At 70.5% G+C, this 57671-nt stretch carries 40 protein-coding genes and 2 tRNA genes (1 of these 42 only partly in view); 8 read left to right on the top strand and 34 right to left on the bottom strand.

Annotated features, from left to right (window positions below; all coding sequences use genetic code 11):
* From IE318_RS10280 to IE318_RS10260, 5 genes are all read right to left on the bottom strand, one after another.
* Positions 1-867: the 5' portion of a glutamate-5-semialdehyde dehydrogenase gene (locus IE318_RS10280; protein ID WP_189898847.1), read on the bottom strand. It extends 420 nt beyond the left edge of the window; the window shows 867 of its 1287 coding nt (coding positions 1-867); its start codon is at positions 865-867; its stop codon lies beyond the left edge, outside the window.
* A 91-nt stretch (positions 868-958) separates the two neighbouring features.
* Complete coding sequence (locus tag IE318_RS10275) at positions 959-1603, bottom strand: DUF8830 family protein (protein WP_444546214.1); 645 nt, start codon at positions 1601-1603, stop codon at positions 959-961.
* Positions 1604-1737: 134 nt separating this feature from the next.
* Positions 1738-2844, bottom strand: a complete 1107-nt coding sequence (proB, locus tag IE318_RS10270; RefSeq protein WP_189899002.1) for a glutamate 5-kinase — start codon at positions 2842-2844, stop codon at positions 1738-1740.
* 383 nt (positions 2845-3227) lie between these two features.
* The gene (locus tag IE318_RS10265) at positions 3228-3620 is read right to left on the bottom strand and encodes a hypothetical protein (RefSeq protein WP_107473304.1); all 393 of its coding nucleotides are present in this window, start codon (positions 3618-3620) and stop codon (positions 3228-3230) included.
* Positions 3614-7033 carry an ALF repeat-containing protein gene (locus tag IE318_RS10260; RefSeq protein WP_189898845.1) on the bottom strand — a complete coding sequence of 1140 codons (3420 nt, stop codon included), beginning with the start codon at positions 7031-7033 and terminating at the stop codon, positions 3614-3616. The genes IE318_RS10265 and IE318_RS10260 overlap by 7 nt, the downstream gene beginning before the upstream one ends.
* A 1281-nt stretch (positions 7034-8314) precedes the next feature.
* Between IE318_RS10260 and IE318_RS10255 the strand changes: the two genes are divergently transcribed.
* Both IE318_RS10255 and IE318_RS10250 read left to right on the top strand, forming a co-directional pair.
* Positions 8315-8857, top strand: coding sequence for a hypothetical protein (locus IE318_RS10255; RefSeq protein WP_373311116.1), 543 nt, complete (start codon positions 8315-8317; stop codon positions 8855-8857).
* Between the two features lie 84 nt (positions 8858-8941).
* Entirely contained in the window at positions 8942-11143 is a 2202-nt protein-coding gene (locus IE318_RS10250) for a trypsin-like serine protease (RefSeq protein ID WP_229903424.1), read from the top strand.
* Between the two features lie 108 nt (positions 11144-11251).
* Here the strand turns inward: IE318_RS10250 and galE are convergent, their stop codons facing one another.
* Positions 11252-12220: a UDP-glucose 4-epimerase GalE gene (gene galE, locus IE318_RS10245; RefSeq protein ID WP_189898842.1), complete on the bottom strand. Its 969-nt coding sequence runs from the start codon at positions 12218-12220 to the stop codon at positions 11252-11254.
* A 271-nt stretch (positions 12221-12491) separates the two neighbouring features.
* Between galE and IE318_RS10240 the strand changes: the two genes are divergently transcribed.
* On the top strand, positions 12492-14738 hold the full coding sequence (locus IE318_RS10240) for a bifunctional glycosyltransferase/CDP-glycerol:glycerophosphate glycerophosphotransferase (RefSeq protein WP_189898840.1): 2247 nt from the start codon (positions 12492-12494) through the stop codon (positions 14736-14738).
* A 72-nt stretch (positions 14739-14810) separates the two neighbouring features.
* Here IE318_RS10240 and IE318_RS10235 read toward each other — a convergent pair whose 3' ends face one another.
* From IE318_RS10235 to IE318_RS10195, 9 genes are all read right to left on the bottom strand, one after another.
* On the bottom strand, positions 14811-17639 hold the full coding sequence (locus tag IE318_RS10235; RefSeq protein ID WP_189898839.1) for a stealth family protein: 2829 nt from the start codon (positions 17637-17639) through the stop codon (positions 14811-14813).
* A gap of 5 nt (positions 17640-17644) precedes the next feature.
* Positions 17645-18637 carry a hypothetical protein gene (locus IE318_RS10230; RefSeq protein WP_229903423.1) on the bottom strand — a complete coding sequence of 331 codons (993 nt, stop codon included), beginning with the start codon at positions 18635-18637 and terminating at the stop codon, positions 17645-17647.
* Positions 18634-20388, bottom strand: a complete 1755-nt coding sequence (locus tag IE318_RS10225) for a stealth family protein (protein WP_189898837.1) — start codon at positions 20386-20388, stop codon at positions 18634-18636. The genes IE318_RS10230 and IE318_RS10225 overlap by 4 nt, the downstream gene beginning before the upstream one ends.
* Before the next feature lie 294 nt (positions 20389-20682).
* Positions 20683-22128, bottom strand: a complete 1446-nt coding sequence (gene obgE / locus IE318_RS10220; protein WP_030171402.1) for a GTPase ObgE — start codon at positions 22126-22128, stop codon at positions 20683-20685.
* A 134-nt stretch (positions 22129-22262) separates the two neighbouring features.
* Positions 22263-22517, bottom strand: a complete 255-nt coding sequence (gene rpmA, locus IE318_RS10215; protein WP_023550764.1) for a 50S ribosomal protein L27 — start codon at positions 22515-22517, stop codon at positions 22263-22265.
* Positions 22518-22531: 14 nt separating this feature from the next.
* Positions 22532-22852: a 50S ribosomal protein L21 gene (gene rplU, locus IE318_RS10210; RefSeq protein ID WP_028422127.1), complete on the bottom strand. Its 321-nt coding sequence runs from the start codon at positions 22850-22852 to the stop codon at positions 22532-22534.
* 251 nt (positions 22853-23103) lie between these two features.
* The gene (locus IE318_RS10205; RefSeq protein ID WP_189898834.1) at positions 23104-27621 is read right to left on the bottom strand and encodes an Rne/Rng family ribonuclease; all 4518 of its coding nucleotides are present in this window, start codon (positions 27619-27621) and stop codon (positions 23104-23106) included.
* 275 nt (positions 27622-27896) lie between these two features.
* Entirely contained in the window at positions 27897-28682 is a 786-nt protein-coding gene (locus IE318_RS10200; RefSeq protein WP_189898832.1) for a TIGR03936 family radical SAM-associated protein, read from the bottom strand.
* 165 nt (positions 28683-28847) lie between these two features.
* Positions 28848-29804 (bottom strand): DUF5996 family protein, encoded by a 957-nt coding sequence (locus tag IE318_RS10195; RefSeq protein ID WP_189898830.1) that lies wholly within the window; start codon positions 29802-29804, stop codon positions 28848-28850.
* A 382-nt stretch (positions 29805-30186) separates the two neighbouring features.
* Between IE318_RS10195 and IE318_RS10190 the strand changes: the two genes are divergently transcribed.
* Together IE318_RS10190 and IE318_RS10185 are read left to right on the top strand one after the other, a co-directional pair.
* Entirely contained in the window at positions 30187-31314 is a 1128-nt protein-coding gene (locus tag IE318_RS10190) for an LLM class flavin-dependent oxidoreductase (RefSeq protein ID WP_037868372.1), read from the top strand.
* Positions 31311-31916: a CE1759 family FMN reductase gene (locus IE318_RS10185; RefSeq protein WP_189898828.1), complete on the top strand. Its 606-nt coding sequence runs from the start codon at positions 31311-31313 to the stop codon at positions 31914-31916. Before IE318_RS10190 ends, IE318_RS10185 begins: the two co-directional genes overlap by 4 nt.
* 232 nt (positions 31917-32148) lie before the next feature.
* Here the strand turns inward: IE318_RS10185 and IE318_RS10180 are convergent, their stop codons facing one another.
* Positions 32149-33021 (bottom strand): LysR family transcriptional regulator, encoded by an 873-nt coding sequence (locus IE318_RS10180; RefSeq protein ID WP_189898826.1) that lies wholly within the window; start codon positions 33019-33021, stop codon positions 32149-32151.
* A gap of 91 nt (positions 33022-33112) precedes the next feature.
* Here IE318_RS10180 and IE318_RS10175 point away from each other — a divergent pair, with 91 nt between their 5' ends.
* The gene (locus tag IE318_RS10175; RefSeq protein WP_189898824.1) at positions 33113-34324 is read left to right on the top strand and encodes an MFS transporter; all 1212 of its coding nucleotides are present in this window, start codon (positions 33113-33115) and stop codon (positions 34322-34324) included.
* Positions 34325-34644: 320 nt separating this feature from the next.
* On the opposite strand, the gene IE318_RS10170 is transcribed toward IE318_RS10175, so the two are convergent.
* The 12 genes from IE318_RS10170 to IE318_RS10115 all read right to left on the bottom strand — a co-directional run bounded on the left by IE318_RS10170 (position 34645) and on the right by IE318_RS10115 (position 50192).
* Positions 34645-36606, bottom strand: coding sequence for a TIGR03960 family B12-binding radical SAM protein (locus tag IE318_RS10170; protein ID WP_189898822.1), 1962 nt, complete (start codon positions 36604-36606; stop codon positions 34645-34647).
* A 37-nt stretch (positions 36607-36643) separates the two neighbouring features.
* Complete coding sequence (locus IE318_RS10165) at positions 36644-38209, bottom strand: CYTH and CHAD domain-containing protein (RefSeq protein ID WP_189898820.1); 1566 nt, start codon at positions 38207-38209, stop codon at positions 36644-36646.
* Positions 38210-38288: 79 nt separating this feature from the next.
* A complete protein-coding gene (gene rodA, locus IE318_RS10160) occupies positions 38289-39488 on the bottom strand; it encodes a rod shape-determining protein RodA (RefSeq protein ID WP_189898817.1) in 1200 nt (399 codons plus the stop codon).
* On the bottom strand, positions 39485-41749 hold the full coding sequence (gene mrdA / locus IE318_RS10155; protein WP_189898815.1) for a penicillin-binding protein 2: 2265 nt from the start codon (positions 41747-41749) through the stop codon (positions 39485-39487). Before mrdA ends, rodA begins: the two co-directional genes overlap by 4 nt.
* A gap of 18 nt (positions 41750-41767) precedes the next feature.
* Positions 41768-41905 carry a hypothetical protein gene (locus tag IE318_RS10150; RefSeq protein ID WP_159006932.1) on the bottom strand — a complete coding sequence of 46 codons (138 nt, stop codon included), beginning with the start codon at positions 41903-41905 and terminating at the stop codon, positions 41768-41770.
* Positions 41902-42579, bottom strand: coding sequence for a rod shape-determining protein MreD (gene mreD, locus IE318_RS10145; RefSeq protein WP_030171338.1), 678 nt, complete (start codon positions 42577-42579; stop codon positions 41902-41904). Before mreD ends, IE318_RS10150 begins: the two co-directional genes overlap by 4 nt.
* Positions 42580-42594: 15 nt before the next feature.
* Positions 42595-43578, bottom strand: coding sequence for a rod shape-determining protein MreC (mreC, locus tag IE318_RS10140; RefSeq protein WP_189898812.1), 984 nt, complete (start codon positions 43576-43578; stop codon positions 42595-42597).
* 162 nt (positions 43579-43740) lie between these two features.
* Positions 43741-44760: a rod shape-determining protein gene (locus tag IE318_RS10135; protein WP_030171333.1), complete on the bottom strand. Its 1020-nt coding sequence runs from the start codon at positions 44758-44760 to the stop codon at positions 43741-43743.
* Between the two features lie 293 nt (positions 44761-45053).
* Entirely contained in the window at positions 45054-45467 is a 414-nt protein-coding gene (gene ndk / locus IE318_RS10130) for a nucleoside-diphosphate kinase (RefSeq protein WP_189898810.1), read from the bottom strand.
* Between the two features lie 54 nt (positions 45468-45521).
* Positions 45522-45887, bottom strand: coding sequence for a DUF4233 domain-containing protein (locus IE318_RS10125; RefSeq protein ID WP_030171327.1), 366 nt, complete (start codon positions 45885-45887; stop codon positions 45522-45524).
* Between the two features lie 6 nt (positions 45888-45893).
* Entirely contained in the window at positions 45894-47435 is a 1542-nt protein-coding gene (gene folC / locus IE318_RS10120; protein ID WP_189898807.1) for a bifunctional tetrahydrofolate synthase/dihydrofolate synthase, read from the bottom strand.
* 132 nt (positions 47436-47567) lie between these two features.
* Complete coding sequence (locus tag IE318_RS10115) at positions 47568-50192, bottom strand: valine--tRNA ligase (protein WP_189898805.1); 2625 nt, start codon at positions 50190-50192, stop codon at positions 47568-47570.
* A 136-nt stretch (positions 50193-50328) separates the two neighbouring features.
* On the opposite strand from IE318_RS10115, the gene IE318_RS10110 reads away from it, so the two are divergent.
* Complete coding sequence (locus IE318_RS10110) at positions 50329-51309, top strand: hypothetical protein (protein ID WP_189898796.1); 981 nt, start codon at positions 50329-50331, stop codon at positions 51307-51309.
* A 72-nt stretch (positions 51310-51381) separates the two neighbouring features.
* Here IE318_RS10110 and clpX read toward each other — a convergent pair whose 3' ends face one another.
* The 5 genes from clpX to IE318_RS10085 all read right to left on the bottom strand — a co-directional run bounded on the left by clpX (position 51382) and on the right by IE318_RS10085 (position 56306).
* Entirely contained in the window at positions 51382-52668 is a 1287-nt protein-coding gene (clpX, locus tag IE318_RS10105; RefSeq protein ID WP_030171317.1) for an ATP-dependent Clp protease ATP-binding subunit ClpX, read from the bottom strand.
* Positions 52669-52838: 170 nt separating this feature from the next.
* On the bottom strand, positions 52839-53519 hold the full coding sequence (locus IE318_RS10100) for an ATP-dependent Clp protease proteolytic subunit (RefSeq protein WP_030171315.1): 681 nt from the start codon (positions 53517-53519) through the stop codon (positions 52839-52841).
* A 144-nt stretch (positions 53520-53663) separates the two neighbouring features.
* Entirely contained in the window at positions 53664-54269 is a 606-nt protein-coding gene (locus IE318_RS10095; protein WP_030171301.1) for an ATP-dependent Clp protease proteolytic subunit, read from the bottom strand.
* Between the two features lie 294 nt (positions 54270-54563).
* Positions 54564-55949, bottom strand: coding sequence for a trigger factor (gene tig / locus IE318_RS10090; RefSeq protein WP_189898794.1), 1386 nt, complete (start codon positions 55947-55949; stop codon positions 54564-54566).
* A 280-nt stretch (positions 55950-56229) separates the two neighbouring features.
* Positions 56230-56306: transfer RNA gene (locus IE318_RS10085), tRNA-Pro, on the bottom strand.
* Between the two features lie 407 nt (positions 56307-56713).
* Here IE318_RS10085 and IE318_RS10080 point away from each other — a divergent pair.
* Positions 56714-56784 (top strand) — tRNA-Gly (locus IE318_RS10080).
* Positions 56785-56893: 109 nt separating this feature from the next.
* On the opposite strand, the gene IE318_RS10075 is transcribed toward IE318_RS10080, so the two are convergent.
* A complete protein-coding gene (locus IE318_RS10075; RefSeq protein WP_030171279.1) occupies positions 56894-57088 on the bottom strand; it encodes a hypothetical protein in 195 nt (64 codons plus the stop codon).
* Between the last annotated feature and the right edge of the window lie 583 nt (positions 57089-57671).

Genomic DNA, 57671 nt, shown 5'->3' with positions numbered 1-57671 from the left:
GGCGAGCGCGTCCAGGGCGCGCGGCAGGAACTCGGCGGCGATGTCCTGGTGGACGAGGAGGGTCTCGGCGGCGTTGCAGACGCTGGGCCGCTGCGCCTTGGAGTTGATCAGGATGTCGACGGCCATGTCGAGGTCGGCGTGCGCGTCGACGTAGACGTGGCAGTTGCCGGTGCCGGTCTCGATCACCGGGACGGTCGACTCGTTCACGACCGTCCGGATCAGGGAGGCACCGCCGCGCGGGATCAGCACGTCGACCAGGCCGCGGGCGCGCATCAGCTCGCGCACGCTCTCACGGCTCTCGCCGGGCACGAGCTGGACGGCGTCGGCGGGCAGTCCGGCCCCGCCGACCGCGTCCCGGATCACCCGGACCAGGGCCGAGTTCGACTCGTAGGCGGAGGCCGAGCCGCGCAGCAGGACCGCGTTGCCGGACTTCAGGCACAGGGCGGCGGCGTCCACGGTGACGTTGGGGCGTGCCTCGTAGATGATGCCGACCACGCCGAGCGGGACGCGGACCTGGCGCAGGTCCAGGCCGTTGGGCAGGGTGGAGCCGCGGACGACCTCGCCGACCGGGTCGGGCAGCGCCACCACGTCGCGCACGTCGGCGGCGATGGCGCGCACCCGCTCCGGGGTCAGCGTGAGCCGGTCGACGATGGCCTCGCTGGTGCCGGCCGCGCGGGCCTTGGCGATGTCCTTGGCGTTGGCCTCGACGATCTCGCTGGTACGGACCTCCAGGGCGTCCGCGATGGCGAGCAGCGCGTCGTCCTTCTCCGCGCGCGGAAGCGGCGCGAGGTCGGCGGCGGCGGCCTTGGCCCGGTAGGCGGCCTGGGCGACCGGGGACATCGAGTCGTACGGCGAGAGCGTGGTCATGAGGGCAGGGTAGTGCGGCCCGCGGGCGGAGGCGGGATTTGTCCCGGTACCCGAGACAGGTCCTCGACCTGGCACCGTGGGCAGGCCCGTGTCAGAAGGGGTGCACCCCCACCGGGGTCGCCGGGGGCGGCCCGTAGCCCTCGGCGAGGCGCTGGTGGTAGGTGTCGCGGTCGATGACCTCCAGACCGACGATCTCCCAGGGCGGCAGTTTCGCGCTCTGCCGGTGCTCGCCCCACAGCCGCAGCGCGACGGCCGCGGCGTCGTGCAGGTCGCGGGCCTCCTCCCAGTAGCGGATCTCCGCGTGGTCGTCCGCGTAACGGCTGGTCAGCAGGAAGGGATGGTCGTGCGCGAGCTGCTCCAGGCCGCGCCGCACCTCCTGGAGCGGCGCCCGGGCGCCCGAGACCCGCAGGGTGATGTGCCACAGCCGGGGAAGGCCGGCGGGATCGCCGCCACCGTCGTGTCGCTCGCCCGGCCGGTGCGCCGGCCCGCCCGGACCCGCGCCGCGCCCCGCTCGCCCCTCGGGCACCTCATGGCCGCCGAGCCCCTCATGACCGTCGAGCCCCTTGAGGCCCTCAAGCCCCTCAGGACCGTCGAGCCCCGCAGGCTCCATACGTTCCTTCTCGAAGCGGTCGTCGGCCGCCACGCTCGTCAGGGCGCGCTTCTCGCCCGTCGCACGGGGCGGGGACCCACCGGTACCACCGCGGGACGCCGCCGCCCCAGGGCGCACTCGTCTCACGACGGCCTCCTTTACCCAGTGCTCGTGCGGTTGGTGTCCCTGAGACAAAGTGCAGCAGGCCGCGCGGCTCCGTGGGGCGGTTTTGCGGAACGTCCCCCACCTTCAGGCCACGGGCAGCCGGACGTTTCGGCCCATTACGGCTCCAGGAGCACCAGATCGTCCCTGTGTACGACCTCGCGTTCGTACGCCGGTCCGAGCTCGCGGGCGAGTTCCCGGGTGGAGCGGCCGATCAGCCGGGGGATCTCCTTGGCGTCGAAGTTGACGAGCCCGCGGGCCACCGGGTGTCCCCGGCCGTCGCGCAGCTCGACGGGGTCGCCGGCGGTGAACTCGCCCTCGACGGCCGCGATGCCGGCCGGCAGCAGTGACTTGCGGCCCTGGACGATCGCGCGGACCGCTCCGTCGTCGAGGGTGAGCGAGCCCTGCGGGGTGGAGGCGTGCTGGAGCCACAGCAGCCGGTCGGCGAAGCGCTTGCCCGTGGGGTGGAAGTAGGTGCCGGTGTCCCCGCCGGTCAGGGCGTCGGCCGCGTGGACCGCGCTGGTGAGCACCACGGGGATGCCGGCGGCGGCCGCGATCCGGGCCGCCTCGACCTTGGTGACCATGCCGCCGGTGCCGACCCCGGCCTTTCCGGCGCTGCCGATCTCGATGCCCTCGAGGTCGGCCGGCCCGCGCACCTCGGCTATCCGGGAGGTGCCGGGCCTGCTCGGGTCGCCGTCGTACACGCCGTCCACGTCGGAGAGGAGCACCAGCAGATCGGCGCGGACCAGGTGGGCGACGAGCGCGGCGAGGCGGTCGTTGTCGCCGAAGCGGATCTCGTCGGTGGCGACGGTGTCGTTCTCGTTGACGACCGGGAGGGCACCCATCGCGAGCAGCTTGTCGAGGGTGCGGGAGGCGTTGCGGTGATGCGCGCGGCGACTGGTGTCGTCGCCGGTCAGCAGGACCTGGCCGACACGGATGCCGTAGCGGGCGAAGGAGGCGGTGTAGCGGGCCACCAGCAGACCCTGGCCGACGCTGGCCGCGGCCTGCTGGCGGGCCAGGTCCTTGGGGCGGCGGCGCAGACCGAGCGGGGCGAGCCCGGCGGCGATCGCGCCGGAGGAGACCAGGACGATCTCCTTCTCCTGCGCACCACGGCTCTTGGCCAGGACGTCGACGAGCGCGTCCACCCGGTCGGCGTCCAGGCCGCCCGACGCGGTGGTCAACGACGAGGAACCCACCTTGACGACGATCCTTCGGGCCTCACGCACGGCCTGCCTTGCCCCTACCACCTTGTTGCCGGTCTCCTCACGCCCGTCCGGCTCCACACGCGTCTCCACGTGCCGAATCTACGCGAAGCGGGTCGGTCACCGCGTCCTCGTCCAGTACGCGGACCAGGGCCTGTCCGGCGGATCAAGACACAGACGCGGGGGCCGACACGCCCTCCCCCACTGCCTTGAGGGCGTGGGGGGACCCCCAGCGGCGTTGTCGTCGGTTGCCGACTCCCCCACGCTCGAACGAACTCGCGCGGGGGCACCCCCATCGCGTCGACGCCCTCCTCCGCCTTGCATCTGGACGCACCAGTGCGCGAACGCCGAAGGCGGCGCACACCCGGATCACGGGCGTGCGCCGCCTTCTCGCGCTGTGAGTCACGCTATTCGAGGACCGGCCACAGGTAGATCATCGCGATGATGCAGCCGGTGGCCGAGAAGGTCACCCAGTACAGGCTCACCGTATTGAACGGAACCTTCTCCCAGGGCTTCTGCTGCTGCTCGACGATGTCGGCCATCACCCTCTTCCGCACCGGCGCCAGCATGATGACGAACGTCAGCAGGACGCAGCTGTACAAGTACAGCGTGTGGGAGAGGGAGTAGCCCCTCGCCATGGCCGTGGGCACCAGGAAGACCAGGCCGACGAACGGCGCGACGGATATGCGCAGTTTCGCCTGGGGGGTCGGCATGCACCAGCGCATCGCCACCACATAGACGAGGGTGGCGGCACAGGAGATGACGACCCAGCCGTCCGTGGCGACATGACTCTTTACCACGGAGTCAGATCATGCCAGGTGTCGCTGACGGCGTCTCCCACGGCCTTTCCTGCGGAGATGACGGCCCCGGTGGCCGGCGACAGGGCCGCCGTGCCGACGCGCTGGATCTGGGCGCCGACGGACAGCGCGCCGTGCTCGAGCGGGCCGAGGGCGTCGCCGATCACTCCGCCGAACTTGCCCCACGGAAGGCCGGTGGTGAAGACACCGACGGCCACACCGAACGCCGAGCCCAGGCAGTCCGCGGAGAACGGTCCCTCGGCGAACCCGTAGATGATCGTGCTGGCCACACCGGTGATCAGGGAGACCCCGCCGAAGAACCCGTAGAGGGCCTCGCCGGCCGGCGGCGGCACCAGCAGCGAGAGGGCTGCGGCGTAGCCGGTGTACGTGGAGATGGTGCCGAGCGTGTCGGCGGCACCCTTCCAGTCGTCGGCCGTGCCGCCGAGGAACTTGTACGGTTCCTTCGCCCCGTCGTTGTCGGCGTTGTCCGCCGGGTCGACGCCGTTCTGCTTGGCCTTCGCGGCCGCCTCCGCGGCCGCCTTGGCCGCCGCGATCTGCTCCTGCCTGCGCTTCGTGGCGACGATCTGCTTCGCCTCGGACGCGGCCTTGGCCGCCTCCGCGGCGTCCTTGCCCGCCTGGAGCGCGGAGGCGGCGGCCGAATTGGCCGACGCCTGCGCGTTGTTGGCGGAGATGGTCGCCGCGGCCGCGGCGGCGGTCGCCTGGTTCGCCGAGTAGTTGGCGCGCCGCGCGGCGCCCCGGGCGGCCAGCGCCGCGCTCTTCGCCTTGTCGGCGGAGGCCTGGGCGTCGGCCGCGGACTTCTCCGCGGCGTCTGCGTGGGCGTCCGCCTGGTCCTTGTACGTCTGCGCCTTCCGGGCGGAGTCCGTGGCGGCGGTGGCCCACTTCTGCGCCTCGTCCGACGCCTTGCGCGCCTCCGCCGCGACCTTCTGCGCGTAGGCCGCGTTCGTCGTCGCGTCCTGCGCCAGCTTGGCGGCGTGCGCCAGCAGGGCCTGCATCGCCGCGATGTGGGCGGCGGAGTCGGCGTCGAGCTGCAGCGTCCGCTGGTAGACGGTGGTGACGAAGTTGCGGCGCATCCAGCTCGGGCCCTCGAGCGCGATCGTCGCCATCATCTTGGTGTACGGGCCCGCGGAGTCGATGGCCGAGAAGACCGCCACGTTGTCGTCCTCGGCCTGCGCCGGCGCGTACTTGACGGTGAAGAAGTCGTGCAGCGCCTTGGCCGAGCCGTCGTTGAGGGCGTCGGTCGCCGCCTGCTTCACGGCGCTGCCGGGGTTGTTGCCGAGGATCCTGAAGATCGCCTCGGTCTGGTCCTCCTTGGCCGCGTCGATCGCGCCGGCGGTGAGGAAGGCGGTGGGCGCGGCCTCGTCCGTGGACTCCAGGGCCGCCTGTGCCGCGCTCGCCACATTGGCTGTGGAGACCATGCTCAGGAACAGGACGGTCTCGCGGTCGTCCTGCTTCTGCGCGATGGTCCGGTCGGTGTCGATCCAGGTCAGGATCGACTCGTCACCGGCGGCGAGCGCGAACGCCGCGGCCTCGCGGGTCCAGGTGCCGTGCGACGACAGCAGGGCGAGGCAGGCGTTGCGGCCGTGGCCGACTGCGGTCGCGTGGTCGCCGTCCCGGTACGCCTTCTCGGCCGCCGCGATCAGGTCCAGCGTGGCCGAGTCCGTGGCCTGCTGCTGGGTCAGCTGGTTGCGGGCCGCTTCGTTGTCCTGCTGCTCGAGCGCGGCGAACGCGGCGGCGTCGGCCTTGCCCTGCTCGGTGTACTCGTCGAGCTTGGCCTGCTCCGCGTCGCGCGCCTTCTGCTCCACGTCCTGCGCGTCCAGGACGGCCTTGACCGCGGCGTCGGCCGCCGCCTGGGCGTCGTTGGCGTACTCGGTGGACTTGTTGGCGAAGTCGAGGGCCTGGCCGGCGTACTTGACCGCCTCGTCGGCCGCGGCAGCCGCCTTGTCCGCGTGGTCGGCCGCGGAGTTGGCCGCGTCGCGGGCGGCCCCGGCGGCGGTCGACGCGGTGTTGGCCAGGGACTGCGCGGCGGAGGCGGCCCTGGTCGCGCGCGCGGCCTGGGCGTCGGCCTCGGCGGCGGCGGCGCGCGCGGCGGCGGCCTCGGAGTTGGCGGCGCCGGCGGCGGTGGCCGCGGTGGCCGCGGCGTTCGCGGCGGCGGCGGAGTCGCGGGCGGCGTCGGCAGCCGAGTTGCCGGCCGCGACCGACTGGTCGGAGGCGATCTTGGCGGCGTCGGCGGCCTTTGCGGCGGTACGCGCCTTGGCCGCGGCGTTGCGGGCGGCGACCGCGGCGTCCTTCGCGGCGGCCGTCTTGGAGGCGTCCTGGGAGGCGGCCATGGCGGCCTGGTACGCGGCGGAGGCGGCGTGCGCGGCCGTGGCGGCGGCGGACGTCGCGGCGTGTGCGGCCCAGGCTGCCTTGCGGGCCGCGGTCTGGGCGGCGTACGAGGCGGAGATGGCGATGGACGCGGCGTTGGCCGCACCCTTGGCGGCGCTCGCGGCCTTGCGGGCGGCGGCAGCGGACTTGGCGACGTCGTCCCTGGCGGCCTGCGCCTCGTCGGCGGCCTCCAGCGCGGCCTTCTTGGCCTCGGCGGCGGCGGTCTTCGCCTTGTCCGACTCCTCCTTCGCCTTCTCCGTCGACAACTGGGCGCGCTTGGACTGCCGTTGGGTGACGGCGACCAGCTGCTCGATGGTGGCGGCCTCGTCGTCCCGGGCCCGGGCGATGTTCTGCCCGATCTCCAGGAACCAGCGGATGGCGTCGGGGCCGCCGTCGTCCAGGGCGCGCTGCGCGTACGTGGTGAGCTCGGGCCCGGCACCGTTGAGGATCTTGAAGACCTCGACGGTCTCGTCCTCCAGACGCGCGGAGAACTGGGTGTCGGTGATGAACTTCAACAGCGCGTCGCCGGAACCGTCGTTGATGGCGGTGTCCGCGGCGGACTGCACTCCCCTGCCGCCCATCGACCTCAGCGTGAGGGCGAGGACGCGCATGTCCTCCGTCTGCGCCGTCTTGTACCCGCCGGCGAGGAAGGCCGAGATCTCGTCGTCCCCCGCCTCCAGGACACGGGAGATCTCGGCGATCGTGCCCTTGCCGGCCAGAGAGAGCGTCTTCAGAACGGCGGCGCGGTTGTCCTCCGCGATGGCGGCCGGCAACGCCGTGGTGAGGAACGCATCGACGTCCGCGTCGGTGCCGGCGAGCGCGGCGGCCGCGGCGGCCTTGGTCGCCGTGCCACCGCCCTGCCACGCGGCGACGGCCTTGGCCCGCGGGGTGTCGGGGAGCGAGGGGATGACGGGGGTCTCACTCGTGTCGGCGAAGGCCCGGGGTGTCTTGGTCAGTGGCAGCGCCGCGGCTGCCGTGGTGGCGGCCGCCACAGTCAGGAGGCGCCGTCTGCTCCAGAAAGTTGTCTGCATGTGTGTGTGTCGTCCTCAAGATGCTGACTGACAGGGCGAAATGGCTGGCGGCACGCGACACCGATGGACGGAGATCTCGTTGAGGCCGGTGGAGCGAGGCGGCAACCGCGGCGGGCGCCCTGGGCGCATGGCTCTGCGGCAGTCGGCTGCTTGTGTGCAGGCCGCTCCATATCGGCACACGGCGGCATTTCCCCCATCACTTCTCTTGCCCGCCAACCGAAAAGGGATCCTCACACAGTTTTTCGGTGCAAGTAAAGGAGAACAACAAAACGGCAGGTATGTCCTCCCGGTCTGACACAGTTGTCCCTGTATTGCGACATCCGAGAACGACTAAAGAGTCCGTCAAGCGCAGAAGCCTTTTCCTTGCCTCGATCTTTACCGGAACCAGTACAACCCGATGTTCTCGTGTCCTCAATCTCCACCGTTTCTTCACAATGCCCGGCATGACCTGCAGATCTTTCAGTTTCCTGCGGCTTTTTTGTCTGTTTTTTGGCGCAGTTGCCCCATTTATCTCGCTGGACATGTGAGTGAACCGAGAGCCAGAATGATCAAGTCATGCGCCGGCGGCAGGGTGCCTCAATTCCTCCGCAGCCATTCCGTGCGGCACGAATGGAATGGTGTCGAGAAGCCTCCGCCGACCCTTCTCGCCCTTACTCCGCATACGGCGAACCCGGGATTGTCTCCATTGGCTCCGTCTGCCCGCGCACGGCTTTCGAGTGGCGACGCGACCAGCACGCGGGACGGCCAACCTCCGTTGCCTTCAACGCAGTTGCATGTCGCCGGCGCCCGCGCGAAGAAGGGCTTCCCGCACCTTCGCTCCCTTTGCTGCACCGCCGCCCGAGCGGCCCGGTGACCCCGGTACGGGACAACTGCTCCGCCATATCGGCCGCCGGGTGAAGTGCTACGCGCGGCCGGCAGGAAAAACGATGATCGACCACACAACAAGGTGACAAAAACCTTCACACAGGTGACCACAACCTTTCCGTTCTGTGACGCACACCACACGAGACTCTTACCAAGTACCCCTTTTACCACTCTTGTCCGGTGGACAGAGATCAACAATTCCAGCTTGGATGAACGAGGCTGCGGGCGAGTTTCGCACTGCGATCCCCAGAAGGGGTCTCTCCCGCCGATGGCTCATTTCCCGGGGGGCGGTTTCATGGCCATGCGCATTTCTGAGGGTGCTCATTTCGCGCCGATTTCTGCCACCCGGCCCGTCGCAGCCCGACACCCGTAGTGAACGCGTTCTGACGTTCCATCAGAATCGACCATAGGATTTCAATGAAGGCGCGTAGCGCAATCGCGGCAAGGCCGAGAAACAAGAGATTCGTCGGCACTGTGCTGGCAGCAGCAGTGGCCGGCGCGCTGACCTGGCTGGCCCTCCCGGGCGGCTCCTCCACCCCCGGTGACTCCGGAGCCCGGGCGGCCGCGCCCGTCGCGGGTGAGGCCCCCGGCTACGCCGTGGAGGACTTCAACTACCCGCAGGCGGACAAGATCCTGGCGGAGAAGAACATCCTCCTCAAGCGCGGCGACGGCCACATCACCCTCGCCGACTGCGTGACCGGCACGGGACAGCTCGAGGTCTGGGCGCGCAGCAAGGACAAGATCTGCTTCCAGGTCACCGGCCACTCCGGCTGGCTCACCCTGGAAATCCCCTCTGTCTACGGGATCAAGGGCAACGACTACTCGACGCAGGTGGACATGACCACCGGCACCGAGCAGCAGTCCTACGACGTCGACAAGAACGCCTGGACCGCGGTCGGGGAGAGCGCCGACGAACAGGGCCGCGAGTTCATGCTCGTGGAGATCAGGACCTCCAAGTAGCCCTGGGCACAGGCCCGTCGGTATTCCCCACGCTGCGCCGAGGCCGTTCGGCCTCGCAGACCTAGTCCAAGGAAAATTCACATCATGCGACACACCAGACACGTGCGCCTTGCCGCACTCGTCGCCGCCCTGGCCGCCGGCCCGGTCGCCATGTGCGCCGTGCCCGCGTCCGCCGTCACCGGCACCCCGGTCACCGACGCCTCGTTCTCCTACACCGCGCAGGTCGTCGTCGGCGAGAACGACGCCTGCTCCGGCGTCCTGGTCAGCCCCGAATGGCTGCTCACCGCGGCAAGCTGCTTCGCCGACGACCCGGCGACCAGCCTGACGGTGCCCGCGGGCAAGCCCAAGGTGAAGACGACCGCGACCATCGGCCGCTCGGACCTGAGCGGCTCCGACGGGGCGGAGCGCGAGGTGGTGCAGCTCGTGCCGCGCACCGACCGCGACGCGGTCCTGGCCCGCCTCAGCCGTCCGGTCACCAACGTGGCCCCCATCGCCCTGTCCACCACCGCGCCTGCCGCCGGTGAGGAACTGAAGTTCGCCGGGTACGGTCGCAACAAGACCGAGTGGGCGCCGATGAAGCTGCACACCGGCGCGCTCACGGTGGACGCCGCCGACGCCACCACGGCCACCTTCACCGGCAAGGACGGCGCGGCCGCCTGCATGGGTGACTCCGGTGGTCCGGTGGTGCGCACGGTCAACGGCACGCCGCAGCTTGTGGCCCTCAACAGCCGCTCTTACCAGGGCGGTTGCTTCGGTATCGACAGCACCGAGACCCGTACCGGCGGCATAGCCTCCCGCGTCGACGACCTGAGCTCCTGGGTGAACTCCACGGTCGGCGCGCCGCGCATCACCGACTTCAACTGCGACGGCGTCGAGGACGTCGCCATCGCCGACCCGAAGGCGGCCGTGGGCGGCAACGACGGAGCGGGTGTCGTCCGCGTGGTCTACGGCGGCGGCAAGGGCACCGCCGAGATCAACCAGGACCTCGACTGGGTGCCGGGCGGCTCCGAGGCCGGCGACTGGTTCGGCGAGGCCATGGACACCGTCGACTACAACCAGGACGGCTGCACCGACCTGGTCGTCGGCACCCCGTCCGAGGACCTCGGCACCGCCACCGACGCCGGCATGGTCGACATCCTGTACGGCGCTCCGGGCGGCATCGGCACCGGCGCCACCAAGGACACCCACTTCGAGCAGGGCTCCGGCACCGGCTCCCTCAAGGCCTCCACCGCCGAGGCCGGTGACCGCACCGGCCAGTCCCTCGCCGCCGGCACCACCGCGGCGGGCGACCCGTTCCTGGTGATCGGCGTGCCCGGCGAGGCCATCGGCTCCGTCGCCAAGGCGGGCATGATCTTCTACGTGCACGGCGACACGAACATCGCCGTCAGCCAGGACAGCACGGGCGTGCCGGGCGCGGTGGAGGCCAACGACGGCTTCGGCGCCACCGTCGCGGCCGACGCCAACCACTTCGCCGTCGGCGCCCCCAACGAGACCATCGGCACCGACGCGGGCGCCGGAAACGTGGCGGTCTTCAGCCACCAGCTGAACTCCGAGAACCGGCCCACCCCGCTGTTCGGTCTCGACCAGGACCTGGACACCGTCTCCGGCGGTGCCGAGCCGGGTGACCAGTTCGGCAAGTCCCTGGCCATGGTCGCCTACCGTCCCTCGGGCGCGGCTGCCGCCACCGACTCGATCGTCGCGATCGGTTCGCCGGGTGAGGACCTTGACATCGACGGCGTCAGCAAGGCCGACGCCGGCATGGTGCACACCTTCCGCATCGCCGCGGACGGCACGTTCAGCCAGCTCAACACCTACTCGTCCGGCACCAGCTCCGACGCTGTGCCCGGCACCGCCGAGGCCGGTGACCACTTCGGCCAGTCCCTGGCCGCAGTGAACACGCAGCCGCTCGCGGTGAGCACCTCGGCGACGCTGAAGCTGGCGGTCGGCATCACCGACGAGGCCATCGGCACGACGGCGAGCGCCGGCGCGATCACCACCTTCTCGCTCCTCGGCTCGCCCAGCTCGAACAACCGCTGGATCGAGGCCGGCACCTCCGGCATCCCCGGTCCCGCGGGCGCCAACCAGCACCTCGGCCAGAGCATCCACTACACCGGCACCAAGCTGTACCTCGGCATGCCGTACGGTCCGGGCAGCTACGGCACGGTCTACGCGCTGCCGCTGGCCAACGTGACCGCCGGCGGTTCGAACGCCGCGATCACCACCTACCAGCCGGGGCAGGGCGGCCTCCCGGCCGCCGGCGGACGCTTCGGCTACAACGTCCGCTGACCGCTCCTGACGACAGCGGCAGGTCCTGACAGCGAAAGGTCCTGACAGCGAAAGGGGGCTTCCCCGGCACTCGGTGCCGGGGAAGCCCCCCTTGCCGTGTCGCATTCCTCAGTGCCGGTGACGCCAGCCCTGCCAGGCGGACTCGATCATCTCGTCCAGACCGTGGCCGGCCGTCCAGCCCAGTTCGGCGCGGATGCGGTCGGCGGAGGCGACGACCCGGGCCGGATCGCCGGGCCGGCGGGCGGTCACCTCGGGCACGACGTCGTCGTGGCCGGTGACCTTCAGGATGCGGTCCACCATCTCCCGCACCGAACTGCCCTCGCCGCGGCCGATGTTGAGGACGAGGGACGTGCCCTCCGAAGCCTCGTTCAGGCGCCGTGCCGCCGCGAGGTGCGCGGAGGCGATGTCCTGGACGTGGATGTAGTCGCGTACACAGGTGCCGTCGGGCGTGGCGTAGTCGTCGCCGAAGACACGAGGCGGCCGACCGGCCTCCAGCCGTTCGAACACCATGGGTACGAGGTTGAAGACGCCCGAGTCGGACAGTTCGGGCGTGGCGGCACCGGCGACGTTGAAGTACCGCAGGGCGGCGGCCTTCAGGCCGTGGGCCCGGGCGGCGGCGGCGATCAGCCACTCGCCGATCAGCTTGGTCTCGCCGTAGGGACTCATGGGGACACAGGGCGTGTCCTCCGTGACGAGGTCCACGTCCGGCATGCCGTAGACGGCGGCGGAGGAGGAAAAGACGAGCCGGTCGACACCGGTGGCCGCCATCGCCTCCAGCAGGGTCTGCAGACCGGTGACGTTCTCCCGGTAGTAGTGGAGCGGCCGTTCCACCGACTCCCCCACCTGCTTCTTGGCCGCGATGTGCACCACGCCCACCACGCCGTGGTCGCGGACGGTGCGCTCGAGGAGGGCGCCGTCCAGCACACTTCCCACGACGAGGGGCACACCCTCGGGCACCCGGTCGGCGCTGCCGGTCGAGAGGTCGTCGTACACGACCACGCGTTCGCCGCCTTCGGTCATGGCGCGCACCACGTGTGCGCCGATGTACCCGGCGCCACCCGTGACCAGCCAGCTCATCCTTCTGCCTCCTCGATGTCCGGCACCCGGAAGTCACCTTTGCTCGTGAACTACGGAACGTCAAATCTTGCGCCTCGGCACAGCCGCGAATAACGCGGGCAGAACGGGCTGTGAAGAAGTTCTCCACTGAACGGGCACAGCATCGTGCGGGACATCCGTATGAGCTTCAGGTGAATCCCCTACGCTGACGCGGCCGATGCGCTTGGCTCCGTCAGCGGGCGAAGCCCAGCGGCCCTGCACGTGTGATCAGCTCTTGGAACAGGTTGTAAGGATGCCCAAGCTCTCCCTCGTCGTCCCTGTGTACAAGGTTCAGGGCTACCTCGCCGAATGCATGGACTCGGTCCTCGGGCAGGACTACGGCGACTTCGAGGTGATCGCGGTCGACGACTGTTCACCGGACGGCTCGGGCGCGATCCTCGACGAGTACGCGGAACAGGACGACCGTGTTCATGTGATTCATCTCGCGGAAAACGTGGGACTGGGCCGTGCGCGCAATGCCGGGATGGAAAAGGTCACTGGCGATTACGTCCTGTTTCTCGACAGTGACGACACGCTGGCCGACGGAGCGCTGCGGGCGATATCCGAGCGGCTGGACGCCACCGGGGATCCCGAAATACTGGTCTTCGACTACGCCCGCACCTATTGGTACGGGCGGGTCACCCGCAATCAGCGTGCCGACCTGCTGAGGAACGAGGGACCGGACGTGTTCTCCCTCGACGACCGGCCGGAGCTGCTGGACCTGTTGCAGATCGTCTGGAACAAGGCCTACCGCCGGGACTTCGTCACCCGCCACGGCCTCACCTTCCCGCCCGGGTACTACGAGGACGCCCCCTGGACGTTCTGCTCCATGATCAGCGCCGGGAGCATCGCGCTGCTCGACCGAGTCTGCGTGATGTACCGGCAGCGGCGTGAGGGCGGCAACATCCTCAAGACCGTCTCCCGCAAGCACTTCGACGTCTTCGACCAGTACCGCCGGGTCTTCGGCTTCGTCGACGCCCACCCGGAACTGGACCGCTGGCGGGCTCCGCTGTTCACCAAGATGGTCGACCACTACCTGACCGTCCTGGAGCGCCCCGAGCGCCTTCCGGGCGACGCGCGCGCGGAGTTCTTCCACCGCGCCGCCGCCGACTACCGGGCCCGCCTGCCCGAGGGCTTCCAGCGGCCGGCCGACGGCCAGGGCCGCAAGTACGCGATGCTGGAGCGGGACGCCTACGGCGCGATGGCCTCCGCGACGGCCGTGGTGAAGCTGCGCCAGACGATGCGGAGCCGCACCCACAAGGCGGTCAACCGGTCCAAGCGCAGCGCGATGGGCGTCTTCTACCGGTCGCAGCTGCGACTGCCGCTGGACGAGAACCTGGCGGTGTTCTCGGCCTACTGGGGCCGCAGCGTCTCCTGCAACCCCGCGGCCATCGACGCCGAACTGGCCCGCCGGGCCCCGAGGATGCGCCGGGTGTGGGCCGTCCGGCCGGACGCGGTGGACCGGGTGCCGGGGGGCGTGGACTGTGTCCCGATCGGCTCCAAGGAGTACTGGGCGGCCGTCGCCCGCGCCAAGTACCTGGTCAACAACGTCAACTTCCCCGACAGCGTGGTCAAGCGCGAGGGCCAGGTGCATGTGCAGACCCACCACGGCACCCCGCTCAAGACCATGGGCCTGGACCAGCGCAAGTACCCCGCCTCGACCAACATGAGCTTCGGCAAGCTCCTCAAGCGCTGCGACCGCTGGGACTTCAGCATCACCTCCAACCGGTTCACCACCGCCGTGTGGGAGCGGGTCTACCCCTCCTCCTACGTGTCCCTGGAGACCGGCTACCCGCGCAACGACGCCCTGGTGAACGCCACCGCCGACGACGTGCGCACGGCCCGTGAGGAACTGGGTCTGAGCGAGACCGGCACGGTGTTCCTGTACATGCCCACGCACCGCGAGTACCAGAGAGGCTTCGTGCCCCGCCTCGACCTGGAGCGGCTCGCCGAGCGGCTGGGCTCAGACGTCACCCTGCTGGTGCGCGGCCACTACTTCTACGGCGGTTCGGCCCGCCTGGAGACGCTGCGGGCCGCCGGGCGGATCATCGACGTGTCCGAGCACCCGTCGGTGGAGCAGCTGTATCTCGCCGCCGACGCCCTGATCACCGACTACTCGTCGGCGATGTTCGACTACGCCAACCTCGACCGCCCCATCGTGGTCTTCGCCGACGACTGGGACACGTACTCCGTCGTGCGCGGCACGTACTTCGACGTGCTGCGGGAGGGGCCGGGAGCCGTCGCCACGACGCAGGAGGAGCTGACCGACCTGCTCCTCTCCGACCAGTGGCGCGGCAGGCGGGCCGCCGAGGCGCGGGCCCGTTTCCGGCAGCGTTTCTGTGAGTTCGACGACGGTCGCGCGGCCGAACGGGTCGTGCGGCACGTCTTCCTGGACGAGTCGCTCGTGGAACTGCCGCCGATCGTGCCGTTGGAGGAGCGGGTGTCGGCTCCGCCGGCCGACCGGGTCCTCACTGCCCAGCATCCGATGCGTGTCCACTGAGCCGGAGGCAGCGAGAAGGGGGCTTCCCCGGCACGCGGTGCCGGGGAAGCCCCCTCGCTCATCACGGTCGTGTCAGAGCTCGTAGGGGCTCTTCACCGGGAAGTAGGCGCGCAGGAACGAGCCGATGATGCGGGCCTGCTCCTGATCCGGAACCTCGGCGTCCTGCGACTCGCCGAGGCAGAACACGTCGTGACCCCGGATCGCCAGCAGACGCGTCAGCTCCGGGTGCCGCGCGTAGGTGCCCACGTCGATGTAGGCGCACCGGATGCTGCTGGGCACCGCGGTACCCGTCAGGTAGCCGTAGTGGTGGTGCAGCGAGGACACCATGGAGATGTCCTGCCAGCCGCGCAGGGGGGCCGCCGCGGTGCGGGCCACGCTCTCGGGGAACTCGCCCTCGATCTCCTCCAGGACGCTCCTGCGCAGCGGGTGCGGGGCGTGCGCGAAGCTGTTCGCCACGGTCACCCCGAATCGGTCCTCGAGCAGCCGACGGTTGTTCTTCGCCGCGGCGAAGTAACCCTCGTCCTCCTCGGTGGCCTCGCCGATCGGCACGGTCGTCGGAGTCCAGAAGAACCGGCTCGTGCCGTTGGCCTGGAAGAACCTCTGCGCGGTGAGCGGCCTGCCGACGAAGACGTCGTCGTTCATGTACAGGAAGTGCTCCGACAGCCCGTCGATGTGGTGCAACTGGCTCTCGATGGCATGCGAGTTGAACGTCGGAAGGCAGCTGGTGTCGGTGAATATGTCCCGGTGCGAGACCACCTCGATACCCGGGTGCGCGGTGTTCAGCCACTCGGGCGTCTGGTCGTCGGTGACCAGGTAGATCTTCCGCACCCAGGGCGCGAACATCGCGAGCGAGCGCAGGGAGTAGCGCAGCTCGTCCCGGTTGCGGAAGCGTGCCGCCTCGTCCCCGGACGCCTCGGCGTCCAGGCCGAGGGACGCCCGCCGCTGGGCCCGGCGCTCCTGCCAGCGGGGGTCCGAGTCGTCGACCCAGGTGTAGACGACGTCCACCGGGAAGGCGATGTCGCTCACCAGCTTCTTGGTGAACGGCTCCAGCGTGGGGTACTCCCGGTCCCGCACGCGCAGCCGGGCGTCGGCGGTCAGCGACGGCAGCTTGGGGCCGACCGCACTCGGCCTGAGCGGCGCGACGAACTGGCCGTCGCCGCCCTCCTCCTCCGGCACCAGGCGCCAGAACTCCACGTCGCAGCCGTAGGCGGGGCCGAAGCGCAGCGTACGGCTGGAGGTGACCACGGGACGGAAGACCCGCAGCCCGGCCACCTCTCCGGCGCCTTCGAGGCGTTCGGCCAGCAGCACGCCGGGGGCGTGCGTACGGGGCTTGAGGAGCTCGGCGTACACCGCCTTGCCCTCGTACTCGGTGGCCAGGGCCTTGCGCACCCGCGCCTGGTGGGCGCTGTCCACCGCCAGCCGCTGCCGCGGGGAGTCCTCCCGGTCCCGCAGCAGCACGTAGGGGATGTCGTGCTTGTCCAGCGCGCTGACGACCGTCTCGAAGTTGCGCTGCAGGATGTCCGAGCCCTGCAGATCGTCGTGGACCTCGGAGAGCCGGCCCGCGGCCCGCACCAGGGAGCGGTTGGCCGCGCCGATCACGAGCTCACGCGCCCGCTGGTCGCCCGACGAGGGGGCGGTGCGGTCCGCGGCGACCGCGGCGTGGAAGCGGCCCGCGCCGCCGTGGGCCACGCGGTGCGCCATGCGGTCGGCCCGCTCCGCCATCCGCTGCGGGTCGTCGCGCCGCAGCACGAGCTCGGTGAAGAGCTCCTCCCACTGCTTGACGATGACGTCCGCGGCGAAGCGCGCGGAGCCCTCGTAGGCCTTCTCCCCGTAGGAGCGCAGGAGTTCCTCGTCGCCCATCAGCCGGGATATCGCCTCGGCGAGTCCGTCGATGTCGTTGGGGGCGACGAGCAATCCGTCCACGCCATGCCGGATTATCTCGGCGGGCCCGGTGACGATGTCGTACGCCACCGCCGGCACGCCGGCGGCGAAGGCCTCCAGCAGCACCAGCGGGAAGGCCTCGCCGTCCTGGGACGGCAGCATGGTGAGGCTGGCCTTGGCCCATTCCTCCGTCATGTGCTGGCTCGGCCCGAGGATCTCCACGGCGTCGTGCAGGCCGAGGCCCTGGACCAGGTTGCGCAGCCGGGACATCTGCGGGCCGTCCCCGAAGATGCGCAGCCTCCAGCCCGGGTGTTCGGGCAGGGCCTTGGCGAAGGCCTGGATGGCGTGGTCGACCTGCTTGTCGGGCACCAGGCGGCGCGGCATCACGATGCTCTTGCCGGTCAGACTGGAACGCGGCCGGAACCCTTCGGGAATCGCGTTCGGGATCGCGGCCAGGCGCGGGGCCGCCTTGCCGAGCGACTCCTCCAGCCACTGCTTCGTGCGCTCCGTCAGCACCACCAGGGCGTCGATCTCGGGAGCCCGCAGAAGCAGCGGCTCACCGGTGCCGCCGCGCAGCTGCGAGGGCCGGTGCTCCTGGTGGATGGTGATCACCCGGGAGGGCACCAGGTCGGCGACGGCGGACATCAGGGCGGGCGAGGTGGTGATCAGGACATCGGTGTCGAGGGTCCGCAGGGCGCGGTTCATCTCGACGTCCGACAGGGCGTCGAAGGTCGCCTCCCACTTGGAGCTGATCAGCTCGCTGGGCAGCCCGGCCAGGCGGCGGCACTCCTCGGCCCCGATGCCGCTGTCGCGCACCGGGCGCTCGGTCTTGCCGGTGCGGTCCACCAGGTAGCGCACCGGGACCCGCTCGTCCACGGAGAAGAACGGGCTCTCACGGGTCTTGAAGACGCTGAGCACTTCGACGGTGTGCCGGGGGGCCAGGTGCGTCGCCTGGGTGTAGACGGCCTGCTCCGTGCCGCCCATCTCGTCGCCCCAGGTGAGCAGAAACGTGATCTTCATTGGTGTCAACATCCAGAGGGGAGGTGGGCCGCTCGGAAGGCGAGGCTGCCGATGGGCGTGTAGTACGGGTTGAGTCGGAGCACGACGCTGTCGTCCTCGGCGGTCAGCAACCGGTGCGGCATCCGGAAGACATCTCCGGGGCTGCGTACGTCGGTGCGCCGCCGGGAGATCTTCAGCGGCCGGCGGCGTGGCCGCTGAAGACGTACGTCGAAGATCTGCTCCTTGGTGCCGAGGCCACCGAAGTCGGCCGGCTTCAGCGAGCAGACGAAGGTGTCGCCGTGCCACGTGGCCGGGACGACCCGGCTGGTCTTGCCGTTCCTGCGGACGAGTTCGACGTCTCCGCGGCAGTCCTCGGCCGGCGCGTTGAGGAGCCGGCCCTCCAGGGTCACCTCGGACCAGCCGATCCGCACGGAGACGATCTCCGCCTCCGCGTCGTCCCTGCCGAGCGACACGTACGCGCGTCCGGTACCGGAGGCGATGAGACGGCAGTAGGTCCCGTCCTCGCGCACCGGTTCGGGAACCGTGGGTCCGTCGGGCATCAGCCGGGGCGCCTTGGCCACCGCACAGCGGCGTTCGACGCCCGAGGCGTCGGTGAAGACGACGGACAGCCGCCACTGTCCCGCCGCCAGCAGGAACCTGCGCATCCCCGCGGGCACCGGCCGGTGCTGGTCGGCGTCCGCCTCCAGCAGGTCCAGCACGGCGGTGCCCTGCGCCTCGACGTACCCGTCGCCACGCTGGACGAGGGTGAGCGGGATGACGACCGGGGACGAGGACCCGCCCAGCAGCAGGGAGGCCGACGAGGCGGTCACCCCCTCCGGCACACGGACGCAGAAGTTCAGCGTCCTGCCGTCAAGGAGGGACAGGTGCTCCGCGCTCACCCGCGGCCAGTCGTCCGCGCTCGGCGGTACCAGGACCAGACTGTCCAGGCGCGACCGGGCCGAGCGCACCACGTCATACCCCTTGCGCATCACCTTGTGCGGGGTGGGGAGTTGTCTCATCGGTTGTCTGCACCATGCTCGTAGGGGCTGGGGAAGGGGAAGTACTCGTCCAGGAAGCGCGTCATCAGGGCCTGCTGGCGGCTCAGCTCCGCTTCGGTGGAGGTCGTGTCGTTCAGGCAGAAGACGTGCGCTTCACGGTTGGCCAGCAGCCGGCCCAGCACGCGCTCCACGCCGGGCTTGCCGACGTCGCAGTAGCGGTACACCAGTCCCTCGCCGGCGAAGGAACGCTGCGTGTGGAACGCGTAGTAGTGGTGCAGGGAGGAGGTGACCGACACGTCGCTGACGCTGCGGAACCTGCTGGCCGCCGTGCGCCGGTGTTCCTCGGGAAACTCGGCCTCGATCTCGTCGAGCACGCTGCGGTGCAGCGCGTGCGGCACGTGCTTCATCTTCCGGAAGAGGGTGTCACCGAAGCGTTCGGCGATGAGCCGGCGGTTGTTCTTCCCGGCGGCCGCGACCGGCGGATCGTCCGGGGAGGTTTCCCCGAAGGGGACCAGGGCAGGCGAGAGATAGAACTTCCCGAGACCGTTGGGCAGGAAGAAGTGCTGCGGAAGGATCTCCTGGCCGAGCATCACGTCGTCGTTGAAGTACAGGAAGTGCTCGGACAGGCCGTCGATGTGGTGCAGCTGGCTCTCGATGGCATGGGAGTTGAACGTCGGCAGGACCGTCGGGTCCTTGAATATCTCCTTGTGGCTGACGACCCTGATCCGCGGGTGGTCGGTGTTCAGCCACTCCGGTGTCTGGTCGGCGGTGACCAGGTAGATGTTGCGCACCCAGGGCGCGTACAGGTGCAGCGAGCGCAGCGAGTAACGCAGTTCGTCCCGGCTGAGGTAGCGAGCGGCGTTGGCCGCCTCCTCGTGGTACGGACTGTCGGAGAAGCTGGCCCGCTGACGCAGCCAGTGCGGATCGGAGCCGTCCACCCAGGTGTAGACCACGTCGATCGGGAAAGATCTTCGTCCGACGGCTCCCGCGGCGAAGGCCGGCCGTGTCCGTACTCGCACCGGCTCCCGTTCCGCGGCCAGCGGCGAGAAATCGGTGAACAGGCTCTCGTCCGCCTCGACCGTCGGCTCGTCCAGGGGCACCGCCTCGGCGACCCCGTTGCGCCGGGGGGAGACCAGCTGGCCGTCCTCCTGCCGCCAGAACTCGATGTCGCAGCCGTAACGCAGACCCAGGACGAGCCGGCCGGTCTGGTCGGTGAGGTACCAGGTGCACCGGAAGACGTCCGCGCCGGAGACCCGTTTCCACGAGCCCGGTCCGTATCCGGGCAGAGCGGAGTCCTCCTGCGGCTGGCCGCCGCGCACCGGGACCACGTACCCGGGTCTGGCGCGGCACGCCTGGCGCAGCGCGGCGAGTACGCGGTCGCGGTCCTCGGCGCGGACCGCGACCGCGGCCGCCGTGTCGGAGGCCGAGCGCACGCAGAAGAAGTCGACACCGGCGTCGCGCAGCGCGGCGGTCACCTCGTCGAGATTGGCTCGGCGCGCCCGCAGCGGGGTGACGTCGGGCACGACATGGGCGATCCGCGGCGTACCCGCCACACTGACGACCGTCCGATCGTGCCGGGCCAGCAGTTCTCTGTGGCGGCGCGTCACCCGGACCCGCTTCACCTGGTCCCGCACCTCGGCCGCGGCGGCGATCCGGGACTTCACCTGCTCCCTCAGATCCGCGCCCACGCGCTGCGCGATCACCCGTCGCGCGCCGACTGGCACCGCGCGACGATACACGCCGACCAACCGGGACGCTTCAGGGTTTCGCACTGTGGGGACTCCTCCGATGGGCTGCCGATCGGTGAACGGCACGCTCCGCCAACCGCCGCATCAAGGTACGGCCATACACGCTATGCAGTGTGTTTACCTCACATCCGCCTGGCTGTGCCACGTCCCCAACCGGCCGTAAATGCCAGCATTTCGGAACAATCACTCACGAGCGTTGACAAAATCACAGCGCTTTGAACCGGCTGTTTCCGGCCAGGTGCCGAAGGCCCGCGGCACGGCACGGCCGCCCTTGCCGGGGCGGCCGTCACAGGGCGTTCGGTGCCGCCCAGCCGACGCTCAGAACGGCTCGAAGTCGTCGTACTCCCGCTGTGACTCGTCGCGTTCGGCCTGGCGCTCACGGCGGCGCTGGGCGGCCGGGCGGACGCCCTCGAAGCGGTGGTCCTCACCGCGGCGGCCGAGCATCTCCGCGCCCGCCGTCACCGAGGGCTCCCAGTCGAAGACGACCGCGTTGTCCTCGGGGCCGATGGCGACGCCGTCGCCGTTCCGGGCGCCCGCCTTCATCAGCTCCTCCTCGACACCGAGGCGGTTGAGCCGGTCGGCGAGGTAGCCGACGGCCTCGTCGTTGTTGAAGTCGGTCTGGCGCACCCAGCGTTCGGGCTTCTCGCCGCGCACCCGGAACAGCGGCTCGCCGCCGACCTCCTCGCGGGTGACCGTGAAGCCGGCGTCGTCGACGGCCTTCGGGCGGATGACGATGCGCGTCGCCTCCTCCTTCGGCCGGGCGGCACGCGCCTTCGCGACCAGGTCGGCGAGCGCGTACGACAGCTCCTTCAGCCCGGTGTGCGCCACCGCCGAGGCCTCGAAGACCCGGTAGCCGCGCGCCTCGAGGTCGGGCCGGACCATCTCGGCGAGGTCCCTGCCGTCGGGCACGTCGATCTTGTTCAGGACGACGATACGGGGACGGTTGTCCAGGCCGCCGTACTGCCGGAGCTCCTCCTCGATGACGTCGAGGTCGGAGACCGGGTCGCGGTCGGACTCGAGGGTCGCGGTGTCCAGGACGTGGACGAGGACGCTGCACCGCTCCACGTGCCTGAGGAACTCCAGGCCCAGGCCCTTGCCCCGGCTCGCGCCCGGGATCAGACCCGGCACGTCGGCGATGGTGTAGACGGTCGAACCGGCCGTGACCACGCCCAGGTTCGGGACGAGGGTGGTGAACGGGTAGTCCGCGATCTTCGGCTTGGCCGCGCTGAGCACCGAGATCAGCGAGGACTTGCCGGCGCTCGGATAGCCGACCAGCGCCACGTCGGCGACGGTCTTCAGCTCCAGGACGATGTCCCCGAGGTCCCCGGGCTCGCCGAGCAGCGCGAAGCCGGGAGCCTTGCGCCGCGCCGAGGCCAGCGCCGCGTTGCCGAGGCCGCCCCGGCCGCCCTGCGCGGCGACGTACGAGGTGCCGTGGCCGACCAGGTCGGCGAGCACGTTGCCCGCCTTGTCCAGGACGACCGTGCCGTCCGGCACCGGCAGCACGAGGTCGTCGCCGTCCTTGCCGGAGCGGTTGCCGCCCTCGCCGGGCTTGCCGTTGGTGGCCTTGCGGTGTGGGGAGTGGTGGTAGTCGAGCAGCGTGGTGACCGACTGGTCGACGGTCAGGATCACGTCGCCACCGCGGCCGCCGTTGCCGCCGTCCGGGCCGCCCAGCGGCTTGAACTTCTCGCGGTGTACGGAGGCACAGCCGTGGCCTCCGTTACCCGCGGCGACATGCAGTTCGACGCGGTCCACGAAGGTGGTCATGTTCAGTGCCTCCAGAAAGTACGGGTGTTTCTCACTCAACACGCGAAAGGCGGACCCGCCTTCCCGACCGGGAAGTGAGGTCCGCCTCGCGAAAGCGTTCGGTGCTGAAGCAGCCGATCGGACGATCAGGTGGTTCAGGCGACCGGAACGATGTTCACGACCTTGCGGCCACGGTGGGTACCGAACTCCACCGCACCGGCCTGCAGCGCGAACAGCGTGTCGTCGCCGCCGCGGCCGACGCCCGCGCCCGGGTGGAAGTGGGTGCCGCGCTGGCGGACCAGGATCTCACCCGCGTTGACGACCTGACCGCCGAAGCGCTTCACGCCGAGCCGCTGGGCGTTGGAGTCGCGACCGTTCCGGGTGGACGATGCGCCCTTCTTGTGTGCCATGTCTCTTCAGTCCCTTACTTCGCAGCCGTGGGGATCGACGTGACCTTGATCGCCGTGTACTGCTGGCGGTGGCCCTGCCGACGGCGGTAGCCGGTCTTGTTCTTGTAGCGCAGAATGTCGATCTTCTGGCCCTTGTGGTGGTCCACGACCTCGGCCTGGACCTTGATGCCGGCCAGCACCCACGGGTCGCTGGTCACGGAGTCGCCGTCGACAACGAGCAGGGTCGAGAGCTCGACCGTGTCGCCAACCTTGGCAGTGGAAATCTTGTCAACCTCGACGATGTCGCCGACAGCAACCTTGTGCTGGCGACCGCCGCTGCGCACGATGGCGTACACGCGGATCTCACTCTCTCGCTCGGGAAACGGCACCCCCGCAGGCCAGCCGCCCGACACGACGGGCGACCTCTCCCGGCCAACCCAGTGCCCGGGAGGAAAAGGTTTACGGGGATGTGGCGTGCTCAGTGGACACGCCGACGGTCAAGGGTACGGGGCCTGCCCGGTAGGGGTCAAACCGGCCGTCCCGGACGGCGTGGCCCTGCCCGCAGGGGGGCAGGACCGCACCACGCCGGTGACCGGGTCGGCCCGGATCAGCCCTCGTCGGTCGAGGCCGAGACGGACGGCAGCGACTGCTGCGCCGCCGCGGTCTTCTTCGACGCCGACTTCTTCGCGGCGGTCGTCTTGGCCGCAGTCTTCTTCGTGGCCGCCGTCTTCTTCGTGGCGGCCTTCTTCGCCGTCGCCTTCTTGGCGGCGGTCTTCGTGGCTGCCGTCTTCTTGGTGGCGGCCTTCTTCGCCGTGGCCTTCTTGGCGGCCTTGCGGGCCGTCTTCTTGGCCGCGGCGGCCTCCTCGGCCGGCTCGGCGCCCTCGGCCGCCGGCTCGGCCGCCTCGGCGGCGGGGGCCTCGCCGGCCTCCTCCTGAGCCGGGGCCGACGGGACGACCACGACGGCCGTCTCCTCGGACGCGGTCGGCGCGGTGGCCTTGCGCACGGCCCGACGGCGCGGACGGGCCGGAGCGGCGGCCTCGGCGGGCGCCTCGGCCTGCTCGGCGGCCTCCTCCGCCACCGGAGCCTCGGCCTCCGGGGCCGTCTCCGCCGGGGCGGCGGGCTGCGCCTCGGGTGCCGCCGGCGCGGCCTCCGGCACCGTCACCACGGCCGCCTCGGCGCCCGCGGGAGAACCGGCCGGCGCCGACACCTTGCGGGTCGCGCGACGGCGCGTACGGCCCTTGGGCGCGGCCTCCTCGGCGGCCGGTGCCCCGGTCTCCGCGGCGGCCCGGACGACCGGGTCCTCGACGGCCGCAGGCTCGGCCTTCGCCTCGGCGGCCGGCTCCGGACGCACCGGGCGCTCGGCCTCCTGAGCGGCGGTGACGTCCTGGGCCGTGGGCACCCGGGCAGCCGAGCGGCCACCGTCGGCCATCGCCTTCGGCGCGCCCGCGGGAGCGGACGCCCGGCGGCTCGCCCGGCGCCGGCCACGGCCGCGACCCGCCGCGGCCTCCGCCTCGGCGACGCTGCTGTACAGCTCCTCGTCCGGGGCGATCTCCGGCGCGGGCAGCGCCACCGGCTCGGCGGCCTCGGCGGCGACCTCGGCCTCGGCCTCCGCCTCCTCCTCGGCAGTCGGAACCGCGATCTCCGTGGCGGCGGCAACGGCCTCGTGCTCGTGCGGCTGTTCGGCACCGGCGCGGGCGCGCTTGCGGCGCTTGCCGGCCCCGGCGCCCGCGGCGGCGGCCTGGTCCAGGTGGACGATGACACCGCGGCCGTTGCAGTGGACACAGGTCTCGGAGAAGGACTCCAGCAGACCCTGGCCGACCCGCTTGCGGGTCATCTGCACCAGACCCAGCGAGGTCACCTCGGCCACCTGGTGCTTCGTACGGTCGCGGCCCAGGCACTCCAGCAGACGGCGCAGCACCAGATCGCGGTTGGACTCCAGGACCATGTCGATGAAGTCGATCACGATGATGCCGCCGAGGTCGCGCAGCCGCAGCTGGCGCACGATCTCCTCGGCCGCCTCCAGGTTGTTCCTGGTGACCGTCTCCTCCAGGTTGCCGCCCTGGCCGGTGAACTTGCCGGTGTTGACGTCGATGACGACCATCGCCTCGGTCCGGTCGATCACCAGCGAACCGCCGCTGGGCAGCCAGACCTTGCGGTCCAGCGCCTTGGCGAGCTGCTCGTCGATCCGGTAGGTGGCGAAGACGTCGACCTCGCTGGTCCAGCGCGACAGACGCGGAGCCAGGTCCGGCGCGACGTGCGAGACATAGCCGTGGACGGTGTCCCAGGCCTCGTCACCACTGACGATGACCTTGGAGAAGTCCTCGTTGAAGATGTCGCGCACGACCCGGACGGTCATGTCCGGCTCGCCGTACAGCAGCGAGGGAGCGCTGGAGCCGTTCTTGGCCTTCTTCTGGATGTCCTCCCACTGCGCCTGCAGCCGCTCGACGTCCCGGCGCAGCTCGTCCTCGCTCGCGCCCTCGGCGGCGGTGCGCACGATGACGCCCGCGTCCTCGGGGACGATCTTCTTGAGGATGGTCTTCAGCCGGGCCCGCTCGGTGTCGGGCAGCTTGCGGCTGATGCCGGTCATCGAGCCCTCGGGCACGTACACGAGGTAGCGGCCCGGGAGGGAGACCTGGCTGGTCAGGCGGGCGCCCTTGTGGCCGATCGGGTCCTTGGTGACCTGCACCAGGACCGACTGGCCGGACTTCAGGGCGGACTCGATCCGTCGCGGCCCGTTGGCCATGCCGAGCGCCTCGAAGTTGACCTCACCGGCGTACAGGACGGCGTTGCGGCCCTTGCCGATGTCGATGAAGGCGGCCTCCATCGACGGCAGGACGTTCTGCACCTTGCCGAGGTAGACGTTGCCGACGTACGAGCTCGACTGCTCCTTGTTGACGTAGTGCTCGACGAGCACGCCGTCCTCCAGGACGCCGATCTGCGTACGGTCGCCGTTCTGCCGGACGACCATGACGCGCTCGACGGCCTCGCGCCGGGCCAGGAACTCGGCCTCGGTGATGATCGGGACGCGGCGGCGGCCCTGCTCGCGGCCCTCGCGGCGGCGCTGCTTCTTGGCCTCCAGGCGCGTCGAGCCCTTGATGGACTGCACCTCGTCGGAGGGGTGCTCGTCCTTCTCCTTCTTCCGCGGCTCGCGCACCTTGACGACGGTGCGCTCGGGGTCGTCGGCGGACGGCTCGGTGTCCGGGCCGGTGTCACCGGCCCGGCGACGGCGGCGGCGACGACGGCGGCTGCTGGTGCTGGCGCCGGTGCCCGAGGGCTCCTCGTCCTCGGCGCCCTCCTCGGCCGCCTCCGCAGGCTCCTCGAGGTCCTCCTCGATCTGCTCGGCGGTGTCCTCGGCGTCCTGGGCGGCCTGGGCGGCGGCGAGCTCGGCGCTCTCCTCCGCCTCCTCCTCGCCGCCGGCCTCCGCGGCCTCGCCCCGGCGGCGGCGACGGCCTCCGCGGCGACGGCGGCGCCGGGAACCGGTCTCCTCGCCGTCTTCCTCGGCAGCCTCCTCGGCCGACTCGGGCTCCGGCTCCTCGGCCTCCTCCTCGGCGGGGGCCGCGGCCTCGGCCTCGGGCTCCTCGCCGTAGCCGGCACCCCGGCGACGACGACGGCGGCGCGTGCCGGCCTGCTCGGCCCGCTCCTCCGGAAACTCCTCCGTCTCCTCGCTCTCCTCCGCGTCGGCGGCCTCGGCGGCCGCTTCGGCGGCGGCCCGCTGCGGGGTCTGGAACTTCGGCTCGGTGAAGACGGGGGGCTGGAAGACGGCGACGGCCGGCCGCGCGGGACGGCCCGGTGCCTCGGCCTCGGCGGTCGTGGTCTCCGCGGCGGCGGGCTGCGGGGCGGGCTCGGAGAACCCGGTCGCGGCACGCCGCACGGCCCGGCGCCGTCCGCGCCGCGGCGCGGACTCCTCGGCGGGGGCCTCGGCGACGGGGGCCTGCGGAGCCTCGGCGGGCTTGGTCTCGGCGACCTCGGCGGTCTCAGGAGCCTCAGCGGCGGCGGGGGCGGCGGCCGGCGCCGCCGTCTCGCTCACCTCGCCCTCGGGGGCACCGGCGGGCGCCGACACGCGCCGCGTGGCACGGCGGCGGGTACGCCGCGGCGCGGCTTCCTCCGCCTCTTCGGCGGCCGGAGCGGCAGGCGCGGCAGCGGCGGGCTCCTGTTCGGCGGTCTCGGCGGCGGGGGCCTTCGGGGCCTCGGCCACCGCCTCGGCCGGCTCGGCGCCCTCGGGCGCGGACACACGGCGCGTGGCACGCCGGCGCGCCCGGCGCGGAGCCGCCTCTTCCTCGGCGGCCTCGGCCGTCTCGGCGGCGGTCTCCACCGGTGCGGCGGGCGTCTCGGCGGCGGTCTCCACCGGTGCGGCGGCCTCGGGGGGCTGCGGCGCACCGGCCGGCGCGGAAGCGCGGCGACGGGTACGACGGGCAGGCGCGGCGGCCTCGGCGGGCGCCTCCGCAGGCGCTTCGGCAGCCGCGGGCTCAGCCTGAACAGCCGCCTCGGCAGCCTCGGTCGTCTCAGAGGTCGTGGCGGCCTGCGGCGCACCGGCCGGCGCGGAAGCGCGGCGACGGGTACGACGGGCGGGCGCGGGCGCCTCAGCGGGCGCCTCCACGACAGCGGGCTCCGCCTGCACAGCGGCCTCGGCGGGCACGACTGTCTCGGCGGCCCCGGTGGACACCTCGGCCCCGGTGGGCGCGGAGACGCTGCGTGTGGCGCGGCGGCGCGTGCGCCGGGGCGCGGCGGCCTCGCCGACCTCGACGGTTCCGGCGGACGTCTCGTCGGCGGCCTCGGCGGCCGGCGTCGCGGCGGCAGCGGTCACCGGCACGACGGTCTCGGCGGCGGCCTCCGTCGCGGCGGCCTTGGGCGCCCCGGACGGCGCGGAGGCCCGGCGGCGCGTGCGACGCGCGGGAGCGGGCTCGGCGACGGCCTCGGCAGCCTCTTCGGCCACTACGGCCTCCGCGGTCTCGGCAGGCGGTATGGCCGGCGTGGTGATCTCGGCCGACGCCTCGGGGGCGGCGGCGGTGCCGACGGGCGAACCCGCCGGCCGGGAAGCGGCACGGCGCCGACGACGCGGCGGCAGGGTGTCGCTGGGGGTGTTCAGTTCTTCGGAACCCTGGGCGGGTTCGTTCGGTCCGAGCATGCGGGCGTATCTCCCGTCAGGCTCCCGGGCGCCGCGCTGGTCCGGTGTCGATCACATGGATCGAACGCCGTTGACGTCCGCGGCCACGCGGTTGCGCGATGGCCGCCGTCCGGGGCGCGGGCGCCGCACGGGAGCTCTCTGTGTCCTGTCTCGCCGGTTCCGTACACCTTGTCGCGTACGGCCTGGCGAAAGTCTTCTGGTCGGTGCGCTGCCCGACCCAGGTGGCTCCCGAGTACGAGGGCGGCGCTTCGACGTCCGTCCCTACGGAACCTTCCCTAAGCCGGCGCCTTCGCGGCGGCAGCGTCGGCGCCCCCTACTGAATCGGCCGGGGCGGCCGGGTCTGCCTCGCGGTCGGGCGCGAGCGGGTCGGTCACCGTGCCGGTCTCTTCATCGAGCAGCCCCTGCGCCAGCCTGGTCACCGCTGCGGGGACCGGCGGCGCCAGGTCGGCCACGGCGCGGAGACCGGACAGGACGTCGTCGGGTCGTACGGCAGGCGTCACGTGCCGAACAACCAGCCGCAGTATCGCACAGGGCTGGTCGGTCGGCCTATCAGCCGCCGAACGATGCGTTTCCACGTTCTGGAGGCTCACGACCGCGGGGCGGGCGTCGAAGGTGCGCATGCCGTTCTTGGTCAGGCGCTGTACTTCGACACTCCCGGCGCCGTTGAAGGCCGCGACCGCGCGCTCGGCCTCGGCCGGGTCCACGCCGTTCAGCCGCAGCTCCCACACGGAAGCCTCCAGCCGGTCGGCGAGTCCCGGCGTACGGGCCTCGACCGCCTCGACGATGTCCAGCCCGGCGGGCATCGACTCGTCGAGGAGGACACGCAGCCGCTCCGGGTCGCGGGACGCGGTGAGCGCGATCTCCAGGTATTCCGCCTCACTGCCCGTGCCGGTGGGTGCGGCATTGGCGTAGGAGACCTTCGGGTGCGGCGTGAACCCCGCCGAGTACGCCATCGGCACCTCGGCACGGCGCAGCGCACGCTCGAAGGCGCGCTGGAAGTCACGGTGGCTGGTGAACCGGAGGCGGCCGCGCTTGGTGTAGCGCAGTCGGATGCGCTGCACCGCGGGTGCGGGCGGCGGGCCTTCGGGCTGTCGCTTGCCCAGTGGAACTTCTCCTTGTGTACGGCGGACGTCCCATGGCGCCTCCCCCGCGTCGGCGGGGCCTCAGGCGCCTGGTCCTTTCTCTAGAGTACGTGCTCCCCCGGCCCGCCGGTTCCCGGCCGCGGTTCAGCCGCGCAGTTGCTGGAGGGTCGAGGCCGGTGTCCGGCTCGCGTACCAGCCGTCGACGCGCGGGCCGACGAGATCGGCGGGCCAGCCCGCCGTCTCGACCGCCGCCTGGTAGACGGCGTCCCCGAAGGCCACGATCGCCTGATGCGGGTCCTTGGTCTCCCGCAGCGCCTCCCACGGCAGCAGCACCAGACCGGCGTCCGCGTTCCAGGTCGCGCCCTCCACGCCCCAGGACCGCCCCTCCAGACCGTCCGGCTGCGGCCAGATGTAGGCGTACATGCCGATGCTCGGCCTGTCGGGAAGGTTCTTGAACGAGAAGCCCACCGAGACATACGCGTTGAGCTGGGCGTTCTGCATGAACGTCGGCGCGTTCCGCGGCGGAGTGGTGGGCTGTGCCCGGTGGCGGGTGGCGGACAGGTCGAACCCGCCCCACATCACACCGACCCGGGGGCGGTGGCCCAGGAAGGGCGCCTGCCAGGACTCCAGTCCGCCGGCGGCGAGGTTCTCGGCCCGCCACATCAGCCGGGCGGCGTGCGGGTCCCACGTGCGTTCGGCGCGGTCGTCCTCGAAGGTCGCCGGGGCGCCCGGGATCTCGCAGATCAGCGACGTGCGGGGACGGTGAATGCCGAGTTCGGCGGCGGCCTCGCAGAACGCCCGGTAGAACGAGGCGACCGACTCGCCGGGCAACGGCACCCTGCGCTCGTCCCGGTCCGTCTCGATGACGACGTCACCGTCGAGCAGACGGTAGTGGACGGTGAAGGTGACGTCCTGGTGCCGGAACGTCGGTGTGCCCAGTCCCCGGGGCGTTACGTCGAGGACGATGTTGCCCCAGCCCGCTTCGAAGGGATCGTCCAGGGTGTACTTGCCCGCGACCTGCACGATGCGGTTCACGTAGTCGACCATGGGCGCCAGTTCCGCGTGGTCGAGCTCCGGCCAGGCGTCGAGACGTTCGCTCACGGGGGCCTCCCAGCGTGTCGAGGGGAGTGCGATCCCGCCCCATTTTCCCACGCCGGCCGGCGGCGGCACGTTCTGCCGGATCGCGCGCGGCGTGACACGATGACGAGGTGAGGCCGGGGGACGCCCCCGGTCGGAGTCTCTGCCCAGTGGCCGGGCGTACCCCGCGCAAGCGGTGCGACGACGATCGCACCGGGGGCCCGCCGGCACGAACTCCCCCCGGTGAGCGAGGCGACGACGGCCCGTCGCGCAGGACCGACCGCACCAGGTCGATGGGCCTGCCCCCGGCGAGGGAGGCCAGGAGGAACTCACCATGGCGTCGTCCGAAACGACCGGCCCGGAGCCCTACGACACGACGGGCGCGCAGCCGTCCGAGGCGAGCGGGATGCAGTTCGGCATCTTCACCGTCGGTGACGTCACCACCGACCCCACGACGGGCCGTACGCCCACCGAGGCGGAACGGATCCAGGCCACCGTCGCCATCGCGCGCAAGGCCGAGGAGGCCGGCCTGGACGTCTTCGCCACCGGCGAGCACCACAACCCGCCCTTCGTGCCGTCCTCGCCGACCACCCTGCTCGCCTACATCGCCGCCCAGACCCGGCGGATCGTCCTGTCGACGTCGACCACGTTGATCACCACCAACGACCCGGTCAAGATCGCCGAGGACTTCAGCGTGCTCCAGCACCTCTCCGGCGGGCGTACGGACATCATGCTCGGACGCGGCAACACCGGCCCGGTCTACCCCTGGTTCGGGCAGGACATCCGCGACGCCCTGCCGCTGACCGTCGAGCACTACGGACTGCTGCGGCGGCTGTGGCGCGAGGAGGTCGTCGACTGGGAGGGCAAGCTGCGCAGCGCGCTGCAGGGCTTCACGCTCGCGCCGCGCCCGCTGGACGACGTACCACCCTTCGTGTGGCACGCCTCCATCCGCACGCCCGAGGTGGCGGAGCTGGCCGCGTACTACGGGGACGGGTTCTTCGCCAACCACATCTTCTGGCCCGCCTCCCACACACGGCAGCTGGTGAGCCTGTACCGCCGGCGTTTCGCCCACTACGGCCACGGCACCCCGCAACAGGCGATCGTCGGCCTGGGCGGCCAGGTGTTCATGCGCCCCAACAGCCAGGACGCCGTGGACGAGTTCCGCCCCTACTTCGACAACGCACCCGTCTACGGACACGGCCCCTCGCTGGAGGAGTTCACGGAGCTGACCCCGCTGACGGTGGGTTCACCGGCGCAGGTCATCGAGAAGACGCTCGGCTTCCGCGAGTACGCCGGCGACTACCAGCGCCAGTTGTTCCTCATGGACCACGCCGGCCTGCCGGTGAAGACGGTGCTGGAGCAACTCGACCTGCTGGGCGAAGAGGTGGTGCCGGTACTGCGCAAGGAGTTCGCCGTCGGCAGACCGGCCGACGTCCCGGCCGCGCCGACCCACCGATCGCTGCTGCGCGACCGCGAACGTGCCGAGGCGGAACGGTCCACCGGTGACAGTGACCAGAACCCGGAGACCCCATGAAAATCACGATCATCACCGGCGGACTCCGCGAGCCGTCCTTGACGCGGCTCCTCGCGGACCGGCTCGCGGCCGCCGTGACCCGGGAGCTCGAAGAACTCGGCGAACCGGTGGAGTCGGCCTTCGTGGAGCTGCGTCCCCTCGCGCACCCGATCATGGACGCGATGCTGACGGGGTTCACCGGGGAGGCGCTGGAGTCGGCGTTCGCGAAGGTCGCCGAGGCGGACGGTGTCATCGCCGTCACGCCCGCCTTCAACGCCTCCTTCAGCGGACTGTTCAAGTCCTTCTTCGACGTGATGCCGGAACAGACCCTGTCGGACATGCCCGTCCTCATCGGCGCGACCGGCGGCACCGAGCGGCACTCCCTGGTGCTGGAACACGCGCTGCGGCCGATGTTCTCGTACCTGCACGCGATCGTCTCGCCCCGGCCCGTCTACGCCGCCACCAGCGACTTCGGCACCCAGACGGGATCGGCCCTGGGCGAGCGCATCATGGCGGCCGCGGCCGACTTCGCCCGCCTGCTGCGCGCGTGCGGACCGCGCGCCCGCCGCGAGATCGTCGACGAGGACCTCGCCGCCATGCAACGCCTGCTGGGCGGCACCTGACCGGCGTACCGCCCGCCGGGCCGGACACCTGACCGGCCCTCCAGCCGCTCCCCCGTTCCAGCCGGCCGGGGCCTACTTCTTGACCGTCAGCGGCAGCAGCTTCTTGCCGGTGGGGCCGACCTGGATGGACGTGTCGATGGCCGGGCGAAGCGACGACGACATCCGGGCGGGCCGTCGGATCGTCACGGCGCTCCTCCGCCCCCTGATGGGCTGAACACGCCGGGAACAGGGGTCAATAGGCCGCGAGCAACTGCTCGAGCAGAGCCGCGGTGGCTTCGCCGGTCGAGGTCCGCGTCACGACGTTGAACTCCCAGGTGATGCGCTCGTTCAGAGGGACGACTGCGATGTCTTCGCTTGGCGGGATCAGCAGTTCGGGAAGCAGCGCGATGCCGAGGCCGTTGGCGACGAAGACCGGGATCGAGCTGGTCTCGGTCGCCTCGATTGCGACGTCGCGCATCACCCCGCGTGCGGCGAGCTCGGCGTCGAGGACGTCCCGGTTGCCGAAACCGACAGGCGCGTCCACAAAGCGCTCGTTCGCGAGGTCCTTCAGCGCTAGTCCCGCGCGTGATGCGAGTTCGTGGTCGGCCGGGAGGACGACCGCGTAGGGCGTTGTGGCGAGCCGGTGCACGGCAAGGCCTGGGCCCGCGGTGGCCGCTGGGAGCCCGTACAAGCTGAGATCGAGCCGCCCCCGCCGCACGGCGTCGGCGAGCTCCGCCGAGCCGGACGAAGACGCGCGCAGTCGGAGGTCGACGAGCGGGTGTTCGCGGTGAAAGGCGCCGATGACACGCGGGATCGCGAGGTAGCTCACGCTGGAGAACACCCCGATGCGCAGTTCACCCCGCAATTCGCCTCGCGGGTCGGCTGCGGTGCGGGCGCGCGCCTCGGCGTCGGCGAGCGCGCGAAGCGCAGGCAGCACCGCCTCTCCGACGGCGGTGATCCGCACCCCTCGCTGGTCTCGCTCGAAGAGCGCAGTGCCGAGCTCTCGTTCCAGCGCCCGAACTCCGGCGGAGACGGTCGACTGCGCTGCGTAGACGCGTTGCGCGGCACGGGTGAAGCTCAGCTCGTCGGCGACCGCGATCGCGTACTCGATCAGTCGGGTTTCCATCTCTCTGTCTCCCGGCTCCATCGCTCACGTCGATAACTGTGACCAAGAGTATGCGTTGGACGCGATGACATGACGTGTCGAGCATGGAGAAATGACGACAACTGCTGCTCCGGCCCGGACTCCGGCCACCGAACGACTTCCGCATGGGGCGGGGTTCTGGATCATCGCGCTCGCCTTCAGCACCGAGCTCGCGTTCTGCGCCGTCCCGACGCCTCTCTACGCGATCTACCAGCAGCGCGACGGTTTCCCGACGATCGTCCTCACCATCATCTTCGCCGCATACGCGGTCGGGGTCATGCTGAGCCTGTATCTCGCGGGCCATGTCTCCGACTGGCTGGGACGCCGACGCGTGATCCTCGGCTCGCTGCTCATCAACCTGGTGGCCGCGATCCTCTTCCTCGTCTGGAACGACGTCGCCGGCCTGATCGTCGCCCGCTTCATCAGCGGACTCGGCATCGGCATCCTCACCGCCACGGCGACCGCGCACCTCTCCGAGCTCGGTGCAGCGGCCCACCACGTCAAAGGTCGCGTCGCCCTCGTGTCGACCTTCGCAAACCTTGGCGGCATCGGCCTCGGCCCTCTGATCGGCGGGCTCATCGCGACCTGGTCCACGCGACCGCTCATCACCCCCTACGTGACCTTCGTCATCCTCCTGGTCGTCGAAGGGATCCTGGTCGCCTTCGTTCCCGAGACGGTTGAGCGCCGTGAGGAGCGCCCTGCCTACCGCCCGCAGCGCGTCGCAGTACCGGCGGCGGGGAGGAGCGCGTTCTGGGCGGCCGGAGCGGCGGCGTTCGGGGCGTTCGCAGTGTTCGGCACCTTCATGGGACTGTCCTCGACCTTCCTCGTCGGTGTCCTCGGGCTGCATTCGCACCTGCTCGCCGGCCTGTCGCCATTCGTCGTTTTCATGGCGGCAGCCCTCGCGCAGATCCTCACCGCGCGGCTGGCGATGCGCCGTCAGATCGGGCTCGCCATCGCACTCGCCGCGCTCGGGCTCGTGAGCATCGGCGTTGCCGCCATCGTCGCCTCACTTCTGTTCTTCCTCATCGGCGGCGGAGTCGCGGGCGCAGGGATCGGCATCCTGTTCCGAGCCGCCCTCGGCACCGTCGCCGCAGTCGCGGATGCGGAGCGTCGAGGCGAGGCACTCGCCGGCATCTTCCTCATCGCCTACGCCGGCATGACCATCCCTCCGCTCCTCACCGCCGGCGCGCTCAAGGTCTGGCCCGCAGTCACCGTGCTCGTCGGCCTTGTCACCCTCGCCGCGGTCCTTGTCGCAATCTCCGGCTCCCGGATGCTTCGACGCTGAAACACCGGTGCAGGGAGCCATCCGTACCCGACCCACAGCCTGGTGAACCTTCGCGGTAACAGCACCAGCCTCCAAGCAGCACGGAGCCCCCTTCCTGACGGGGAAGGGGGCTCAACCGGCACACGTCAGCCGCTTAGATCCACTCCACCTCGGAGACGATCCGCGTGGCCTCTCCAGGAGCTGGCGGCGGCGTACGGAAATACGCCGACAGCGCCGGCGGGCGAGGGCGTGAGACGGCGAGCTCGGACGGCAACGCAACCACCTCGTCCTCGCTCGCCCCCGCCAGCGCCTCAGTCACCCGATCGGGTGCCTCGCCCACCTCAGTGCGCGTGACCACTCGAAGCCGGCGCCTGACCAGCGTTCTTGACCGTCAGCGGCAGCAGCTTCTTGCCGGTGGGGCCGACCTGGATGGACGTGTCCATGGCCGGGCACACGCCGCAGTCGAAGCAGGGCGTCCAGCGGCAGTCCTCGACCTCGGTCTCGTCGAGGGCGTCCTGCCAGTCCTCCCAGAGCCAGTCCTTGTCCAGGCCGGAGTCCAGGTGGTCCCAGGGCAGGACCTCCTCGTAGGAGCGCTCGCGGGTGGTGTACCAGTCGACGTCGACGCCGTAGGCGGCCAGCGCCTTGTCGGCGCACGCCATCCAGCGGTCGTAGGAGAAGTGCTCGCGCCAGCCGTCGAAGCGGCCGCCGTCCTCGTAGACCGCGCGGATGACCGCGCCGATGCGGCGGTCACCGCGCGAGAGCAGGCCCTCGACGATGCCGGGCTTGCCGTCGTGGTAGCGGAAGCCGATCGAGCGGCCGTACTTCTTGTCGCCGCGGATCTTGTCGCGGAGCTTCTCCAGACGGGCGTCCGTCTCCTCGGCGGAGAGCTGGGGCGCCCACTGGAACGGCGTGTGGGGCTTGGGGACGAAGCCGCCGATGGAGACCGTGCAGCGGATGTCGTTGGAGCCCGAGACCTCGCGGCCCTTCTGGATGACGTGCGTCGCCATGTCGGCGATCTGGAGGACGTCCTCGTCCGTCTCCGTCGGCAGGCCGCACATGAAGTACAGCTTCACCTGGCGCCAGCCGTTGCCGTACGCCGTGGCGACGGTGCGGATCAGGTCGTCCTCCGAGACCATCTTGTTGATGACCTTGCGGATGCGCTCCGAGCCGCCCTCCGGGGCGAAGGTCAGGCCCGAGCGGCGGCCGTTGCGGGTCAGCTCGTTGGCCAGGTCGATGTTGAAGGCGTCCACGCGGGTGGACGGGAGGGACAGGCCGATCTTGTCGTCCTCGTACCTGTCCGCCAGGCCCTTCGCGATGTCGCCGATCTCCGAGTGGTCCGCCGAGGACAGGGAGAGGAGGCCGACCTCCTCGAAGCCCGTCGCCTTCAGGCCCTTGTCGACCATCTCGCCGATGCCCGTGATGGAGCGCTCGCGCACCGGGCGGGTGATCATGCCGGCCTGGCAGAAGCGGCAGCCGCGGGTGCAGCCGCGGAAGATCTCCACCGACATGCGCTCGTGGACCGTCTCGGCGAGCGGCACCAGCGGCTGCTTGGGGTACGGCCACTCGTCCAGGTCCATCACCGTGTGCTTCGACACGCGCCACGGCACGCCGGACTTGTTGGGGACGACGCGCCCGATACGGCCGTCGGGCAGGTACTCGACGTCGTAGAAGCCGGGGACGTACACCCCGCCCGTCTTCGCCAGGCGGAAGAGGATCTCCTCCCGGCCGCCGGGGCGGCCCTCGGCCTTCCAGGCGCGGACGATCCCGGTGATCTCCAGCACCGCCTGCTCGCCGTCGCCGATGACCGCGCAGTCGATGAAGTCGGCGATCGGCTCCGGGTTGAAGGCCGCGTGGCCGCCGGCCACCACGATCGGGTCGTCCAGCGTGCGGTCCTTGGCCTCCAGGGGAATGCCCGCGAGGTCCAGCGCGGTGAGCATGTTGGTGTAGCCCAGCTCGGTGGAGAAGGACAGGCCGAACACGTCGAAGGCCTTCACCGGGCGGTGGGAGTCCACCGTGAACTGCGGGACGCCGTGCTCCCGCATCAGCGCCTCCAGGTCGGGCCACACGCTGTAGGTGCGCTCGGCGAGGACGCGGTCCTGTTCGTTGAGCACCTCGTACAGGATCTGCACGCCCTGGTTGGGCAGGCCGACCTCGTACGCGTCCGGGTACATGAGCGCCCAGCGGACGTCACAGCCGTCCCACGGCTTGACGGTGGAGTTGAGCTCGCCGCCCACGTACTGGATCGGCTTCTGCACATGCGGGAGCAGGGCCTCGAGCTGTGGGAAGACCGAGTCGACAGACATCGCGGGGATTACCTTCGTGAGCTGACTGGGGTGACCATCAAGCGTAACCCGGGCGCAGCGCTGTTCCATACGGCCGCAGGTCGGCCCACACCCGGGGCAGCTCCGCCTCCAGCTCGGCCGCGCGCCGCTCCTCCCGTCCGTACAGCACCCCGTAGGTGAACGAGCTCTCCCCCGCCCGCTGCGCCCGCGCGGCGAGTTCGCGCAGGGCCTCGCGGGTCATGACGCTGTCCTGATGGTCGCCGAGCAGGCTCTGGAGGGTCTTCGCGGCCCGCGCCACCCCGGTCGCCGCGTCGCCGAGGGCGGGCGCGGCGGCCTCGGCGGCGTACCGGACCCGTTTGGCCTGCTTGCGGGCCTGGTGCAGGGCGACGTCCCGGTCGGTGCCGGGCGGCAGGGCGAGGGCCTGTTCGAGCCGGGTGGTCAGCTTGGCGAAGTCCCTGCGCACGGCCCGGGTGAGCACCTCGGCCGGTTCTCCCGAGGCCGGCGGGCGCAGCGGCGGGTCGGCCAGCAGGGCGTCCAGCGCGTCGAGCAGCCGCAGGTGCCGCTCGCCGTCCAGGACGTCGAGGAGCCGGCGGCGGGAGCCGCCGCGGCGCTCCTCGGACCAGGAACGCAGCCGGGTGCGGACGGGGCCGGTGACCAGTTCGGCGGGCAGGGCGTCCAGGGCGGCGGTGAGGCGTTCGGTGAGGACCTCCTGGTCGCGGTCGAGACCGAGTTCGCCGCCGAGCCACTTCAGTTCCGCGCCGAGCGGGTCGGTGGCGGTGCGGTCCAGGACCTTGCCGTAGCTGCGCAGGGCGCCGCGCAGCCTGCGGGTGGTGACGCGCATGCGGTGCACGGAGTCCTCGACGTCCCGGCGTACGGCCGGGTCGAGGGCGACGAGGGCGTCCCGCTGGGCGCGCAGATGGGCCAGCACGTGGTCGCCTGCCGTGACGGGGGCGGGTTCGGCGGTCGTCCGGGGCCGGTCCGGCGGGGCGGTCTCGGCGAGGGCGCGGGCCAGTTTCGAGGGGGCCGCCGAGGGGCGCAGCCCGGCCTTGCGGAACTGTTTGTCCACCTTGTCCAGGAGTGGCTCCTCGCCTCCGTCGGCCAGCTCGACCTCGATCTCGGTCCAGCGGGCGGTGCCGCCGTCGCCGGTCAGCCGCTCGGCGTGTACGGCGTCCACGCTCACCTCGGCGAGCAGGGTGCCGCCGTCGTCGACGAGGTGGCGGACGGCGCGCTCGGAGCGGAGGCGGACCAGGGGCCGCAGCTCGCTGTCGCGGACGCGGGAGCGGACGAGCCCGGCGAGGTCGGGCGGCACGGCATCGGAGAGCGGGGCCTGGATCTCGTCGCGTACGCCGGGGGCGACCGGGAGCTTCAGGTGCCAGCCCGCGTCGGTGCCGCCGGTGCGCCGGCGCAGGGTGAGTCCGGCGGTGGAGAGGCGTTCGTCGGGGGTGTCGTAGTAGACGGCGTCCAGTACGGCGATGCCCCTGTCGACGACGGCCGCGACCGGGCCGACGCCCGTCAGGTCGGGCAGACCGCCCGCCTCCGGACCGTCCTGCCCTCGCGACCCGCCCGGCTCGTCCGGCCGCTTCGGCTCGTACTTCCGCTCGATCTCGCGCTTGGTGGCCGCCATGAACCGAATGTAGGCGCCCCGGGGCCCCGGGGCGCCCCCCGATGCGGCTCGGTCTTCGAAGGACTCCCCTTCGAAGGCCTCAGGCCGACATCGGCCGCTGCACCTGGATCGACTGGAGCAGGCCCACCGCCACCCAGACGGCGAACATCGACGAGCCGCCGTAGGAGACGAACGGCAGGGGCAGGCCGGTGACCGGCATGATGCCCAGGGTCATGCCGATGTTCTCGAAGGCCTGGAAGGCGAACCAGGCGACGATCCCGGCGGCGACGACGGTGCCGTACAGCTCGGTGGTCTCGCGGGCGATGCGGCAGGCCCGCCACAGCACGACCCCCAGGAGCAGGATGATCAGGCCCGCGCCGGCGAAGCCCAGTTCCTCGCCCGCCACCGTGAAGACGAAGTCGGTCTGCTGTTCCGGGACGAACTGCCCGGTGGTCTGGGAACCGTGGAAGAGGCCTGCGCCGGTCAGGCCGCCGGAGCCGATGGCGATCCGGGCCTGGTTGGTGTTGTAGCCGACGCCGGCCGGGTCGAGGCTGGGGTTGGCGAAGGCCGCGAACCGGTTGATCTGGTAGTCGTCCAGGATGTGCAGCTGCCAGATGGCGACGCAGCCGAGGGTGCCCGCGATGAGCAGGCCGAAGACCCACCGGTTGGAGGCGCCGGAGGCGAGCAGCACACCGAGGATGATGGTCACCAGGACCAGGACCGTGCCGAGGTCGGGCATGAGCAGCACGATCAGGATGGGTACGGCGGCCAGGCCCAGGGACTGCAGGACCGTGCGGTGGTCGGGGTACGTCCGGTCGCCGGCGTCGACCCGGGCCGCGAGCATCATGGCCATCCCGAGGATGATCGTGATCTTCACGAACTCCGAGGGCTGGAGGGAGAAGCCGCCGCCGAGGACGATCCAGTTGCGGCTGCCGTTGATGGTGGCGCCGAGCGGGGTGAGCACCAGCAGGATGCCGAAGACCGAGGCGCCGTAGAGGATCGGCACGGCGTTGCGCAGGGCGCGGTGGCCGAGCCAGACGGTGCCGACCATCAGGGCGAGCCCGATGCCGATGTTCATCAGCTGCCGGACCAGGAAGTAGTGCGGGTCGCCCTGGTTGATCTCGGTGCGGTTGCGGGTCGCGGAGAAGACCAGCGCGGTGCCGATCGCGGACAGCGCGAGCGCGGCCAGCAGCATCGGCCAGTCGAGCCGGCGGGCCACCGAGTCGCGCGCGAACAGGCGCGTCCAGCCGGCCCGCTGCGGTCCGTAACCGGAGACGGAGAAGTTGTTGGCGCCGGTCATGCGGTCCTCCCCCGGCCTCTCCTGCCGCGCGGGCGCCTGCGGGTGTTGCGGTTGTCCGTCGGGGACGGTGTGGTCGCGGGCGTCTGCTGGTCGTCCGGGGCGGTGGTGCCGCCCTGCTGGGCGACCTCCTTGGCGATCTTCTCCTGGTCCTTGGCCGGGTCGCCGGGGATCTTCGGGGCGGCGATGGTGCCGTCCGGCTGGATCTTCGGCAGGCTCTTCTCCGGGGTGGGCAGCAGGGCCTTCTTGTTGTCGATGGAGCCGTCGGCCTGGACGCCGTACATGGCGCTGTAGATGTTGCGCACCGCCTCACCCGAGGCGCCCGAGCCGGTACCGGCCTGGGAGATGGTCATGATGACCGAGTAGTCCTTGCTGTAGCTGGCGAGCCAGGACGTGGTCTGCTTGCCGTAGACCTCGGCCGTACCGGTCTTGGCGTGCAGCGGGATCTTGTTCTGCGGCCAGCCGTTGAACTTCCAGGCGGCGGTACCGCGGGTGGTGACGGCGGCGAGGGCCTCGTCCATCATGTCGCGGGTCGCCTTGGTGATCGGAAGCTTGCCGTGCGAGCGGGGCTTGATCTCGGAGACGTGCTTGCCGTCGGCGCTGACGATCGCCTTGCCGATGGTCGGGGTGTACATGGTGCCGCCGTTGGAGATGGCGCCGTAGATGACGGCCTCCTGGATCGGGGTGAGGAGGGTGTCGCCCTGCCCGATGGAGTAGTTGATCTCGTCACCCTCGCGCATCTTGTTGCCCTCGAGGCAGTTCTCGTAAAAGATCTTCTCGACGTAGGTGCCGTTCTTCTTGCCGGACTTGCACCAGGTGTCCTTGTTGGCCTTCCAGTAGTCCAGCTTCCACTGGCGGTCGGGGACGCGGCCGGTGACCTCGTTGGGCAGGTCGATGCCGGTCCTCTTGCCGAGGCCGAACTGGTGGGCGGTCTTGAAGAACCAGTCCTTGGGCTGGCCCTTCTTGGGGTTGATGCCGCCGTCCCTCTTCCACTCGCTGTCGGCGAGGCCGTAGAAGACGGTGTCGCAGGAGACCTCGAGGGCCTTGCCCAGGGAGATGGGGCCGAAGTTCTCGCCCTCGAAGTTCTTGAAGACCTGGCCGCCGACGGAGTAGGAGCTCGTGCAGGGGTAGTTGCCGTTGAAGTCGTAGCCGGCCTGGACCGCGGCGGCGGTGGAGACGACCTTGAAGGTCGAACCGGGCGCGGACTGCCCCTGGGTGGCGCGGTTGAGCAGCGGGTAGTCGGAGTTCTTGCCGGTGAGCGCCTTGTAGTCCTTGGCGGAGATGCCGCCGACCCAGACGTTCGGGTCGTACGTCGGTGCGGACGCCATGGCCACGATCCGGCCGGTCTTGGCCTCCATCACGACGACGGCGCCGGAGTCCGCCTTGTAGTTGGTGCCGGTGATCTTGTCGTACTGCTGGCGGGCGGCCTTCATCGCCTTGTCCAGCTCGTACTCGGCGACCCGCTGGACCCGGGCGTCGATGCTGGTGACCAGGTTCGAACCGGGCTCGGCGGCGTCGGACTTGGCCTTGCCGATGACCCGGCCGAGGTTGTCGACCTCGTAGCGGGTCACGCCGGCCTTGCCGCGCAGCGCCGGGTCGTACTGGCGCTCGAGGCCGGAGCGGCCGACCATGTCGGAGCGCAGATAGGGCGAGGCGGTGTCCTTGGCCTGCTGGACCTCATCGTCGGTGACCGGCGAGAGGTAGCCGAGCACCTGCGCGGTGTTGGACTTGCCGGGGCCGGGATAGCTGCGCACGGCCTCGGGTTCGGCGGTGATGCCGGGGAAGTCCTCGGAGCGCTCCCGGATCTGCAGGGCCTGCTTGGGGGTGGCCTCGTCGGTGATCGGGATGGGCTGGTACGGCGAACCGTTCCAGCAGGGCTGCGGGGTCTTGGCGTCGCACAGCCGGACCTTCTGCGTGACCTCCTGGGGCCTCATGCCGAGCACGCCGGCGAGCTTGGTGAGGACCGCCTTGCCGTCGTCCTTCTGCTTGAGCAGGTCGGTGCGGGAGGCGGAGACCACCAGGCGGGTCTCGTTGTCGGCGAGCGGCACACCGCGCGCGTCCAGGATCGAGCCGCGCACGGCGGGCTGGACGACCTGCTGGACGTGGTTGCCGGACGCCTCCTTCTGGTACTGGGCGCCTTCACGGATCTGCAGGTACCACAGCCGGCCGCCGAGGGTACCGAGCAGGGAGAGGACGAGGATCTGGATGACGACGAGCCGGGTCTGGACCCGGGGGGTCCTGCCGGTCTCGGGAATGTTGGTCACTGGTGCTGCCTCCCCCTCTCAGTGCGCGAACGAGCCGTGCCGGTATGCGTGGTTCTGGCGGGAGTCGTACTCGTGTGCGTCGCGCCGGTACGGCCGGTACGAGTCGTATCCCATGAAGCTGTGAACGCCGGAGGCGGTCAACTGCCGTTCTCTCACAGCCGCTTGACCCCCTTGATGCGGCCGACCCGGGTACTGCGGGAGCGGGCCTTGGTCTTCAGGCCGCCGAGCGTGCCGCGCTGGCCGCCGATGCGCAGCCCGGTGCCGGAGGAGAGCCAGCCGGAGGAGATGTCGGTCGCCTGTTTGGCGGCGGAGGTCTCGGAGAGCGGGTCGTGCTCCGAGCGCCGGGCCAGCGCCATGATGCCGGGGACGACGAACGGGGCGAGCAGCAGGTCGTAGACGGCGGCGCTGATCAGCAGGCCCGGCAGGCCGACGTGGCGGGCGGCGGTGTCGCCGACGAGGGCGCCGACACCGGCGTACAGCAGCGTCGAGCCGAGGGCGGCGGCGACCACCACGGCCATCGGGCCGGTGGCCGACTTGACCTGGCCGGTCTCGGGTTTGATGAGCCCGGCGAGATAGCCGATGACGCACAGCACCAGGGCGTAGCGGCCGGCGGCGTGGTCGGCGGGCGGGGCGAGGTCGGCGAGCAGTCCGGCGCCGAAGCCGACGAGGGCGCCGCCGACGTGCCCGTAGACCATGGCCAGGCCGAGGACGGTGAGCAGCAGCAGGTCGGGAACGGCGCCCGGCAGGTGCAGCCGGGACAGGACGCTCACCTGGATCACCAGGGCCACGACGACCAGCGCGGTGGAGAGCAGGATCCGGTTGAGGCGCATGGGGACTTCTCGCTCCTACGGCAGCTGGTCGTCGGTGGGCTGCGCGTCGCCGCTGGACTGCGCGTCGGGCCCGTCGGTGGCGTTCGCGTCGGCGGACGGGGTGACCGTCACCGTCACGGTGGGCGTCGGGGTCGGCTTGGGCTTGGGCGGCAGCACCTCGTCGCGCGGGTCCTTCTTCGGGCCCTGGACGACGACACCGACGACGTCGAGCTTGGTGAAGCCGACGTACGGCGTGACGTAGATGGTGCGGGTCAGGTCGCCGCCCGAGGGGTCGACGCGGGAGACGACGCCGACCGGGACGCCCGGCACGAAGGGCTTGTCGCCCTGGGAGCCGAAGGTCACCAGGCGGTCGCCCTTCTTCACCTCCGCCTTGCCGTTGAGGAGCTGCACGCGCAGCGGGCGGTCGCCCTGGCCGGAGGCGAAGCCGAGTTCGTCGCTGCCCTCCATCCGGGTGCCGACGGTGAAGTCGGGATCGTTGGCGAGCAGCACCGTGGAGGAGTCCGGGCCGACGGTGGTGACCCGGCCGACCAGCCCGTCGGCGTTGAGGACGGTCATGTCACGCTTGATGCCGTCGTTGGCGCCCGCGTCGATGGTGATGGTCCAGGAGAAGCCCTGCGCGGCTCCTATGGCGATGACCTGGGCGCCCTTGATGCCGTACTGGCCCTGGCCGGCCAGCTTCAGCATGCGGTTCAGCTGGTCCAGACGGCTGCGGTTGCGGTCGTCGCTGCCGAGCTTGGCCTTGAGAGCGGCGTTCTCCTTCTCCAGGGCGGCCAGCCGGTCGTGGCGCTCGCCGGAGTCACGGACCGCGGAGACGGCGTCGCCGACCGGGTTCACCGCACCCGACACGCCGTTCTCGATCGGGCCGAAGACGGCGGCGGCGGCCTGCCTGGCGCCGTCCACCGGGGAGTTCTCCCCACCGCGGATATCCACCGTGATCAGCGCGAACGCGACGGCGATCAGCAGCACCAGGAGCAGCCGGCTCTCTTTCGTGTCCCTCACGTGCGGCGGCCGTGCCCTTCCTCGTCGGAAATTGGGTGGCCCCCGGAAGCGCTGACCCTGAGCGCGGTCCCAAGGGGCCCATTTGTGGGAGCTTATGCCTCTATATCAACGATCCGCCGCACGAGAGGAGAACTGCTCGTACGGCGGAATCGAAGAGTTGTGTCATCTGCGCGGCTGGGCGTCCAGGACCTGCTGGAGCGCCTCGAACTCCTCGACACATTTGCCGGAGCCGAGCGCCACGCTGTCCAGCGGGTCCTCGGCGATGTGGATCGGCATGCCGGTCTCGTGGCGCAGCCGCTCGTCCAGGCCGCGCAGCAGCGCACCGCCGCCGGTCAGCACGATGCCCCGGTCCATGATGTCGCCGGACAGCTCCGGCGGACACTTGTCGAGGGTCGTCTTGACCGCGTCGACGATCGCGTTGACCGGTTCCTCGATCGCCTTGCGGACCTCGGCGGCCGAGATGACGACGGTCTTCGGCAGCCCGGAGACCAGGTCCCGGCCGCGGATCTCGGTGTGCTCGTCGGAGTCCAGGTCGTACGCCGAACCGATCGTGATCTTGATCTGCTCGGCAGTGCGCTCACCCAGCAGAAGGCTGTACTCCTTCTTGACGTGCTGGATGATCGCGTTGTCCAGTTCGTCGCCCGCGACGCGGATGGACTGGGCCGTGACGATGCCGCCGAGCGAGATGACCGCGACCTCCGTGGTACCGCCGCCGATGTCCACCACCATGTTGCCCGTGGCCTCGTGGACCGGCAGGCCGGAGCCGATGGCCGCGGCCATGGGCTCCTCGATGATGTGCACCTGGCGGGCGCCGGCCTGGGAGGAGGCCTCGATGACGGCGCGGCGCTCGACGCCGGTGATGCCGGAGGGCACGCAGACCACGACGCGCGGACGCGCCAGATAGCGGCGCTTGTGGATCTTCAGGATGAAGTAGCGCAGCATCCGCTCGGTGATCTCGAAGTCGGCGATGACGCCGTCCTTGAGAGGGCGCACGGCCACGATGTTCCCGGGCGTGCGCCCGATCATCTTCTTCGCCTCGGCGCCGACCGCGAGGATGCCACCGGTGTTCGTGTTGATCGCGACGACGGACGGCTCGTTGAGTACGATCCCGCGACCCCTGACGTACACCAGCGTGTTGGCGGTCCCGAGGTCGACAGCCATGTCACGGCCGATGAACGACATTGAGTTCCCCATCAGGATTCGTCTGGCCTTCCCTGGGTGCTTTGAGGGCATTTCAGGTACGGCGAGGTGGGTGCTGTGACGTGAAGGCTTCCATCGTAAACGCGCCTGCACGAACACTGCGCGAGGGTCTTCGCCATTGTCAGCAGATGGCGTACCGCCTCGCTTGTGGAGACGGCCCATCGGAGGCACGCGTTCCCCCGATCGGCAACGCATATGCCGCGAGGCGGCCGTTTTTCACGGCCGCCCAGGTCAGACACAGGTAAGGCCTGACGGTGCGTCAGAAGATACGGACGTCAGCCCCGGCCGGGAAAGAAGATCTTCACCTCGCGCTCGGCGGACTCCTCGGAGTCGGAGGCGTGGATCAGGTTCTCCCGGACGATCACGCCGTAGTCCCCGCGGATGGAGCCGGGAGCCGCGGCGATCGGGTCGGTCGGACCGGCCAGGGCACGCACGCCCTCGATCACCCGCTCACCCTCGACGATCATGGCCACGACCGGACCGGAGGACATGAACGCCACCAGCGGCTCGTAGAACGGCTTGCCCTTGTGCTCACCGTAGTGCTGCTCCAGCGTGTCGGTGTCCAGGGTGCGCAGCTCCAGCGCGGTGATCTCCCAGCCGGCCTTGCGCTCGATACGGCTGATGATCTCGCCGGTCAGGCCACGACGGACGGCGTCGGGCTTGAGGAGGACGAGGGTGCGCTGGGTCACGAGGGGGCTCCTTCTCCTACAGATGTGCGGTGAACGAAGAGTACAGGGCGCCGGTCACGCAGCGTCAGGGGAGGAGGGGCTCGCCTGCGCGGACCGCTCCGCGAATCTCGCCTTCGCCACGTCGATCTTCCGACCGAAATGCACCGACGCCCACCACAGCCCGGCGAACACCACGCCCAGGAAGTACATCGTCGGCACCACGACACCGGACGCGACCAGCGCGATCTGCAGCGCCCAGCCCAGCGCCACCCCGGCGGGCCGGGTCACCACACCGCACAGCAGCACACACAGCGCCATCGCTATGCCGCTGACCGTCCACACGCTCGCCATCGAAAGACCCGGGTCCTTCATCGCGACCAGCGCGGCGAACCCGATGACGAAGAACTCACCGATCAGCGTCGAGGAACACAGCGTACGCACGAGATGTCAGCCCTTCCCCAGAAGCAGCCGGGCCTCACCGACCGTGATCACGGAACCGGTGACGAGCACACCACCGCCGGCGAACTCGCCCTCCTCCTCGGCGAGCGTGATCGCCGCCTCCAGCGCGTCCGGCAACCGCGGCTCCACCTGGACCCGCTCCTCGCCGAACACCTCGACGGCGATCCCGGCCAACTCGTCGGCGTCCATCGCACGGTGGCTGGAGTTCTGGGTGACCACGACCTCCGCGAAGATCGGCTCGAAGGCCTCCAGCAGACCGCGGACGTTCTTGTCGCCGCTGGCCCCGACCACACCGATCAGCCGGCTGAAGTCGAACGCCTCTCGGACCGCCTCCGCGGTGACCTGGGCACCCGCCGGATTGTGCGCGGCGTCCAGCACGACGGTCGGCGAGCGCCGCACCACCTCGAGCCGGCCGGGCGAGGTGACGGACGCGAACGCCCTGCGGACCGTCTCGACGTCCAGCGGCTCCGCGCGCTGCGCGCCCACGCCGAAGAAGGCCTCCACGGCGGCGAGCGCCACGGCGGCGTTGTGCGCCTGGTGCGCGCCGTGCAGCGGCAGGTACACCTCCGGGTACTCGCCACCCAGGCCGCGCAGGGTCAGCATCTGCCCGCCCACGGCCACCTGCCGGGCGACGACACCGAACTCCAGGCCCTCCCGGGCCACGGTCGCGTCCACCTCCACGGCCTTCTTCAGCAGCACCTGCGCGGCGTCCACCGGCTGCTGCGCCATGATCACGGTGGCGCCCTGCTTGATGATGCCGGACTTCTCCCCGGCGATCTCGGCCGGAGTGCCGCCCAGCCGGTCGGTGTGGTCGAGCGCGATGGGGGTGACCACGGCGACATCGGCGTCGATCACATTGGTGGCGTCCCAGCTGCCGCCCATCCCCACCTCGACGACCGCGACGTCCACCGGAGCGTCCGCGAAGGCCGCGTAGGCCATGCCGGTCAGCACCTCGAAGAAGGACAGCCGGTACTCCTGGGAGGCGTCGACCATCTCCACGTACGGCTTGATGTCGTGGTACGTCTCGATGAACCGCTCGGCGGAGATCGGCGCGCCGTCCAGGCTGATCCGCTCGGTGATCGACTGCACGTGCGGCGAGGTGTACCGGCCGGTGCGCAGCTCGAAGGCGCCGAGCAGGGCCTCGATCATGCGGGCGGTGGAGGTCTTGCCGTTGGTGCCCGTGATGTGGATGGACGGGTACGACCGCTGCGGCTCGCCCAGCACGTCCATCAGCGCCGCGATCCTGGCGACCGAGGGCTCCAGCTTCGTCTCGCCCCAGCGGGTCGCCAGATCCGCCTCGACCTCGCGCAGCGCCTTGTCGACCTCGGGGTCCTCGGGACGAGCGGGCACCTCGACGCTCGGCGCACCGCCCTGGGTACGCAGGGTACGGCTGCCTGCCTCGATCACCGCGAGATCGGGGTCCCGGTCGCCCGCCGCGGAAGCGGCTGATGTCTCCGTGGCCGCGATGATCTCGTCGAAGGACTCGAAAGGATCAGACGGACCAGTGCTGTCTGGGGGGAGCTCACTCACGGGGCCAGTCTACGTACCCGGCTGCGCAGCCCGCGGACAGCCGTGCCGCCTCCGTAGCTGGGGGAACCCACCCACGACAACCGAAGGCCCCGGAGCCTGACCGACTCCGGGGCCTTCAGCAACGTACGAACCTCACGCCTGCGGCAACCGCTCCAGCTGCGCAGCGATCCGCGTGATGTCCTCCTCGGCCTTCGCCAGCCGCGTACGGATCTTCTCGACCACGTGATCAGGCGCCTTCGCGAGGAACGCCTCGTTCCCGAGCTTGCCCGTGGCCTGCGCCTTCTCCTTCTCCGCGGCGGCCAGGTCCTTCGCCAGCCGCTTCCGCTCCGCCGCCACGTCGATCGCCCCGGACAGGTCCAGCGCGACCTCGACCCCGGCGACCGGCAGCGTCGCCGTGGCGGTGAAGCCGTCACCCTCCGGCTGGAGCCGCAGCAGCTGACGGATGGCCGCCTCGTGCGGCGCGAGCGCCGTGCCCTCCAGGGCCAGCCGCGCCGGGACCCGCTGCCCCGGCTGCAACCCCTGGTCGGCCCGGAAGCGGCGCACCTCGGTGACGAGCGACTGCAGCGTCTCGATCTCGCGTTCGGCGTCCGCGTCGCGGAAACCACTGTCCTTCGGCCACTCGGCGATGACGATCGACTCGCCGCCGGTGAGCGTGGTCCACAGGGTCTCGGTGACGAACGGGACGACCGGGTGGAGCAGCTTGAGCGTGACGTCCAGGACCTCGCCGAGGACCCGCTTGCTGACCTCCGCCGGCTCGCCGCCCGCCTGGAAGACCGTCTTGGACAGCTCGACGTACCAGTCGAAGACCTCGTCCCACGCGAAGTGGAACAGCGCGTCGGACAGCTTGGCGAACTGGAAGTCGTCGTAGTAGGCGTCGACTTCGGCGACGACGGAGTTCAGCCGGGACAGGATCCAGCGGTCGGTCGACGACATCTTCGCCGGGTCCGGCAGCGGCCCGTCCACCGTCGCGCCGTTCATCAGCGCGAAGCGCGTGGCGTTCCAGATCTTGTTGGCGAAGTTGCGCGAGCCCTGGACCCAGTCCTCGCCGATCGGCACGTCGACGCCGGGGTTGGCGCCACGGGCCAGGGTGAACCGGAGCGCGTCGCTGCCGTACTTGTCCATCCAGTCCAGCGGGTTGACCGCGTTGCCGAAGGACTTCGACATCTTCTTGCCGAACTGGTCGCGGACCATGCCGTGCAGGGCGATGGTGTGGAACGGCGGGGTGCCGTCCATCGCGTACAGGCCGAACATCATCATCCGGGCGACCCAGAAGAAGAGGATGTCGTAGCCGGTGACCAGGACGGAGTTCGGGTAGAACTTCGCCAGCGACTCGGTCTGCTCCGGCCAGCCCAGCGTGGAGAACGGCCACAGACCGGAGGAGAACCAGGTGTCGAGGACGTCGGTGTCCTGGTGCCAGCCCTCACCGGTGGGCGCCTCGTCGTCGGGGCCGACGCAGACGACTTCACCGTTCGGGCCGTACCACACCGGAATCCGGTGGCCCCACCACAACTGCCGCGAGATGCACCAGTCGTGGAGGTTGTCGACCCAGTCGAAGTAGCGCTTCTCCATCTCCTGCGGATGGATCTTGACCTTGCCCTCGCGGACCGCGTCGCCGGCGGCCTTCGCCAGCGGGCCGACCTTGACCCACCACTGCATCGACAGGCGCGGCTCGATAGTGGTCTTGCAGCGCGAGCAGTGCCCGACGGAGTGGACGTAGGGCCGCTTCTCGGCGACGATCCGGCCCTCGGCGCGCAGCGCGGCGACGATGGCGGAGCGGGCCTCCAGGCGGTCCAGGCCCTGGAAGGGGCCGTGCGCGGTGATGACGGCGTGCTCGTCCATCACGGCGATGGACGGCAGGTCGTGCCGCTGGCCGATCTCGAAGTCGTTCGGGTCGTGGGCCGGGGTGACCTTGACGGCGCCCGTGCCGAACTCGGGGTCGACGTGCTCGTCGGCGACGACCGGGATGGAACGGTCGGTCAGCGGCAGCCTGATGAGCTTGCCGACCAGGTGCTTGTAGCGCTCGTCGTCGGGGTGAACGGCGACGGCGGTGTCACCGAGCATGGTCTCGGCACGCGTGGTGGCGACGACGATGGTGTCGTCCCCCTCGCCGTACTTCATCGAGACGAGCTCGCCGTCGTCGTCCTGGTACTCGACCTCGATGTCCGAGATGGCCGTCAGACAGCGCGGGCACCAGTTGATGATGCGCTCGGCTCGGTAGATCAGCTCGTCGTCGTAGAGGCGCTTGAAGATGGTCTGGACGGCCTGGGACAGGCCTTCGTCCATGGTGAACCGCTCACGCGACCAGGCGACGCCGTCACCTAGGCGCCGCATCTGCCCGCTGATCTGGCCACCGGACTCGGCCTTCCACTGCCAGACGCGCTCGACGAAGGCCTCACGGCCGAGGTCGTGCCGGGACTTGCCCTCCTTGCCGAGCTCGCGCTCGACGACGTTCTGCGTGGCGATGCCGGCGTGGTCCATGCCGGGCTGCCACAGCGTCTCGTGGCCCTGCATGCGCTTGCGGCGCGTGAGGGCGTCGATGAGGGTGTGCTCGAAGGCGTGCCCCAGGTGGAGGCTGCCGGTGACGTTCGGCGGCGGGATGACGACGGTGAACGGCGGCTTGTCGCTCTTCTCGTCCGCCTCGAAGTAACCGCGCTCTACCCAGCGCTCGTACAGCGGCCCCTCTACGTCGGCCGGCGCGTACTGGGTCGGCAGTTCGGTGTCGGGCGCTGGTGGCTGCTGCTGAGCGTTCTCGGTCACGGGGCCAGTTTAGAGGTGTCACGACGCCGTCCCGAACCGCATTTGTTCTGTAACGGTCCCCACCCCGGTGCCCTGCCTCCCGCACCCCTGCGCCAGGATGTCAGGAACACATAAGCACCTGGAGGGGAACCCAGTAATGAGCTACAACCAGCCGGGCCCGTACGGCGGGCAGCCCCAGCAGCCCGGACCGTACGGCCAGCCGGGCCCCTACGGCCAGCAGCCGCCGCAGGCGCCGCCCGCGCAGCCCGGCTACGGCTACCCTCAGCAGCCGTCGGCACCACAGCCGGGTTACGGCTACCCCCAGCAGCCCGCGCAGGGCGTCCCGCCGCAGCCGAACCCGTACGGCCAGCAGCCCCAGCCCCCGTACGGCCAGCAGCCCCCGCCCCCGTACGGCCAGCAGCCGCCCTACGGCGCCGTCCCGCAGCCCCCGGCCCCCGGCGGCGGCAAGAAGAAGACCGGTCTGATCATCGGCGCGGTGGCGGTCGTGGCCGCGATCGCGGTCGGCGCGTACTTCCTGATCGGCGGCGGCAGCGGCGGCTCGGTGGCCGACGACGGCCCGCACAAGCTGACGACTCCGGCGACGGTGCTCACCGAGTACAAGAAGACCAAGAGCGAGAGCGGCACCATGTCGAAGGACGACATGAAGGACGCCGAGAAGTGGGGCGTGCACAACCCCAAGGACGTCGGCGCGGCGTACCAGGCCGGGGACAAGAACAACCCGCTGGCCATGAAGCAGATCCAGTTCAACGGCGTCTACGGCACCATCGACGACCCCGAGAAGACGGTCGACGCGATGTTCGCCCACATGAAGGACGAGACCAAGAAGGGCGGCGACGACGATGACGTCACCCTGGTCGGCGACCCGAAGGCGTACTCGCCGTCCGACCTCGACGGCGCGGTCCTCAAGTGCCAGCAGGCCAAGATCGACAACTCCGGCGGCAGCACCGGGGAGCCGAAGTCGATGAACATGACGGTCTGCATCTGGGGCGACCACAGCACGCTCGGCATGATCATCCCGATGGACATGGCCGACATGCTGGCGGGCAAGTCCACCGACCCGGCGGGCGCCGCCGACACCACCGCCAAGTTCCGCAAGGAAGTCCGCGTGAAGGCCTGACGCCAGGCACCTACCGCGACGAAGGGGCCCCGGTCAGATGACCGGGGCCCCTTCGTCGTGTCGCTCGCGCGGTTACGCCGTCTTCTGCTCGCCCGTGCCGCGGCCGCGGGCGTCCCTCGGGATCAGGGTCGGGTTGACGTTGGAGTGGACGACGTCGGCGGTGATGACGACGCGGGCCACGTCCTTGCGGGACGGCACCTCGTACATCACCGACATGAGGACCTCCTCCATGATGGCGCGCAGGCCGCGGGCGCCGGTCTGGCGGAGGATGGCCTGGTCGGCGATGGCCTCCAGGGCCTCGCGCTCGAAGTCGAGTTCCACGCCGTCGAGTTCGAACAGGCGCTGGTACTGCTTCACCAGGGCGTTGCGCGGCTCGACCAGGATCTTCAGCAGGGCCTCGCGGTCGAGGTTGTGGACGCTGGTGATCACGGGGAGACGGCCGATGAACTCCGGAATCATGCCGAACTTGACCAGGTCCTCGGGCATGACGTCCTCGAACTGGTCCTTGGCCTCCAGCTCCCGCTTGGAGAGGATCGTCGCGCCGAAGCCGATGCCCTTGGCACCCGCCCGGCCCTCGATGATCTTCTCCAGGCCCGCGAACGCGCCGCCCACGATGAACAGGACGTTCGTCGTGTCGATCTGGATGAACTCCTGGTGCGGGTGCTTGCGGCCGCCCTGGGGCGGGACCGAGGCCGTGGTCCCTTCGAGGATCTTCAGCAGGGCCTGCTGGACGCCCTCGCCGGAGACGTCGCGGGTGATCGACGGGTTTTCGCTCTTACGGGCGACCTTGTCGATCTCGTCGATGTAGATGATCCCGGTCTCGGCCTTCTTGACGTCGTAGTCGGCCGCCTGGATCAGTTTGAGCAGGATGTTCTCGACGTCCTCGCCGACGTAGCCGGCCTCGGTCAGCGCCGTGGCGTCGGCGATGGCGAACGGGACGTTCAGCATCCGGGCCAGGGTCTGGGCCAGCAGGGTCTTGCCGGAGCCGGTGGGACCGAGCAGCAGGATGTTGGACTTGGCGAGCTCGATGGCGTCCTCGCGGCCCTGGCCGCCGCCGTTCTCCCCGGCCTGGACGCGCTTGTAGTGGTTGTACACCGCGACGGACAGGGCCTTCTTGGCGGCCTCCTGGCCGACGACGTAGCCGTCCAGGAACTCGTAGATCTCGCGGGGCTTGGGCAGTTCCTCCCAGCGCACCTCGCTGGTCTCCGCGAGCTCCTCCTCGATGATCTCGTTGCAGAGATCGATGCACTCGTCGCAGATGTACACACCGGGCCCTGCGATGAGCTTCTTGACCTGCTTCTGGCTCTTGCCGCAGAACGAGCACTTGAGCAGATCGCCGCCGTCACCGATGCGTGCCACGGTGTGCTTCCCCTTCGCCTGGGAGACGCCTGGACACCTTGCGGTCCAGCGGCTCCTGGTGCTGCCTTATGTCGACGGTACCTTGCCGGGCCCCCCGTTCGGGCCCCCCTTGGCACGGTTCACTTCGACGTGACCGTGCCAAGGAGCGACGGGCGGGTGTGGTGTCCGCGTCAGCGGACGGCCAAGTTGTTCATCTTCCGGGTGGAAATGATCTGGTCGATCAGCCCGTACGACAGCGCCTCCTCGGCCGTGAGGATCTTGTCGCGCTCGATGTCCTCGCGGATCTTCTCGATCGACTGGCTGGAGTGCTTGGCCAGCATCTCCTCCAGCTGCGAGCGCATCCGCAGGATCTCGTTGGCGGCGATCTCCAGGTCGGAGACCTGACCGCGGCCGGTCTCACTGTAAGGCTGGTGGATCAGCACGCGCGCGTTCGGCAGGGCCATACGCTTGCCCGGCGTACCCGCGGCCAGCAGCACCGCCGCGGCGGAGGCCGCCTGGCCCATGCACACCGTCTGGATGTCCGGCTTGACGAACTGCATCGTGTCGTAGATGGCCGTCAGCGCCGTGAAGGAGCCGCCGGGGCTGTTGATGTAGACCGAGATGTCCCGGTCGGGGTCCATCGACTCCAGGCACAGCAGCTGCGCCATCACGTCGTTGGCGGAGGCGTCGTCGATCTGGACGCCGAGGAAGATCACGCGCTCCTCGAAGAGCTTCGCGTACGGGTCGTACTCGCGGATGCCCTGGGAGGTGCGCTCCACGAAGCGCGGGATGACGTAGCGGGACTCGGCCGTGGGGCCGGTGTACTCGGCGCGCGTACGGTCGTAGAGGCCGCTGCCGGGGAAGTCGTTCACGATGTCTCCTGGAAAGGGGCTGTGCGGTCGGCTGAGGGGCTGGCTGGGCTGCACGGAGGTGTCCGGAGGTCCGGGGCCGGTCCGGGGCCGTGAAGGCCTTCAGGGCCTGTCACGGGTGGGAGCGGCGCCCTCCGAGGGAGCGGCTCAGGCCCCGGTGCCGCCGCCGCCCGGCATGCCGGCGGCGTGCGTGATGACGTCGTCGATGAGGCCGTACTCCTTGGCCTCGTGGGCGTCGAACCAGCGGTCGCGGTCCGAGTCACGGGTGATCTGCTCGACCGACTGGCCGGTGTGCTGGGAGGTGAGCTCGGCCATCCGCTTCTTGGTGTGCAGCAGCCGCTCGGCGTGGATCTTGATGTCCGAGGCCGAACCGGCCAGACCGGCGGACGGCTGGTGGATCAGGATCTCGGCGTTCGGCAGCGCGAAGCGCTTGCCGGGCGTGCCCGCGCTGAGCAGGAACTGGCCCATCGAGGCCGCCAGGCCCATGGCGATGGTCACCACGTCGTTCTTGATGTACTGCATGGTGTCGTAGATCGCCATGCCGGCCGTGATCGAGCCGCCGGGGCTGTTGATGTACAGGTAGATGTCCTTGTCCGGGTCGGCGGCAAGGAGCAGCAGCTGTGCGGTGATCTTGTTCGCGATGTCGTCGTCGACCGGCTGGCCGAGGAAGATGATCCGCTCGTTGAGCAGCCGGTTGTAGACCTGGTCGCCGAGGCCACCACCGATGGAAGGCTCGCCGGCGGCGGAGGGCATCAGATTCGTCACGTATCCACCTGCTCGTCTTACGACGGCGCCGGGCCGTCTCACGTGTTCTGCCGGGGCGTGGGGCCGTCCGGCCGTTTTCGGGGACTCCCCTGCCCTCGTATTCATGGACCCTAACGCGCGGCTCCCTTCGGGGAATCCCGGTAACGGGAGTGTTCGCCGGGGGCGTAGCGCCGGGCCTTCGGTCAGCGGTGGCCGGTCACGACAACGGGCCCTGGGGAGCAGTTCCCCAGGGCCCATCGTACGTACGGCGTCGCGGACGACGCGCGCGGATCAGGTCGCGGATCAGGCCTCGGCCTTGTCCTCGCCGTCACCCTCGGCCTCGGCCTCGACGGTCTCGGCGGCCTCGGCGGCCTCGTCCTCGTCCTCCAGGTCGACGATCTCGCCGTTGGTGTCCTTCACGGTCGCGGCCTCGACGACGACGGCCAGGGCCTTGCCGCGGGCGACCTCGCCGACCAGCAGCGGAACCTGGTTCTGCTGCACGACGGCCTGCGCGAACTGGTCGGGGGACATGCCGGAGGAGGCGGCGCGCCGCATGAGGTGCTCGGTGAGCTCCTCCTGGTTGACGTTGAGCTTCTCCTTGTTGACCAGCTCGTCGAGCACGAACTGGGTCTTGATGCCCTTGACCGCGGCCTCGCGGGTCTCCTCGTCGAACTCCTCGGCGGTCTTGCCCTGGAGCTCCAGGTACTTGTCGAGGGTGAGGCCCATCTGCGCGAGCTGGTGGTGCTCGAGGTTGTGCTTACGGGTGTTGATCTCGTCCTCGAGCAGCTTCTCGGGGACGGGCACCTCGACCAGCTCCAGCAGCTTGTCCAGGACGCGCTCCTGGGCCTGCGTGGCCTGGTCGTACTGCTTCATGTTCTCCAGGCGCTTGCGGCTGTCGGCCTTCAGCTCCTCGAGGGTGTCGAACTCGGAGGCGAGCTGAGCGAAGTCGTCGTCCAGCTCGGGCAGTTCGCGGGCGGCGACCTGGGTGACCTTGACGGTGACCTCGGACTCGCGGCCGGCCGCGGAGCCGCCCTTGAGCTCGGAGGTGAAGGTGGCCTCGCCACCGGCCTCCAGGCCCTTCACGGCGTCGTCGATGCCGTCCAGCAGCTCGCCGGAGCCGATGGTGTAGGAGACGCCGTTGGCGACGCCGTCCTCGAGGACCTCGCCGTCGACCTTGGCCTCCAGGTCGATGGTGACGACGTCGCCGTCCTCGGCGGCGCGCTCGACCGGGGAGGTGGAGGCGAAGCGCTCGCGCAGCTGCTCGACGGCCTTCTCCACGTCCTCGTCGGTCACCTCGACGGCGTCCACCTCGACCTCGATGCCGGAGTAGTCCGGGATCTCGATGGTCGGGCGGATGTCGACCTCGGCGGTGAAGTTCAGCGTCTCGCCGTCCTTCAGCTCGGTGATGTCGACCTCGGGCTGGCCCAGGGGGTTCAGCTCGGCCTCGTTGACCGCGTCGGTGTAGAACCGCGGAAGCGCGTCGTTGACGGCCTCCTCCAGGACCGCACCGCGGCCGAACCGCTGGTCGATGACCCGGGCCGGGATCTTGCCCTTGCGGAAGCCCTTCACCGTGACCTGCTGGTTGATCTTCTTGTACGCCGCGTCGAGGCTGTCCTTGAGCTCCTCGAAGGGCACCTCGACAGTGAGCCGAACCCGGGTCGGGTTCAGGGTCTCCACGGCGCTCTTCACGGTTCGGTCTCCTTGTGGCTGACTTCTCGGGTTTCGCCGGAGCCGTAAAGGCGGTCCGGCGGATTCGCCGCCCGGAGGAGTTCGTAGGCCCAGAGGCCGGACACACGGGCGCGCAGCTTGCATAGTAACCGCAGCGGGTCGGCGTCCCAAAAGGCGATCACGGGGCGATCGCGCAGGGGAACACGGTGGGGACCGCGAGTGGTTCCCGTGGATCACGCGCTCGCCGGACGAGGGCGCCGACCTGTGGTGATCCCCGTCGGCGGTGGTCCCGGTCGGCGGGTGGTCGGGGTGGCGGGATTTGAACCCACGGCCTTCCGCTCCCAAAGCGGACGCGCTACCAAGCTGCGCCACACCCCGTCTGGTGCGACACGTAGGGTACATGCCCGCAGCCAGTACGACCGCCGCATTTACCACCCGCCTCGCCGCCCCCGCCCTCAGCCCGGCCCCTCCCCCGCCCCGACACGCCGACCCCACCCCTTCGGCCGAAACCCGCACCCGCGCGTACCGCGCGCAACGAGGGAGTCTCCGGTGCCCTGGGGGACGCCAGTGGCTCAGGGGTCATGGGTGGCCCACTGACGGCCGGACGGGGCAGTGCCCCGCGGACAGGGAGCGGCACGAGGTTTCGGCCGGGCGCGGCGGGGGTGCTCAAGGTCGCGAACCGGCTCCGCGGGGGTGCGGGAGGGGAAGGAATGTGCATGGGTGGGGGGCGACCCGCTACGATGCCTGGTGTGCCGCGGTCGGTCGACCTGCGGCGCGCCTTGTGTGCGGGCGTAGCTCAATGGTAGAGCCCCAGTCTTCCAAACTGGCTACGCGGGTTCGATTCCCGTCGCCCGCTCTGCGTGGCTCAGGGCCAGGTCGGAGGATGGATTCTCCGCCTGGCCCTTGGTCGTGTCCGGGGCGCTCCGTCGGGTCCGGGTCCGGCGCGGGCCGGGGGGACGCCTCGGTCAGAAGTTGATCGAGTTGATCGTGTCCGCTATCGAGTTCAGGAAGCGATTGATCGACGGGGCCATACCGGTGGACGCGAGGAAGAAGCCGAAGAGCACGGCGACGATGGCCGGCCCGGCCTTGATCGACCCGCCTCTGAGCAACACCACCAGGATGATCGCCAACAGCAGCACCACTGACAGTGAAATGGCCACACTGATCACACCCTCGGTCGGTCCGCTCTCCCGGCCCGGAGGCGCCATCCCCGCACCCCCGCTGGAACCATCGTGCCACCAACACGGCTCACGTATGCGACGCCTGACGCATCATCGGCCAGGTCCGTGTCACGGATCCCAGGGACCCCACGGCGGGCACCCTTCTCCCGCCGCGCGCCGTACGGCAATTCGACCCTCCCCGTCGCCGCACTTCCGTCCGGAATTCAGTGACTTCGTTTCCATGCCCACACATCGTGTTCGCAAGTGATTCGAATATCACTGGAGGATGTGGTCTTCATGGCGCAACTCGTCATGAAGAATCCGGACATTGAGGTCACGTTCGGGGTCGCGAACAGCGCGTGCGATGTGTCTGTCATCACCCCCGCGGTCACACAAACATCGTCAAATCCCGGGTAGGCGCGGCGAATAGTCAGCATTTCCAGTCATGGGGTTCCCAGTAATCCCACGGACAACGCTAGGGTGCCTCAGATGTTCCACTCCGCCTCGTCTCCCGGACAGAACAGAACACCGCTCCCCCCGGCCCAGTCGCCGGCACCCGCAGGTGTGCCGGGCCCCGGCCGGT

The sequence above is a fragment of the Streptomyces spiralis genome, from assembly GCF_014654675.1.
GTDB classification, from domain to species: domain Bacteria; phylum Actinomycetota; class Actinomycetes; order Streptomycetales; family Streptomycetaceae; genus Streptomyces; species Streptomyces spiralis.
This window is presented reverse-complemented; position numbering and strand designations above follow the sequence as displayed.

Excerpts from the sequence above, each read along its gene's own strand:
- IE318_RS10260 (WP_189898845.1), bottom strand. The coding sequence starts at position 7,033 with ATGCAGACAACTTTCTGGAGCAGACGGCGCCTCCTGACTGTGGCGGCC.
- IE318_RS10255 (WP_373311116.1), top strand. The coding sequence starts at position 8,315 with ATGAAGGCGCGTAGCGCAATCGCGGCAAGGCCGAGAAACAAGAGATTC.
- IE318_RS10250 (WP_229903424.1), top strand. The coding sequence starts at position 8,942 with ATGCGACACACCAGACACGTGCGCCTTGCCGCACTCGTCGCCGCCCTG.
- galE (WP_189898842.1), bottom strand. The coding sequence starts at position 12,220 with ATGAGCTGGCTGGTCACGGGTGGCGCCGGGTACATCGGCGCACACGTG.
- IE318_RS10240 (WP_189898840.1), top strand. The coding sequence starts at position 12,492 with ATGCCCAAGCTCTCCCTCGTCGTCCCTGTGTACAAGGTTCAGGGCTAC.
- IE318_RS10235 (WP_189898839.1), bottom strand. The coding sequence starts at position 17,639 with ATGAAGATCACGTTTCTGCTCACCTGGGGCGACGAGATGGGCGGCACG.
- IE318_RS10230 (WP_229903423.1), bottom strand. The coding sequence starts at position 18,637 with ATGAGACAACTCCCCACCCCGCACAAGGTGATGCGCAAGGGGTATGAC.
- obgE (WP_030171402.1), bottom strand. The coding sequence starts at position 22,128 with ATGACCACCTTCGTGGACCGCGTCGAACTGCATGTCGCCGCGGGTAAC.
- rpmA (WP_023550764.1), bottom strand. The coding sequence starts at position 22,517 with ATGGCACACAAGAAGGGCGCATCGTCCACCCGGAACGGTCGCGACTCC.
- IE318_RS10205 (WP_189898834.1), bottom strand. The coding sequence starts at position 27,621 with ATGCTCGGACCGAACGAACCCGCCCAGGGTTCCGAAGAACTGAACACC.
- IE318_RS10190 (WP_037868372.1), top strand. The coding sequence starts at position 30,187 with ATGCAGTTCGGCATCTTCACCGTCGGTGACGTCACCACCGACCCCACG.
- IE318_RS10185 (WP_189898828.1), top strand. The coding sequence starts at position 31,311 with ATGAAAATCACGATCATCACCGGCGGACTCCGCGAGCCGTCCTTGACG.
- IE318_RS10180 (WP_189898826.1), bottom strand. The coding sequence starts at position 33,021 with ATGGAAACCCGACTGATCGAGTACGCGATCGCGGTCGCCGACGAGCTG.
- IE318_RS10175 (WP_189898824.1), top strand. The coding sequence starts at position 33,113 with ATGACGACAACTGCTGCTCCGGCCCGGACTCCGGCCACCGAACGACTT.
- IE318_RS10170 (WP_189898822.1), bottom strand. The coding sequence starts at position 36,606 with ATGTCTGTCGACTCGGTCTTCCCACAGCTCGAGGCCCTGCTCCCGCAT.
- IE318_RS10165 (WP_189898820.1), bottom strand. The coding sequence starts at position 38,209 with ATGGCGGCCACCAAGCGCGAGATCGAGCGGAAGTACGAGCCGAAGCGG.
- rodA (WP_189898817.1), bottom strand. The coding sequence starts at position 39,488 with ATGACCGGCGCCAACAACTTCTCCGTCTCCGGTTACGGACCGCAGCGG.
- mreD (WP_030171338.1), bottom strand. The coding sequence starts at position 42,579 with ATGCGCCTCAACCGGATCCTGCTCTCCACCGCGCTGGTCGTCGTGGCC.
- IE318_RS10135 (WP_030171333.1), bottom strand. The coding sequence starts at position 44,760 with ATGTCGTTCATCGGCCGTGACATGGCTGTCGACCTCGGGACCGCCAAC.
- IE318_RS10110 (WP_189898796.1), top strand. The coding sequence starts at position 50,329 with ATGAGCTACAACCAGCCGGGCCCGTACGGCGGGCAGCCCCAGCAGCCC.
- IE318_RS10095 (WP_030171301.1), bottom strand. The coding sequence starts at position 54,269 with ATGCCCTCCGCCGCCGGCGAGCCTTCCATCGGTGGTGGCCTCGGCGAC.